Below are 55,733 nucleotides of genomic sequence, written 5' to 3'. Positions count from 1 at the left end.
CCGAATTCATCGTAGATTTTCAGATAGTCGAGCGGCACCAGCGGATCGCACACCGGAAAGTACGCCGAAAGAAGTTTGCTGCCAGATGCATCGATGCGGTCGAATAGCGCGCTGCCGGTTCCGTCCATGGGCGCAATCTGCACGCGGCGGCAGACCCCGCAACTCCAGAAAGCGCGGCGATATCCGAATGCCGCATCAATCCTCACGAGACGAGCCGGCGTTGCCTTTGAAGCAAGGTCTCCGACGGATTTTCCCCGTATCTGATCCGGTAGTACTGAGAAAAACGTCCGAGATGGTTTATGCCGTATTTGCGCGCCACGCCGGCCACCGAACCCTTTCCCGAAATCAAATCCTGCCTCGCCCGGTTCAGGCGGCGCTCGAGGACATATTGCTTGGGAGAACGCTTCAGGAATTTTAGGAACCCGTCATAGATCGTGCGCTCGCTGACGTTCCCGACGCGGGCAAGCGTCGATACTCTGAGGTCCTTCGAAAGGTGGTCTTCGATATAGGCGACACTGCGTTTGATGTGGACCGGCAAAATCCTGAAGGCCGGGCCCTCCAGAAGGTGGCCGTGGACGTCGGCCCAATACTCAAAGACGTTGTCGATCACCGCAGCCGCCAGCGGTGTTTGTGCGACACTCCCGTTGTCGAGCCGAAGGCTTCGCTCCAGTTCCTCATAAAGAAGGTGCATCAGCCGCCTGATCCGCCAGCCGGCAGGCCGGTTCAGATCAATTTCGGGCGACACTTCCGGCAATTCGGCGACCGGATTGTCGAGCCGCTGTTGCCACCGGGTAATGAGCTCGGAGCGCTTGATCTTGAGCATCAGCTGGGTCGTGCCCCTGGCCCAGACGGAGTGGATGCGTTGATCCGGCGAAAGAAACAGCGCCGTGTCATAGCTCGATCCCAGGTGCATTCCGCCCTGCTGTACGCGGGCGCCGCCGGCGACCGGCATTTCGAGCATGAAGAAGTCCTTGAAGGCGCCCGGGTCGATCTCGACATGGGAGCCGTAACGCAGGACGTTGAAGGACCCGACGGGGACTTCGGCGCCGACGTGGAAGAAATCGAAATCAAGATCGCCAGCAAGGCACGTCAGGTGATGCGATTTGTAGCGCTCGCTCATGATGTTCTGGGCAACCGCCGGCTGATCGGAGCGGAAGCACGCGCCGGCGCCCGGTCCACCGTCAAAGAAATCCAGATTGGTCAGAGGCTGATCGCCCATGAAATCACACGCATATCGCTGCATTTTCTTCTGTCATGGTGCATGGGGCCGGTATATTTGGCAAGCAAGGCACCGGAAACCCTATCCGAATCCTGCCGCGCGGCGGGAAATCAGATCAGAGCCCGCCGGCAATGCGCACAATCGAACCCGTTGTGTATGACGATTTTCCGGAGGCCAGCCACAGGACCGCCTCGGCGATATCCTGCGCGAGGCCCGCCCGCCCGAGAGGCGCGGAGTTGGCGACCATTGCCGGGCGGTCCGGGTTGCCTTCCGTCCTGTGTATGTCGGTATCGACGGTGCCGGCCTGAATGGCGTTGACCCGGATGCCGAGTGGGCCGACTTCCTTGGAAAGGCCGATGGTCATGGCATCGACCGCCGCCTTTGATGCGGCGTAGTGGACATACTCTCCGGGACTGCCGAGCGTCGCAGCGATCGAGGATATGTTGACGATCACCCCGCCGCTGCCGCCATGGGCGGTCGACATGCGCTTGATGGCTTCCCTCGCGCAGTAGAAGGCACCCTCGACATTGACCGCAAAGGTCCGCTGCAGCACCGCGTCGGAAAGGTTCTCGACTGTCGTCGCCCCTCCGATCACCCCGGCATTGTTGACGAGCAGTGCCGGCGGACCGAGTTCCGCGTCGCAAAATTCGAACAGCGCCGCTACTTCGTCGGGCAACGCCACATCGGCCCTCTTGGCAGCCGCCTTGACCCCATGCGCGGCGCATGTCCCGGCTGTCCGCTCTGCGGCTTCGGCATTGGACGCGTAGTTGACACAGACATCGTAGCCGTGCTGCGCGGCCAGTATCGCCGTCGCGGCGCCGATGCCGCGCCCTGCCCCGGTTATGATCGCCACCTTTGCCATCGGCCTACTCTCCCGCCGCGTGCGCCCGTTCTATCCGGGCACGTTCCCGAATCTCGCGGATGCTCGACCAGCTGTAAAGCGCCAGTGCGGACCAGATCAGAACGAAGGCCAGCAATTGCAGCGAAGAAAACGGTTCGCGGAAGACGAACACGGCAATGAGGAAGATCAGCGTCGGCGCCGTGTACTGCATCAGCCCCATGGTCGAAAGCCGCAGCATCCTGGCACCGAGCGCGTAGAAGATCAGCGGCAGCGCCGTTGACGGGCCGGCGAACAGCATCAGCATCGTGTCGGACGTGTTGCCGGCCATGAAATGGCCCATTCCCTCGATATCGAGCGCCATCAGCACGAACAGCGCGGGCAGGCACAAGAGTACGACTTCGAGGAAAAAACCCTGGGAAGGGCCGATCGGCATGGTTTTTCGGAAATAGCCGTAAAGCCCGAAGCTGAAGGCAAGAGAAAGCGAAACCCACGGAAGGCCTCCGGCGTCATAGGTCAACACGGAAACGGCGATGACCGCCAGGACAATGGCGGCCAATTGCGGGCGCGTGAAGCGCTCGCCCAGGAACAACGCCCCCAGCATGATGCTGACAATCGGATTTATGTAGTAGCCGAGCGCGGTCTCAACCGTGCGCTCATTGGCGACAGCCCAGGTGTAAATGCCCCAGTTTACTGCGATCAGGGCGGATGTGAGAGCCGCGAGCGCAAGCGTCTTCGGGTTCTTGACGGCCTGTTTCAAATCGGATGTCCGGCCCATCCACAGGATGATCAATCCGGCGACGGGGATAGAACACAGGACACGGTAGGCAACAACCTCGATCGCGGGCACGTGATCGACGGCCTTCATGTAGAAGGGCAACAGGCCCCACATCAGATAGGCGCTGATCCCAAAGGCGAATCCACGTGCTGCCGTGTTGTCTGGCTCGTTGCCGTTCATGGCTTCGTCGTTTCTATTCAGATTCAGTGGCTTGGAACGTCGTGCGGACAATCAGAATCAAGCGGCCGCAGCACGTTCCATTATCGGATGGCCGGCGCCATGCCGACGCATCACGCAATCACATACGGATATCGATGGCAAGCATGTTCACCCGCCCTTGCGTATTTTGAGCAGCTTGTAGGTCACCGAATCCATCAACGCCTGGAACGAGGCGTCGATGATGTTGTCGGAAACGCCGACGGTCCACCAGCGTTCGCCCGTCTGGTCGCGCGATTCAATAAGGACCCGCGTCACAGCCTCCGTGCCGCCATTGAGGATACGCACCTTGTAGTCCGTCAGTTCCAGGTCCTCGATCTCGTCCTGGTATTTGCCGAGATCCTTGCGCAGCGCGATGTCGAGCGCGTTGACGGGACCGTGGCCCTCGGCCACGGACATTTTTGCCTCGCCGTCGATCTCGACCTTGACGATGGCCTCGGACACGGTCTTCAGATTGCCATTGGCATCGAAACGGCGCTCCACCATCACGCGGAAACTGTCCACCTTGAAGAACTCGGGAACCCGGCCGAGCGTGCGCCGCGCCAGCAGTTCGAAACTGGCGTCCGCGCCCTCATAGGCATAGCCGGAGGCCTCGTGTTCCTTGACGATGGAGATCAGCCGGTCGAGCCGCGGATTGTCCTTGGCGACATCGATACCACGTCGCTTCAACTCGTTGATAAAATTCGATTTTCCACCCTGGTCCGAAACCATCACCTTGCGCTGGTTGCCGACCGTCTCCGGCTCCACGTGCTCGTAGGTCTTCGGATCCTTTAACAGCGCCGAAGCGTGGATGCCGGCCTTGGTGGCAAAGGACGAAGCGCCGACATAGGGCGATTGCGGTTCGGGCGAACGGTTCAGGAGCTCGTCGAAGGCGTGCGAGATGCGCGTCAGCTGTTTCAGTTTCTCGCCGTCGATCTCGGTCACGAAGCGCTGGTTCCAGAGCGGTTTCAGGACCAGCGTCGGAATGAGGGTGACGAGATTGGCATTGCCGCACCGCTCGCCGATGCCGTTGAGCGTACCCTGGACCTGCCGCACCCCGGCATCGACAGCGGCCAGGGAGTTGGCGACCGCCTGACCGGTGTCGTTGTGCGCGTGAATGCCGAGATGGTCGCCGGGTATGCCGGCGGCGATGACATCGGAGACGATCTGTGCGACCTCGGCCGGCTGCGTGCCGCCGTTGGTATCGCACAGCACAACCCAGCGGGCGCCGGCCTCGAAGGCCGCCCGGGCGCAGGCCACCGCGTATTCCGGGTTGGCCTTGTAGCCGTCGAAGAAGTGCTCGCAATCGACCATCGCTTCCTTGCGGGCCGCCACCGTCGCCTCGACCGAGGCTGAAATGCCCTCGAGGTTCTCTTCGTTGGTGATGCCCAGCGCAACGTCCACGTGGTAGTCCCAGCTCTTGGCGACAAAACAGACCGCGTCGCTCTGCGACTGCAGCAGCGCCGATACGCCCGGATCATTGGAAGCCGACACGCCCGCGCGCTTGGTCATGCCGAAGGCGACAAAGGCAGCGTTCTTCAGGCGGTTCTTTTCGAAAAACGCCGTGTCTGTCGGATTGGCGCCCGGATAACCGCCCTCGACATAGTCGACACCGAACTCGTCGAGCAGCTTGGCGATGGCAATCTTGTCCTCGACGCCAAAATCAATGCCCGGGGTCTGTTGCCCGTCCCGCAATGTGGTGTCGAACAGGTAGATTTTTTCGCGCTGGCTCATTGTCTCGTTCGCTCGTTCATCGGTCTGGCGGCACACAGGTGCCGCTAAAGCACTTCCCACGTGGTGACGCGGTCACCGGTCTTCGGATCCTTGCCGTCTTTCAGCTGGATGCCGTTCGACGCGAGTTCATCGCGGATGGCATCGGCGCTCGCCCAGTCCTTGTCGCGGATAAAGGCAAGCCGGGTTTCGATACGCTCGGCGATCACCGCCTCGTCGACATCCGTCGTCTTGGCTTGTCTGTATTCGGAAAAACCGAGCATTTTCATCGTTGACGCCAATGCCGAACCCTCCAGGGCACTCAGCCTGGCAAGCACCCCCGGAAAATTCAGATCGTCCGACAGCGCCTCGATGACATCGGCGTCGGGGGCCGCATCGTCCGGCGCGTCGCCGGCACGCCGGGCGAATTTATCCAGAAGCCGCTCCGCCTCCTCCAGCTTGCGCTGGGAGAAGTCGATCGGTTCGCGATAGTGCGTCATCAGCATGGCCAGCCGCAGCACCTCGCCCGGCCAGCTTCGGCCGCCGAATTTTTCGCTCGCCAGCAGTTCGTGGATGGTGACGAAGTTGCCTTCGCTTTTCGCCATCTTCTTGCCCTCGACCTGCAGGAAGCCGTTGTGCATCCACACATTGGCCATGCGTTCCGTGCCGTGGGCGCAGCGCGACTGGGCGATCTCGTTCTCATGGTGCGGAAAGATCAGGTCCAGACCGCCGCCATGAATGTCGAACACCTTTCCCAGATAGCGCTCGCTCATGGCCGAGCACTCGATGTGCCAGCCGGGACGGCCCGTGCCCCAGGGAGACGGCCAGCCGGGCTCGTCCCCGGAGGACTGCTTCCACAGCACGAAATCGCCCGGGTTCTTCTTGTGGTCGTCGACGGCGATGCGCGCCCCGGCCTGCTGGTCCTCCAGCCTGCGGTGGGACAACTCGCCGTAATCGGGCGTCGAGGTGACATCGAACAGCACCTCGCCGCCGGCCTCGTAGGCATGGCCCTTTTCGATCAGCGCTTCGATCATTTCGATCATCTGCGGGATGTTCTGCGTCGCCCGCGGTTCGAAATCCGGTTCAAGGCAACCGAGTTCGCCGACATCGGCGTGAAACTGGTCCGCCGTCATGGCCGTCACCAGGGCAATCGCCTCGTTGAGCGGCTTGTCCGGATGATCCCGCGCCGCGCGGGCGTTGATCTTGTCGTCCACGTCGGTGATGTTGCGCACATAGGTGACGTGGTCGGCCCCGAAATGATGGCGCAGCAGACGGAACAGGAGGTCGAAGACGATGACCGGGCGCGCATTGCCGATATGCGCGAAGTCGTAGACCGTCGGACCGCACACATACATGCGCACATTGTTCGGATCGATCGGATGAAAGTCCTCTTTCTCGCGCGTCAGCGTATTGTGCAGTTGAAGGCGTCGATCGCCCATAGGTCAAACTCCCTTGTGCCTCTGGCCAGGGCGTTTGTCTTTGCACGGATTTGAGACGAAAACAGCCGGGCCAGCGGTTGGCTAGCGGATAATAATGCAGAAGATGCAAATTGCGGCGGGGCCGCGAAGCGTTTTCATGGCGCAACTTATCGCCGTTCGCGGCCGCAACGTCAAGTCATGCCGCCAACGATCTTTAATCCATCATGAATCAGCAAAACGCAGCAGGAGGCCGACGGCCAGGCCGGCCATGATGAGACCGATGATGATGTCGAGCACGCGCCAGGCGAAGGGCTTGACGAAAACCGGCGCGAGCAGGCGCGCACCGTAGCCGAGGCCAAAGAACCATACGAAGGAGGCCACGCCGGCACCGAGCCCGAAAGCCAGCCGCGCAGTGCCCTGATACCCGCCGGAGATCCCGCCGATCAGCAGGACCGTGTCGAGGTAGACGTGCGGGTTGAGGAACGTCAGGGCAAGGCAGGTGCTCACCGCGGCCCAGAAACCCGCCGCCGTCCTGTTCGCCGCCTCCAGGCCGTGCGGATGCAGCGCGCGCCGGAAGGCGAGCACGGCGTATCCGGCCAGGAAAATGGCGCCGCCGACTGTCACCACGCCAATGAGAACCGGCGAACGGGCGACGACCGTGCCTAGGCCCGCGACGCCCGCCGCAATCAAGAGAGCGTCGGATACAGCGGCGATCAGGCAGACGACGAAGACATGCGCGCGCACCAGGCCCTGGCGCAGAATGAAGGCATTCTGTGCGCCAATGGCGATGATCAGCGAGCCGCCGAGCAGAAATCCCGCTATCGCCGCTCCAGTAATCGGATGGTCGAACATCCTTGTTTCCTGTCTGTCGTGAAAACAGAGCCGCTAGAACAGCGACAGTTGATTGCCGTCTTCCAGTTCGTCGCCGGCTACTTCGGTATTTTCGTCGGCGATGTCAACGTGTTCCTGAAGGTCGGGTCCCATGTTGGAGACCTTGTTGACCCTGTCGGAGACCGGAACAGCCTCGAAGAAATCCGGGTCCGCCGGCACAAGGAGATCGGTCACATGGCGGGGCTCTTGGGTCCTGCAATCAAGCCAGCGGCTGAAGTCCTGTGGTCTGATGACGACGGGCATGCGGTGATGGATGTGCGCGAGTGCCGCGTTTGCGGATGTCGTCAAGATCGCCCCGCTGTCGATCTCCGATCCGTCCGCCGCCAGCAGCGAATCCATCACGCCGGCGAAGGCGACGATGCCGCCGTCGCGCGGACGCACCCAGTAGGCCTGGGGTTTGCCGCGGCCGGTTCGGCGCCACTCATAGAAGCCCGACGCCGGGACCAGCGTCCGCCAGTGGCGCATGGGCCCGCGGAAGGAGGCCTTCTGCTGTGCGGTTTCCGAACGCCCGTTGATGACCAGCGGAAAATCCCTCGGGTCCTTGATCCATGAGGGCAAAAGGCCCCAGCGAACCAGCAGCGCCCTGCGGTCCGGCAAGTTGGTGCCGCGGGGCCGGCCCGTGCCGTCACCGGCGGCGACCATCAGGATCGGTTGCGTTGGCGCGATGTTGTAGCGCGGCTCGTGCCGTTCGATCTCCGACAGCTCGAAGAACGCGGCCAGCGCGTCAGCCGACTGGATCAGCGAAAAGCGTCCGCACATGGGCAATTGTTCCTAGAAGGCCACACGGTCGGCCTCGATTTCCGCGTCGCGCAGCCGTTCCTGGGCGAGGAACAGCTCGTTTTGCTTGAACGAGAGCTGCGTCGCCAGCCGCGCGCGCTCGCCCTCGTCGCCGGTTTCGGCAATCTTGCTTGTGAGATCGTCTATCTCGCCGCGCACCCGGTCGCGCTCCTGGCGGGCATCGTAGACCCGCTTGCCGATCGCATAGGTTCTCAGAAAACCGGGAGCGACATCGGCCGGACAGGACTGTGCATAGTACTTGCCCTCGCGGCCGACGATCAGCCCGTTTTGCGGCCGGCAATACTGCCGGATGCCGACTTCCCATCCGGCCCGCCAGGATGCGGCATCGACCGGCGTTCCGTATCGGGCGCAGGCCTTCTCGTGTTCGACGATATAGGACGAGGCCCTGCCCTGCTGACCGTTGCGCTGTCCGAGATCGCGCCAGTTGGCGGTCTGGCACTCCGCCTCGTTGAGGGTGGCGCAGGCTGACAACGCCAGCGGAACGGCAAGCACACAAATCGCGGCATTCAGTCTGATGGATCGCATTGCGGCACTCTCTGACTGTTTTCCGTACCGAAACTTCAATAGGATGAATCACGGCGAATGACCGTTAGACACCATAGCAAGCAGGACGCGGCAAGGAAGTTTCGAATATGGCTTATCCCCGGATCGCTGTGTCCGCGATTTTGCGGCGCGATGACCGCTTTCTGCTGGTGCAGCGCGGCCAAGGCCAGTCGCAGGGCCTCTACGCCTTTCCGGGCGGCAAGGTGGAGCCCGGTGAACAGCTAGAGGAAGCGGCGATACGCGAACTCGAGGAGGAAACCGGAATAAGGGGCCACAATGCCCGGTTTTTCCGGTTATACGATCTGATTGCCCACGACGCCGACGGTCTGCTGGAAAGCCACTACGTGCTCGCGGTCCACCTCGTCGAGGCCGAGGATGGCCAACAGGCGGTCGCCGCCGACGATGCAGTCGCTGCCGGCTGGTTCACCATTGACGAAATCCGGACCCTTCCGACGCCGCCGAGCGTCGTGGAATGCATCGAATATATCGACCTGCACGGCCTGGAGGCCGAGCCGCGCGTGCTCTCGATGGAAGCCTGATCGGGCCACCGGCATCAAGAAATTGTGAGGACCGTTGAGTGGCTGCACGCTCGATGGCCTTGCTAGATTGCCCCGGGAACAATCCGGAGGACGAGCCATGGCCGCCGCGCAACCAATCATCCGGTTCGGTGCAACGTTTCTGACCTTTTTACTGCTGACGGCCGGCGCAGCCAAGTCGAACCCGGACGCGTGGAGCCGGGAGGGCTGGTCGACGGATTTTTCAAAGCACACGATCGACTACGCCGAAATCATGTCGGGCGGTCCGCCCAAGGACGGCATTCCGTCAATCGACAGCCCGAGCTTCGTCCCTGTCTCCGAGATTGAGGACCTGGTTGATCGCGAACCCGTCATGGGACTGGAGATCAACGGCGATGCGCGTGCCTATCCGCTGCGCATCCTCATGTGGCACGAGATCGTCAACGACACCGTCGGCGGCGTTCCCGTGACGGTGACCTATTGCCCGCTGTGCAATGCCGCGCTGGTCTTCGACCGCCGGGTCAACGGTGCGCCGGATACGTTCGGCACCACGGGCAAACTGCGCAATTCCGATCTCGTCATGTATGACCGGCGCACCGAAAGCTGGTGGCAGCAATTTACCGGCGAGGCGATCGCTGGGGAACTGACCGGCACGAAACTGAAACTCGTACCTTCACGGCTTGAATCGTGGCAGAATTTCAAGGCCCGCCACCCGGGCGGCAAGGTGCTCGTGCCCAACAATCCCCGCATGCGCGATTATGGGAGAAACCCCTACGCAGGCTACGACACGCTGAACCGGCCGTTCCTCTACCGGGGCGAGTTGCCGAAGGATATTCCCGCAATGGCACGGGTCGTCGTCGTCCGCGACGGCGGCGAACCGATCGCCGTGACCATGCTGAAGGTGCGTGAAGAAGGACCGCTGAAACGGCGCGGCCTTACCATCGCCTGGCAGGAAGGACAGTCCTCGGCGCTCGACACGTCCAATATCGCCGCCGGGCGCGAAGTCGGCAATATCACCGTGCAACGCGACGGGAAAGATGTGCCCTACGATGTGACATTCGCATTCGTCGCCCACGCCTTCATGCCGGACACCGAAATCGAAAAGGCGGCCAGCGAATAGGCATTGCCGCCGGCCGGCGGAATCGAACATACGGCAATCGTTAAGGTTCATTGCACAATGCCGCTTTCGCGGAATTTCCCTTCCGTGCTAAATCTGCGCCATGAAACGTCTTTGCAATGCGGCTGCGCCAGCAGCCCTTACACTGTTTCTTGCCGTCGGCCCGGTTGCCGCGCAGACGGTCGAACCGCCCTATGAGGAGCGGCTGATCCGGCTTTCCGAAATCGTCGGTTCGGTGCATTACCTGCGCAAACTATGCCTTGGCTCCGACGAGGGCTGGCGCGCCAAGATGCAGAGCCTGATCGATATCGAGGCGACTGATCCGGACCGGCGGGCGCGGTTCGTGGCGGCATTCAACAAGGGCTACCGGTCGTTCGCGTCGGTGCACCGAAAATGCAACAGCGTCGCGGTAGAAGCCGAGGAACTTTACCGCAAGCAAGGGCTTGAGCTTGCATCGGAGATCATTGCACGCTACGGGAATTAGTAATTTGTTAACCTGATCTTTGACTGCGCCGTTTCTGCTGTGATTTGCGTGTTACTTTAAGATCGGGAAGTTGTGGAGATTAAATCTCCAGGTGGTGATATGACAGAAACGAGTTTGTCCGAAATAGACGAAATGATCGTCTACGAGAAAATGCAAGCCGCCCTTGAACATCAGAACGAGGCCTGGGCGGAGGGCGTTGCCGACGGCATCGAACCGGAAATCATCGCGGACGCGGCTTTTGTGACGGTCATGCGCGAGACGGTCAAGCTGTTCGGCGAGGACGCCACCGAGGCGATGCTCGAGGATTTGAAGCGGCGCATGCTGACGGGAGAATTTTCGCCGGAGCGTCTGATCCAGTAATTCAGGCCTGCCGGCGGTGCACTGGGAGCGGCTGCAGGGATGCCGAAAACGCGGGGAGCCGGATGCGTTGTCGGTGGGATCACGGCTTTGCTGCTGTTGAGCCCGCTTCCGGACGGGCCCGCCCATGCGGCGGCAAAGCCAAGCCTCCTTCAATATGACCGCGTTGAATCAGACACAGACAAGCTGGCGCTGAGGGTTGTCGGCGAAACGGAAGCGGAAGACGAAGCGTCTCCCGATGACGAGCAGCCCGGGATCCCGATCGATACTGAATCAGAGCCCGGCGATAAATTCGAAACCGACGTAACGATAGACGAGGCAGCTCCGGGGCCCGGAGAGGACGTCGCCGTCATCTACGATACCGACATGCTTCCGGCGCCTGTGCGGCGCATGCGCGAGCTGATTATCGAAGCAGCGTCAAAAGGCAATATCGAGGGGCTGAGACCGCTGCTCGGAACCGGCGTATCGCAGACCCAGCTGTCGATCGCCGGCTATGAGGGCGATCCGATCGAATTCCTCAAGGAGACCTCCGGCGACGGAGAGGGTCAGGAATTGCTGGCCATCCTGCTCGACATCTTCAGTGCCGGCTATGTGCATCTCGATCCGGGCGAGCCGGAGGAGCTTTATCTGTGGCCCTATTTCTACGCCCTGCCGCTCGAGCGGCTGGACGACCGCCAGAAAGTCGAGCTTTACCGCATCATCACGGCCGGCGACTACGAGGACATGAGGGGTTTCGGCGCCTATATCTTCTATCGCACCGGAATCGGACCGGAAGGCGACTGGAAATTCTTCGTCGCAGGGGACTAGGCAAAAGAGACCTCTTGCCCAACATCGTTTGCCGGACTACCTACGGTTTTGCTGAACAAACGCAAACTAGACTAGGGGCGTCATGCACTGTGTTGCACTAACCGACCGCACGCTTGTCGGTGTCTCCGGCGACGACGCGCAGATGTTGCTGCAAGACGTCATTTCCTGCGATGTCGAAAACCTGCCGGACGGTGTTGCCCGACCCGGCGCATTGCTGACACCACAGGGCAAGATCCTGTTCGAGTTCCTGGTATCGCGCGATGGATCGGACCGCTTCCTGTTCGACCTCACGCAGGACCAGGTTGCCGGGTTCCAGCAGCGCATGACGCTGTACCGGCTGCGCGCCAAGGCAGAGATCGCGCCGGTGGAGGACAAGCCGGTCCATGCGGCCTGGGGCGGAGAACCTCGGGGAGGCTGGCTTCGGGACGACCGCTTCAAGGGCGATGCGGACGTCTTCCGTTTTTATGGTGCCGCACCGGCACAGACCGCGCCGCGCGCCGATTACGACCGTCTTCGCGTGGAAAACGGCGTCGCCGAGGCGGGCCCCGATTACGCCCTGTCGGACGCCTTCCCGCACGACATTCTGCTCGATCTCAATGGCGGCATTTCCTTCAAGAAGGGCTGCTTTGTCGGCCAGGAGGTCGTCTCGCGCATGCAGCACCGCTCCACCGCCAGGCGCCGCATCGCAATCGTCGCGGCGCAAGCCCCCCTGCCCGATACCGGCACACCGCTTACCGCGGATGGCCGTCCGGTCGGCACGCTCGGCACCGCAGCCGGCGACCGCGGCCTGGCGCTCGTGCGGGTCGACAAGGTGGCTGCAGCCATGAAAAGCGGCACGCCGGTGCTTGCCGGCAACGTCCCGGTGGTCGCCAGCCTGCCGGCGTGGAGCGGCCTTTCCCTGGCAGCGGACGAAATTGCGGGCGAGGCCTGAGATGCCACCAGCCAATCCGCCACCACGCGCCTGGCAAAGGATGCTGTCCGGTCGCCGGCTGGACCTTGTCGATCCCTCGCCGCTGGATGTCGAAATCACCGACATCGCCCACGGTCTTGCCCGTGTTGCCCGCTGGAACGGCCAAACGATCGGCGATCACGCCTTCTCCGTTGCCCAGCATTCGCTGGTTGTCGAACAGATTTTCCTGCGCTTGCGGCCGTCCGCCAGCCCTGACGAGTGCCTCGTGGCGCTGCTGCACGATGCGCCGGAATATGTCATCGGCGACATGATCTCGCCTTTTAAGGCGATCATGGGCGGCGACTACAAGAAGGTCGAAAGGCGGCTGGAGGAAGCGGTGCATCTTCGCTTCGGCCTGCCGCCCGTGACGCCAAAGGCACTGAAGGCGCTGATCAAGCGCGCCGACCGCATCTCGGCCTTTTTCGAAGCGACCGAGCTGGCCGGCTTTTCGGAAAAGGAGGCCGCGAAACTTTTCGGGCGACCGCGCGGAATAAGCCGTGATATGGTCTCGCTCGATCCGCTGCCGGCCACGGAGGTGCAAGGGGATTTCGTCCGGCGCTACGACGAAATCGAAACGCTTCGCGGGCACGCCAGGAAACGCGCATAAGGGTCAGCCATGCCGCATATCGTCGTCTGCTCCCTCTCGAAACTTTCCCCCACGGCCCGGGTGCACGCGGCGCGGGAAATGGTCACCCTTTTGTCGAAGGAGCAGGACGTGCGGCGGCCGCCCGGCATACTGCCGGACCGCCATCTTCACCTGGACATGAATGACATCAGCGCCCGGATCGACGGATTGCGTCCGCCGGACGATCACCACATTTCGGGCCTGATCACGTTCGCGCAAAAATGGAACCGCTCGGCGCCGCTTCTTATCCATTGCTGGATGGGGATCTCGCGGTCCACCGCCGCGGCCTACATCGTCGCCCTGGCGCTCAATCCGGACCTCGATGAAACGGATCTTGCGCTGGAACTCAGGCGACGGTCGCCGTCAGCGACGCCGAATTCGCGCATGATCATGCTGGCCGACAGCGCGCTTGCGCGCGAGGGCCGGATGGTGGAGGCGATCGCCGGGATCGGACGCGGCGCGGAGGCTGCCGAGGGGCAGCCCTTCATCCTGCCGCTGGAGATCAGAACCGATGGCAACTGACTCCACAGCGGTTGAAATCGGCCTCAACGCGGCCATCGTCGCTGTGGAGGGCAATGACCCCCAGATTCTCGTCGTCACACAGGATGCGGATGGCAGGAATGTGCCCGACGGACTGCCGCTCGGCTCCTTCGACCCGCTTCTCCACCGGACTTTCGAGACCGGCCTGCGCGCCTCTGTCGAAAAGCAAACGGCCCTGCATCTCGGATATGTCGAGCAGCTCTATACATTCGGCGATCGCGGCCGGCACAAGCAGCCGGATGATGTCGACCTTCACATCGTCTCCGTCGGCTATCTGGCGCTCACCCGCAACGACGGCGAGCAGACGGGCGCGCTTGAGCGCGGCGGAGCGCAGTGGCGCAACTGGTACGGCTACCTTCCCTGGGAAGACTGGCGCGCCGGGCGCCCCGGCATACTCGACGCAACCATCCTGCCGGCGCTCCGCGCGTGGGCCGACCGCCCGCGGCACGAAAGCGCCGGGCGGCTTCCCAACCGGCGCTCGCGCCTGCGGCTCGCCTTCGGCGACGACGATTTCCCGTGGGACGAGGAACGGGTTCTGGAGCGCTACGAGTTGCTGTACGAGGCGGGCCTCGTGGAGGAGGCCGTGGCGGACGGCAGGATCGCGGACACGCGTTCGCCGGCGCCGCTCGGGCGCCAGATGCGGCTCGATCACCGGCGCATTCTTGCAACGGCCATGGCGCGGCTGCGGGGCAAACTGAAGTACCGGCCCGTCATTTTCGAGCTGATGCCGACGGAATTCACACTCACCACGCTGCAGTCGACCGTCGAGGCGATTTCCGGCCGGCACCTTCACAAGCAGAACTTCCGGCGCCTGGTGGAAGGCGCAAAGCTTGTCGAGACGACCGGCGCGACCAGCACCGCGACGGGCGGGCGCCCGGCGGCGCTCTATCGGTTCCGCAGGGAAATCCTCGAGGAACGGCCGGCGCCGGGCATCAAGGTCGGCGGGCGCTAGAGCGGCTCGATGTCGAGACCGATGTCGAGCGGCGGCGCCGACATGGTGATTTTCGACGTCGAGATATAATCGACGCCGGTTTCCGCGACCGCAGCGACGGTTGACAGGTCGACATTGCCGGACGCTTCCAGGACGGCCCGCCCGGCATTGCGGCGCACCGCCTCGGACAGTTCGGCGGGCGACATGTTGTCGAGCAGCACCGCGTCCGGCGATGCGGTCAGCGCCTCGTCGAGCTGATCCAGCGTGTCCACCTCGACCTCGATCTTGACCATGTGGCCACAGTGCGATCGGGCGGCCTCGATTGCCGCGGCCACGCCGCCGGAGACGGCGATATGGTTGTCCTTGATCAGCACCGCATCGTCGAGGCCGTATCGATGGTTGCGGCCGCCGCCGCAGCGCACGGCGTATTTTTCAAGAACGCGCAGGCCGGGGATCGTCTTGCGCGTGCAGCAGACGCGCGCGCCCGTATGCGCGATCTTGCCGGCATAAACCGCCGTCAGCGTCGCGATGCCGGACAGGTGCATCAGGAAATTCAGCGCCACGCGCTCGGCCGCCAGGATGTTGCGGGCGTTGCCCTCGACCCGCGCCAATACGGACCCGGCCGATATCCGCTCGCCGTCCGCGCATTCCGGTTCAACGGCGAGGCCCGGATCGGTGGTCCGGAAAGCGCAGGCAGCGAGCGGCAAGCCGGCAAGGACGCCGTCCTGCCTTGTCGCTATGACGGCGCGGGCCGTCGCACCGGCGCCGATCGTCGCCTGGCTGGTGATGTCGCCGGCACGGCCGAGATCCTCCGCAAGCGCCGCGCGCACGCTCTCCTCCACAAGAAGCGGCGAAAGGGAATTCGACAACGCTTCGCTCATGCCGCGACCCTTTCGGCTGCGTCGCGAATGACACCGTCGGCGTCGGCAAGTGTCAGGTAGGTGCGTTTTTGCCACTGCGGGCTGGCGTCCGGCATATCCGAGCGGAAGTGCGCGCCGCGGCTTTCCGCGCGCCGCAATGCCCCAGCCACGACGAATTTTGCTGCCGTCAGCATGTTGCCGAAGCGCGCCTTGTGGTTCCTGGCCTCCAGATCGGCAATAATGCGCGCGGCGGCCGTCAGGCCGTCATGATCCCTGATCACGCCGGCACAGTTACTCATCGTGCGCCGCAGGCACTGCAGCTCGGGGCTGTCGCTTTCCGTGACGACATCGTCCGATTCATCGGCGGGACTTGCCCAGTTGTCGCATTTCGGAGCGGGCAGCAGCCCCTGGATGTCCTCGGCGATGCGTCCGGCGAAAACCACCGCCTCGAGCAGCGAATTGGAAGCAAGCCGGTTGGCGCCGTGCGCGCCGGTCGAGGTCACCTCGCCGGCCGCCCACAACCCGTCGAGCGAGGTGCGCCCGTCGGCGTCGACCAGGATACCGCCCATATGGTAGTGGGCGGCCGGGACCACCGGTATGGGCTCGCTCGCCGGGTCGATGCCGGCCTCGCGGCAATAGTTGTAGACGGTCGGGAAACGGTCGGCGAACGCGGTTCCGATGGCCTTTGTGCAATCGAGAAACGCACCGCGCCCCGCCTGGACCTCGGCAAAGATGCCGCGTGCGACCACATCGCGCGGCGCCAGTTCGGCATCCTCGTGCAAGTCGGCCATGAAGCGATGGCCCGATCCGTTGATCAGCGTCGCGCCGTCGCCGCGCAGCGCCTCGGTGGCGAGCGGCGCCGGATCGCGTCCGACGTTGATCGACGTCGGATGGAACTGGACAAATTCCGGATCGGCGATGACGGCACCGGCCTGCGCCGCCATGCCCGTTCCGCCGCCGCTGGACTGACCGGGATTGGTCGTCACTGTATAGAGATGGCCGATACCGCCCGAGCAAAGGACGACCGCGCGGGTCGGAAACGCCAGGCGGTTTTTCGACTTGCCCCGCTCCGGCCGGGCTACCACACCCGTCACATAGCGGCCTTCGGTCATCAGCTTCTCGACGACATAGCCCTCAAGCAGCCTGATGGAGGGCGTCTTTCGTACCTCGGCGATCAGCGCCTCCATGATCGCCCTGCCGGCCATGTCGCCGCGCACGCCGACGACCCGGCTTTCCCGGTGCGCCGCCTCGCGCGAGACGGCAAGACGGCCCTCAAGGTCGCGGTCGAAAGGCACACCGTAGCGCAAGAGGTCGTCGATACGGTCCGGCCCCTCGGCAATCATCGTGCCGGCAATCTTCCCGTCGACGATACCGGCGCCGGCGGCAATGGTGTCCTGAAGGTGCTTCTCGGTCGTGTCGCCCTCGCTGATGGCCGCGGCGATGCCGGCCTGGGCCCAGGCGGACGAGGCCCCCTGCCCGATCGGCGCGGCGGCCAGAACCGAGACCGGCCGCGGCGCGAGCTTCAGCGCGCAGAAAAGACCGGCAAGGCCGCCGCCGACGATGACAACGTCATCGATACCGGCCCAGGAGCGCGGCGAAAAGACGGTCGTGCTCGTCATTTTCCCAGATTGACCATGCGCTCGACGGCCAGGCGGGCACGGTCGGCGATCCGCGGATCTATGGTGACTTCCTCTTTCATGAAGACGAGGCTGTCGAGGATCTTCGGCAGGGTTATGCGCTTCATGTGCGGGCACAGATTGCAGGGTTTGACGAACTCGACCCCCGGGGTCTCGGCCTCGACATTGGACGCCATGGAACATTCGGTAACCAGCAGGACCTTCTGTGGCCGCTCTTCCTTGACGTAGTTGATCATGCCGGATGTCGAACCGGAAAAGTCACAGACCTCGATCACATCGGGATGGCATTCCGGGTGGCCGATGATCTGGATGTTCGGATCGGCCTCCTTGTAGGCAAGCAGTTCGTCGGCGGTGAAGCGCTCGTGCACTTCGCAATGCCCCTTCCAGGTCAGGATCTTCTTCGATGTCTGCTTGGCGATGTTCATGGCCAGATATTCATCCGGAATGCACAGCACCGTGTCCTCCTCGAGGCTCTCGACGATGGCCAGCGCATTGGACGAGGTGCAGCAGATATCGGTTTCCGCTTTCACGTCCGCAGAGGTGTTGACGTATGTGACGACGGGAACGCCCGGATTGGCGACCTTGAGGCGGCGGACATCCGCGCCGGTGATCGATTCCGACAGCGAGCAACCGGCCTTCATGTCGGGGATCAGTACGGTCTTTTCCGGATTGAGCAGCTTCGACGTCTCGGCCATGAAATGCACGCCGCACTGGACGATGATCTCGGCATCGACGGTGCCGGCCTCGCGGGCAAGCTGAAGGCTGTCGCCGACAATATCGGAGACGCAGTGGAAGATCTCGGGCGTCTGGTAATTGTGCGCCAGGATCACGGCACCCCGCTCCTTCTTGAGCCGGTTGATCGCGTGGACATAAGGGGCAAAGACCGGCCACTCGATGGCCGGGATATGATCCTTGACGCGGGCGTAAAGATGCTCTGTTTCGCGCGCGACCGCCGGCGTGTACTCAAGATCGGGCATGTCGATGTCGCCGAACCGCTCAAGAGCGCTCGGCACGGACTGTGCCGTCCGGATTTCCTTGGCTGTCTGGAGCATGTTCATCGCGCCTCTCCTTGCCATTTTCCTGCTTTTGCTCAATATGAGCATAAGTCGGTCGAAATAAAACCCGGCAGCGCCGGACGAAATTTACATAGGGCCCCGGGGCGCATATTGCAAGCCGAATTGCCCGGGGTGCGACAATTAATGCGCACGAATGCAACTTGACCGTTTGATCAATTAATTTGATGGGTTGGTCAAAAATGCTGCTTTGACAGCGCCGCCGGGCGCTCCGTACATTCGCTGCGGCGTCACATAGTCTGACGGCAGCGCCATTTGTCCGCGTAATGCCCTTTCCCGGCATGCGCCGCTCACTAAGTGATGGAATCCGAAAAGGGGCGACCATGACAACCAGCACCGCCAAGGCCGGATTTCCGTGGCTGATCATCGCCAGCGGCTGCGTCATTGCCGCGCTGACCTTCGGACCGCGCTCGGCGATGGGGTTTTTCCAGCTGCCGATGCTCGCCGAGACCGGCTGGGATCGCACGACTTTCGGCCTGGCCATGGCACTACAGAATCTCTGCTGGGGACTGGGGCAGCCGGTATTCGGCGCCATCGCCGACCGGTTTGGAACCTGGCGCGTGCTGGCGCTCTCGGCGCTGCTTTACGCCGGCGGGCTCTACATGATGGCGGTGGCCGACGCGCCCATGCTGCTTCACATCGGCGGCGGAGTCCTCGTCGGTCTCGGCGTTGCAGCCGGTTCCTTCGGCATCATCCTGGCGGCCTTTGCCCGCAACGTGGAGCCGGAAAGCCGCTCGTTCGCCTTCGGGCTCGGCACGGCGGCCGGCTCGGCCGGCATGTTCCTGTTCGCGCCGATCACCCAGGGGCTGATCGACACGGTGGGGTGGTCCGACACGCTGGTCTATCTCGCCATCGCCATGTTGATCGTGCCGGTGCTCGCCGTTTCGCTGCGCGGCAACGCCCAGTCGGGCACGCAGTCGGCCACGGAGATCGAGCAGACCGTCCGCGAGGCCCTGCGCGAGGCGTTCAGCCATCAAAGCTACCTGCTGCTGACCGCCGGTTTCTTTGTCTGCGGCTTTCAGGTGGCGTTTATCACCGCGCACTTTCCCGCCTATATCGGCGATATCGGCGTTTCCGCAAATTACGCCGTGATCGGCATCGCCCTGATCGGGTTCTTCAACATCATCGGCTCCCTCGCCGCCGGCGTCATCGGACAACGCCATTCCAAGCCGATGTTCCTTGTCACGATCTACCTCGCCCGGTCCGTTGCCGTGACCCTGTTTCTGTTATTGCCGCAGAACGGCACATCCGTGATCATCTTCTCGGTGGTCATGGGGCTGTTGTGGCTGTCGACCGTCCCGCCGACAAATGCGCTCGTCGCCATCATGTTCGGTACCCGCCATCTCGGCATGCTCGGCGGCATCGTATTCCTGTCGCACCAGGTCGGCTCGTTCCTGGGCGTCTGGCTGGGCGGCTATCTCTACGATGTCTTCGGCTCCTACAATCCCGTCTGGTGGCTCGGCGTCGCGCTCGGCCTGTTCGCGGCGATCGTCCACTGGCCGATCCGCGAGCAGGCGGTTCCCCGCGCCGTTCCGGTCCCGGCGGAATAAGGATCAGGGATTTGCAGCAAGCGCTTTCAGCGCCGCATTGACGAAGCCGGACCGCGCGTCGGGAACCTCGATGCCGCGCGGCTCGTAGACGTGGCGCCGCAGGAAATAGCCGGTCAGGTCGAAGGCCGCCGAAAGGCTTTCCCCGTCGGCGGATTTGCGGCTGCCGTTAGCCAGGAACTCGGGCAATGAGAGCATCTTGTCGGCCCAGGGCAAACCCGCCTCGCGGCTGACCGCGCGGCCCGACTTGGGCGACACGAACTGCAGTTCCTCCTGTGTCCCGGTCGCCGCGCAACGGGTCAGGTCGAGCCCGAAACCCAGGTCCTCCAGCATGGCCAACTCGAAGCGCACGAAAAGTTCGCCGGCGCTGGCCGGATCCTGCAGGTTTTCCAGGATGATGCCGAGCGCCTCGTAGAGATGGGGATGCGGATCGCGTTCGGGCAACAAGCGCAGCAAGGCAGCCATCGCCTGGACGCCGTAGACCGCCGTCGCCGATTCCATGAGTGCCGCCGCACGCAGGGTCGTCGGCTCGACCTGGTAGGTTCCGAGGTGCTGGTCCAGGCGCGCGCGCCAGGTCACCAGGACGCTGTTGCCCGGCTGCAGCACCGGCTGCATGCGTCGCGAACGGCCGCCGCGCACGAGGCCGAGATGGCGCCCGCGCGCCTTTGTCATGATCTCGGCAATGACGCTGCTTTCACCGTGGCGCCGGGCACCCAGAACTATGCCTTCGTCTTGCCATTCCATAAAAGCGATCCGCCCCGTTAGGAGGGAAAATCAAGCCCGATCTCGCGGTAGCGCTCGGGGTCGTCGCCCCAATTATCGCGCACTTTGACAAAGAGAAACAGGTGCACGGGCTGCTCGAGGATCTCGGCCAGTTCCTTGCGCGCCGTGCGGCTAATGTTCTTGATGGTCTCGCCGCCCTTGCCGAGGACGATCTTCTTCTGGCTGTCGCGCTGCACGTAGACGACCTGCTCGATGCGTACGCTGCCGTCCTTGCGTTCCTCCCACTTCTCCGTTTCCACGTGGGATGCGTAGGGCAGCTCCTGGTGCAGCCGCAGATAGAGCTTTTCCCGGGTGATCTCGGCCGCCAGCTGCCGCATGGGCAGATCGGAGATCTGGTCCTGCGGATAATACCAGGGCCCTTCCGGCAGAGCCTCCGCAAGATAGTCCAGCACGTCGCCGCAGCCCGATCCCTTCAGCGCCGAGATCATGAAGGTCCGCTCGAAATCCACCGCTTCATTGGCTTTTGCCGTGAGCTCCAGCAACGCCTCCGGCTTGACCCTGTCGATCTTGTTGATCAGCAGCACCTTGGGCCGCGAGACCTCTTTCAGTCCGTCGAGGATGTTCTCGGCATCGCCGACAAGCCCCCGCTCCGCGTCAATGAGGAAGCAGATGACATCGGCGTCATGGGCGCCGCCCCAGGCCGAGGTCACCATGGCCCTGTCCAGCCGGCGGCGCGGCTTGAAGATGCCGGGCGTGTCGACAAAGACGATTTGCGCCTGATCGTGGATGACGATGCCGCGCACCAGCGCGCGTGTCGTCTGGACCTTGTGGCTGACGATCGACACCTTGGCGCCGACCAGATGGTTGAGCAGCGTTGATTTGCCGGCATTGGGCGCACCGATCAACGCGACGAATCCCGAACGGGTATCCGGGCCTGCCTTGTTCTCCGGGGCCTCCGTCACGATGGCCTCCAGACGCCTTCGCGTTCCAGCAACCTGGTCGCGGCGCTCTGTTCCGCGGCACGGCGCGATCGGCCGCTGCCGACCTCCTCTCCGTGGCCCTTGACGGCGACGCGGACGGTGAACAGCGGGTCGTGGTCGGGCCCGGAACGCTCGAGGATCGAATAGGTCGGCGCCTCGCCGGTGCGGCTGTGCGACCATTCCTGCAATTCCGTCTTGGCATCGCGTCTGGCTTCGGCCGAGGCTCTTGCCCGGTCTTCCCAGTTGCGCAGGACGAAGCGACGCGCCGCCTCCAGGCCGGCATCGAGGTAAATGGCCGCGATCAGAGATTCCATCACGTCGGCGCGCACGTTCAGCATGCGTTTTCCGGTCAGCGTCTTGATATCGGTTCCAGTGCGGATGAACTTGTGCAGCTGCAACTCGTCGGCGACGGCGGCGCAGGTCTCGGCGCTGACGAGCTGATTGAGGCGTACCGACAGTTCGCCTTCCGTCGCCGCCGGAAACAGCGAGAACAGCAATTCCGCAATGACAAGACCGAGGACGCGGTCGCCCAGAAACTCCAGGCGCTCATAGTTCCCCTGCCCGCTCCGGTGGGCACTCGAATGGGTCAATGCCCGTTCCAGGCGCTTCTGGTCTTTAAACGAGTGCCCGATCAGTGGTTCCAGACTGGCGTGGTCCGCCTCGGTCAGTGCACTCTTGCGCTTCATTCCGTCATCTCGAACAGCCGTCCGAAGCGCAATTCGCTCGGCCATTTCCAGATCTCGAGCGGCGAAGTGTTGTCGCCGATCGAGAAGAAGATCATCTCGGCGCGGCCGACCAGATTCTCGAACGGAACGTAACCGACGCTCAGGCGGCTGTCCGCCGAATTGTCCCGGTTGTCGCCCATCATGAAGTAGTGGCCCTCGGGAACCTGGAACACACGCGTGTTGTCGGTCGTCGAATTGGGGATCGCATCGAGCGTCTCGTAGGTCACGCCGTTGGGAAGCGTCTCACGGTAGACCGGCGCGTTGTTGACCTTGTTCTCGTAATTGCCGTCGGCGCTGAAGGTCCCGATGCGCTCGCGCTTGACCGGATCGCCGTTGATGTGCAGCACGCTGTTGATCATCTGGATGCGGTCCCCCGGAAGACCGACAACCCGTTTGATGTAGTCGACCTTCGGATCGCTCGGCAGCCGGAAGACGGCAATGTCGCCGCGTTTCGGCTCGCCCGCCCAGATGCGGCCGGAAAACAGGTTCGGCGAGAACGGAAACGAATAGCGCGAATAGCCGTAGGCATACTTGGATACGAACAGGTAATCGCCGACGAGCAGTGTCGGCATCATCGATCCGGAGGGGATGGAAAACGGCTGGAACAGAAAACTGCGTATGACCAGAGCCAGAAGCAGCGCCTGGACGATGACCTTCAGTGTTTCACCAAAGGTCGATTCTTTTTTTTCTACCTTCTCAGACACGCTTGAGACCTTCCTGGGTTGGGCGATCAGCCCAGCTTACTAGAGTATTTGATGCAATAGTGGAACCGCCCATTTAGATGGTGGTCCGGCGCTACGGGTCAACCGGCAGCGCCTCTATGACGACAAAGGCCTGTGCCAGCGGATAATCATCCGTAATGGTCAGATGAATGGCCGGCCTGTATCCTTCCGGCACCTTGGAGTCAAGCCGGGCGCCGGCGCCGCCGGTCAGGCGCATGGTGGGCTGGCCGCCCGGTTCGTTGACCACGCCCATGTCGCGCCAGAAGACGCCCTGAGCGAGGCCGGTTCCCAGTGCCTTGGCGCAGGCCTCCTTGGCGGCGAAGCGCTTGGCGTAGCTCGCTGCGCGCGCGGTGCGGCCGTCCGACTTCTCACGCTCGACGGCGGTAAATATCCTGTGTGTGAAGCGGTCACCGAAGCGCGCGATGGATCGCTCGATGCGCGTGATGTCGATCAGGTCGCTGCCAATGCCGATGATCATTGCGCCAAATATTCCGTGCGGGTCTTGTTCATACGGTTTGCTTGCCGTTGAAATCCATGCCGCGCCGCTTCATCAGCTTGCGACGGCGCCGATTCTGGAACGCCGATACACTAATGAATGTGGTTATGTAAAACAGCAGCCCGAAAACCAGCATGAACGGAATACAGCCGATGGACATCGGCTTGAGTATCGGCTCCCACAGGGTCAGCGCGGCGTCCCAAACCTGATGCCAGCCAAGATCGCTGAAGCGGCTGCTGAGGTTGATCGGCGGCACCCTGCCGTCAAAATCCTCGATCGTGATGTACTTGCCGAGCTTGTACGTGGCGGTCCAGATAAATGGAAATGTCAGCGGATTGCCGAATGCCGTGCCGAGCGCCGAAGCCAGCACGTTGCCGGCCAGCAGGATGGCGAAGACGGCCGCGATGACGAAGTGAAGTCCGATGAAGGGTGTCCATGAGGCCATGACGCCGGCCGCGACGCCCGCGGCAATCGCGTGCGGTGTCGCCGTCAGACGAAGTATCCGTTTGCCGAAATACTGGAACGAGCGCGAAAACGACCGTCGCGGCCAAAAGAATATCCGGACCCTTTCCAGAACTCCGGCTGGCTTGCGACGGCGAAACAACATGCGGGACCTTCACTCCTCAAATCTGTTCATCTGCACAATTTATAACGGATGTTGTTAAATATTACTTTTCAATGGCCACTTTCAATGGCTCCCGGCCGCTGCTGCGGGCCGTGCGCGGCGGAACACGCAATCTTGATTCAGTATATTCGCGGTGGGTGGGCGTCTATTCGTAGAGGCGCGAAACCGTGCTGATGCAGGACAGTTTCTTCAGGGCACCGATCAGCTTGTTCAGATGCTTCAGGTCCCAGACTTCCAGGTCGACCACCATCTCCGTGAAATCATCGGCGACACGGACCATCGAAAGCGTCTGAATATTGGTGTCGCTGGCGGCGATCGTCTGCGCAACTTCGGCCAGCGTGCCGGGCTCGTTTATGGCATTGAGCGATATGCGCGAATGGAAGCGCTTGCTGCCGGCCTCGTCGATATCCCAGCGCACGTCGATCCAGCGCTCAGGCTCGTCGTCGAACTGAGTCAGCATCGGCGACTGGATCGGGTAGATCGTGATGCCCTTGCCGCGCTCCATTATGCCGATGATCCGGTCGCCCGGCACGGCACCGCCGGTGCCGAACGAAACCGGCATGTCGTCGCCCGTTCCCCTGATCGGCAACGCGTCAGCGCCGTTCGCGGACCGTTGTTCACGCCGGTTCTTCGACTGTTTCGACCGGCCCGGGATCCGGAAGATCATGCCCGCCGCACTGCGCAGGTTGAACCAGCCTTCGTCCGACGTGGACTGTTTGACGGCGACGCGCTCATGCTGATGGTCGGGGTGCACGGCGGTCAGGACATCCTTTGACGACAATTCGCCGCGGCCGACCGCGGCGATCGCGTCCTCGACGTCCTTGAAGCCCAGGCGATGCAGCACCGGTTCCAGCTGATCGCGGCTGAAATTCTTGCCGGCCCGGTTGAAAGACCGTTCCAGGATCCGGTATCCGAGACCCGAATACTGCTTGCGAACGGCGGCACGCGTGGCACGCCGGATGGCCGCGCGCGCCTTGCCGGTGACGACGATTTCCTCCCAGGCGGCCGGCGGCACCTGCACCCCCGAGCGGATGATCTCCACCTCGTCGCCATTGCTGAGCTGCGTTACCAGCGGCATGATACGGCCGTTGATCTTGGCGCCGACAGTGGTGTCGCCGATGTCGGTGTGCACCGCATAGGCGAAATCGATCGGGGTCGCGCCGCGCGGCAGCGCGATCAACTGCCCCTTCGGCGTGAAACAAAAGACCTGGTCGTGGAACAGCTCGAGCTTGGTGTGTTCGAGAAACTCCTCGGGATTGTCGCCCACCGCCAGTTGCTCGATGGTCCGGCGCAGCCAGGAATAGGCATTGGAATCTTGCGGCAGCAGACCGTTTTCCCGTTCACCGCCGTCCTTGTATATGGCATGGGCGGCAACGCCGTACTCTGCGATCTCGTGCATGCGCATCGTGCGGATCTGAAGCTCGACGCGCTGTCGGGAGGGCCCGATGATCGTGGTGTGGATCGACCGGTAGTCGTTCTGCTTCGGCGTCGAGATGTAGTCCTTGAAACGACCCGGAACCACGGACCAGCGCATGTGCACGATGCCGAGTGCGCGGTAGCAGTCGCCGATGCTATTGACGATGATGCGAAATCCGTAAATGTCAGAAAGCTGCTCGAAGGACAGCGATTTGGACTGCATCTTGCGGAACACCGAATAGGGCTTTTTCTGCCGTCCGGTGACGGTCGCGTTCAGACCGTGCTCCTCGAACAGGTCGCCAAGTTCGGTCTCGATCTTGCGGATGATGCCGCTGTTCTTCTTCGACAGCTCCTTGAGGCGCTTGGTGACCGTTTCGTAGGCTTCGGCATTCAGGTGCCGAAACGAAAGCTCCTCCAACTCCTCGCGCATGTCCTGCATGCCCATGCGGCCGGCCAGGGGCGCGTAGATCTCCATCGTCTCTTCTGCAATGCGGGCGCGCTTGTCCGGCGGAACGAAATCGAGCGTGCGCATATTGTGAAGCCGGTCCGCCAGCTTGACGAGCAGGACACGGACATCGTCGGATATCGCCAGCAGGAGCTTGCGCAGGTTCTCGGCCTGCTTGGCCCTCTTGGAGACCAGGTCCAGTTTCTTGAGCTTGGTCAGCCCCTCGACAAGTCCGCCGATTTCCTCGCCGAACAGCTCGTCGATTTCGTCGCGCGTCGCCGACGTGTCCTCGATGGTGTCGTGGAGGAGCGCGACTGCAATCGTCGCCTCGTCCAGCCGCATGTCGGTGAGGATTGCCGCCACTTCCAGCGGATGGGAGATATAGGGATCCCCGTTTGCCCGCGTCTGCTTGCCGTGCTTCTGCATGGCGTAGACATACGCCTTGTTCAGCAGGGCCTCGTTGACGTCGGGCTTATACTGGTGCACGTGCTCAACGAGCTCGTACTGGCGCATCATATAAGGTTCACTCCTTCAACTTCGGCCAACCCTGGATCATTATCCAGCCAGCCGAAGTCAATCGTCAAAACAAAAACGCGCCAGGCCCTCCGACCCGGCGCGTCCTGTGTCAGACCGAATATCGGCCGTCTTTGTGATGAAATCAATAATCGTCGCTTTTTTCCGGCGGGACCAGGCCTTCGATGCCGGCCAGCAGCTCCTCTTCCGACATGCGGTCGAAGGACACGCCTTCGGCTTCGGGATCGGCCGGGACGTCACCGGCTACAATGACGGTTTCCTCGGTCTGCTCGGCGGAAAGAAGCGTCGCCGGATCGGGCTCGGGCTCATCCACCTCGACATGTTTCTGCAGCGAGTGGATGAGATCCTCTTTCAGGTCGCCGGGAGACAGGGTCTCGTCGGCGATTTCACGCAGCGCGACCACCGGGTTCTTGTCGTTGTCGCGATCAACCGTGATCATGGCACCCTGCGAGACCTGGCGCGCGCGATGGCTCGCCAGCAAAACCAAATCGAACCGATTGTCGACCTTGTCGATGCAATCTTCCACTGTGACACGGGCCATGGCCTGTCCTTTATATTCGCAAAAATATCGTGATTGCCTTGGCGATACTCCCAAAAGCTGAACAATTCAAGCGCAAATGGCATTTTTCGCCCCGAACGCAGCGGAAATGCGCTGTCTCGCGAACCGGTTCGGCAGAAGGTTGACGCAAGAGCTCCGGCCTGGTCGGGCGGCACGCCCCCGCCATCCGCGCATCCGTTGCGGAAGACATCGGCAGTAAAGCCTGATCGGATACGACATGCTCGCATCGCACCGCCGGATAAGGTGGCTGATTCGCGGCTTTTTAAAGTCAGCAAAGAGCCAGAACGGAAGAATTCTTCTCAAAAGCCAACTGAACAGAGAATGCCCCGGTAGAAAGTGTTCACAATTTGTTGTCCAGCCACTGTTAGGGCGGATTTACATTGTCTACATACTCAGTGTATGCAATAAAATTGCTTCGATGGGAAAACTATTTTGCGCGGTGAGAATTGGTTAAGACGAGTATTATATTCCTTCTTTATAGCGCCAAAATAATCAAATAATCCATAGGTGAAATAATGTTCGATCCTCGGGAAAAGATATCCTTGTTCATAGACGGCGCCAATCTCTATGCGACAGCAAAGAGTCTTGGTTTCGATATCGACTACCGTAAACTACTGACCGCATTTCAAGGCCGCGGCTATCTGCTGCGCGCGTATTACTATACCGCTCTTATTGAGGATCAGGAGTACTCTTCCATTCGCCCGCTGATCGACTGGCTGGACTACAACGGCTACCGCGTGGTCACCAAACCGGCGAAAGAATTCACCGACGCCGGGGGGCGGCGCAAGATCAAGGGCAACATGGATATCGAACTTGCGGTCGATGCCATGGAGCAGTCCGAGACCGTCGATCACCTGGTGATTTTCTCCGGCGATGGCGATTTCAAGAGCCTGGTGGCGGCGCTGCAACGTCGCGGCCGGAAGGTGTCCATCGTGTCGACGCTCGCCACCCAACCGGCAATGATCGCCGACTGCCTGCGCCGGCAGGCGGACAATTTCATAGACCTTGCTTCCCTGAAGTCCGAAATCGGACGCGCCGAAGCCGACAGGCCGCAGGCTCGCCAGACGCGGACTGAGGAAGAAGAAGAATACGACTTCAATCACTAGCAGCTTTGGGTTATGCCGGCAGGCATGACCGACCCCACCGATCCCGACCGCAACTGCGCATTGTGTCCGCGACTGCATGCCTTCATCGCCGCACAGCGCGAGTTACACCCCGAATGGCACAACGCGCCCGTGGAGACCTTCTGCCCCGAAGACGGTCCGGCTTCCGTGCGTTTGCTCATTGTCGGACTTGCCCCGGGACTGCGCGGCGCAAACCGGACCGGGCGGCCGTTCACCGGTGATTTTGCCGGCGATCTCCTTTACGGCACACTCTCGCGATTCGGATTCTCGCGCGGATCTTTCGCGGCGCGGCCGGACGACGGCGTCGAACTGGTCGAAACGGCCATTACCAACGCGGTGCGCTGCGTTCCGCCGGAAAACAAGCCGGTCGGCGCCGAGATCAACACATGCCGACGCTTCCTATCCGCCTCGATCGGAGCGATGCCGAACCTGCGCGCCATCCTGACGCTCGGCAAGATCGCACACGATTCCACCGTGCGGGCTCTGGGCGAGCGCGTATCGGCCCATCCGTTCCGCCACGCCGGACGGACGCAGGCCGGCGGTCTTGAAGTCTTCTCCAGCTATCATTGCTCGCGGTACAACACCAATACAGGCCGGCTAACCGAGGACATGTTCACAAATGTCTTCAAAGACATAGCGAACTTTCTTAATGAACCTGCACCGGTAGCCGTCAGCCCTTCTCGCGCATGAGTCGGGCCTTCTGGCGCTCCCAGTCGCGCTTCTTCTCGGTCTCACGCTTGTCATGGAGCTTCTTGCCCCTTGCCAGCGCGATCTCCAGCTTGGCGCGGCCGCGATCGTTGAAATAGATTTTCAGCGGCACCAGCGACATGCCCTCGCGCTGGACGGCGCCGATGAGCTTGCGCACTTCGCGTTTGTTGAGCAGCAGCTTGCGCCGACGCCGCGTTTCGTGGTTGAAGCGGTTGGCCTGCAGATATTCCGGCAAATAGGAATTGATCAGCCAGATCTCGCCGCCCTCCTCCGTCGCGTAGGATTCGGCGATGTTGGCCTTGCCCTCGCGCAGGGACTTGACCTCGGTGCCGGTCAGCACCAGCCCCGCTTCAAACGTGTCGAGAATCTCGTAGTTGAAGCGCGCCTTGCGGTTTTCCGCGACGACGCGCCGCGCTGGCTTTGAACCGGCCTTCGACATGATATTCAACCGTTCCCGGCATCGCCCCCTAGTTCACGATGCCCGCATGGCGCATGGCGTCGTCAATCGCGGCACGGGTCTGCGCCTCGATGGGAACCAGCGGCAGGCGCTGGGTGTCGGTCATCTGGCCGAGCCTGCTGAGCGCGTATTTCGTGCCGCCCGGATTGGGCTCCAGGAACAGCGCCTTGTGCAGCGGCATGAGACGGTCCTGGTACTCCAGCGCACCGGCATAGTCGCCCTTGGCCATGGCCTCCTGGAACTCGGCGCAAAGCCGCGGCGCCACATTGGCGGTGACGGAGATGCAGCCGACGCCGCCATGGGCGTTGAAGCCCAAGGCCGTGCCGTCCTCGCCCGACAGCTGGATGAAGTCGGCACCGCAGGACTGCCGCTGTTCGGAAACGCGGTCCAGTTTGGCGGTCGCGTCTTTCGTTCCGACGACGTTGTCGAAGTCGCCGGCGAGCGCCGCCATCGTCTCGACGCTCATATCGATGATGGAGCGTCCGGGGATGTTGTAGATGAAGATCGGCAGCGAAATCGCCTCCGCGATCGACGCGTAATGGGCATAGAGGCCGCGCTGGTTGGGCTTGTTGTAGTAAGGCGTGACAACAAGCACGGCATCGGCGCCGGCCCTTTCGGCGTGCTGCGCCAGGTCGATCGCCTCGCCGGTGTTGTTCGATCCGGCACCGGCAATGACGGGAACGCGTCCGGCCGCCGTCTCAACGCAGAGCTCGATGACCCGTTTGTGCTCGTCATGCGAAAGGGTTGGGGATTCGCCGGTCGTGCCGACAGGCACGAGACCATGGCTTCCCTCGGAAATCTGCCATTCCACAAAGCTGCGGAAGGCGGTTTCGTCGAATTCACCGGCGTCGTTGAACGGTGTGACCAACGCCGGAAGAGACCCCTTGAACATGCTAGCTCCTGACATGACGGGCGTGACGACCCGCATTGACATATTATCGAACGCAGAATAACCGACTGCGCCGGCAACAAAAAGCGCTGCACCATAGTCCCGGCGCATCGCTGCCGCAAGCGCCGCGGCGCGACAAAGTTACCGGCTGATCGCGGCCGGACACATTTTGTTACAACACGCTTGAATAACCTTTGCTTAACGCTCTTTTCATTGATCTTTGAGACCCTGAAAGACGGCCATGCAGGCGCAGCGGAATCGGCATGCGGGCTGAATTCCGCCCAAATTGAAGGGATAATGCTCTGATGTTCAGACTGGCTTTCACGACACTGCTGGCTTCCTCCCTCGTTTTCAGTTCGGCATACACGGCCGGCGCCGAGATCAGCCTGTCCAAGGTGCCGGTACCGAAATCCCGGCCCGGCACGCAGCAGTTGGCGAACAATGTCGTCTCGCCGCACGACACGACCTCCTCTGTTCACAGGACCGCAGATCCCTCGATAAAATCCAGTCAGCTCAAGAAGGGCCTGGATGCGCTTTCCGACAACGAGATCAAGACCTCCCGCGCCATCCGCGACAGCCTGCCGCGCGGCTCCCTCGACCGCGAGGTGCTGACCTGGGCCATCGCCATCTCCGGCGCAACGGGCGTGCCCTCCTCCGAAATCGCCGCTGCGGCGGGCGAACTCGCCCACTGGCCCGGCCTTGCCGTGCTGCGGGTGAAGTCGGAACGGGCACTGTCGCGCGAGGGCGCCACGCCGCAACAGGTAATCACCGCATTCGGAACGAGCAGGCCGGAGACCGTCGAAGGGGCGATCGCACTGGCCCGCGCGCTCAAGGCAACAGGCCAGAAACCCCGGGCGGCGGCGGTCATCGCGCCCGTCTGGCGCGGCGAAGTCCTGGACAAGAGGCTGGAGTCCCTCATCCTCAAGGAATTTTCCGGATTGCTGACGCGCGCCGACCACAAGCGCCGCATGGACATGCTTTTGTATCGCGACCGCATCACCCAGGCGGACCGCGTCGACGCGCTGGCCAACGCGCAATCGCTGTTCAAGGCGCGGGCCGCGGCGATCCGCAAGAGCTCGAAGGCCGCCAAGTTGATCGCGGCGGTGCATCCAAGCTTGCAAAAAGACCCGGGCCTACTGTTCGCTCGCGTCTCCTATCATCGCCGCAAGAAAAACTACGACAAAGCGGCCGAGCTGCTGCTCCAGGCGCCCCGCAATCCCGATGCGCTCGTCAACACGCACGAATGGTGGGTCGAAACGCGCATTGTCTCGCGGGCGTTGGCCGACAAGGGGGACCTGAGGACCGCCTACCGGATTGCCGCGCACCATGTGTCCAGCCGGCCCAAGGACATAATCGAATCGGAATGGCACGCCGGCTGGTACGCGCTTCGGCTTTCCAATGACGGCAAGACGGCAGCGGCGCATTTTCAACGGGCGCTCAACGCAGCCACACGGCCACTGTCCCTGTCGCGCAGCTATTACTGGCTCGGCCGGGCAGCCGAGGCCGGCGGTCCCGGAAAAGCCAGCGACTATTTCGCCCAGGCGGCGCGGTTCTCCGCGACCTATTACGGGCAGCTGGCCGCGGCACGGATCAACAGGAAGGGCATCAACGTGCGCTACCCGTCGCCGACCGCGACGGAACGCACGCACTTTGCCGGGCGCCGCGCGGTGCGCGCCATCCACCGCCTTACCGAAACCGGCCATGGTCACCGGGCCAAGGCACTCTACATTGCCCTTGCCCGCGAACTGACCAGTCCGGGCGAACTCGCGATACTCGCTGCCATGGCCGAGAAGCAGGGCGAGCACCGCCTTTCCCTGCAGGTCGGCAAGATCGCCTTTTACCGCGGCCTCAACGTTGCCGCGCTCGCCTTCCCCACGGGTGTCATTCCGGCAAACGCCAACATCTCCGGATCCGGCAAAGCGCTCGCCTATGCGATTGCCCGCCAGGAAAGCGCGTTCGACAAGGCGGCGGTCTCCAAGGCCAATGCAAGGGGATTGCTGCAATTGCTGCCGACCACCGCCAAGTCGGTCGCCAGGAAACACGGCATCGCCTATTCCAAGGCCAAGCTGACGCGCGACGCGGCCTATAACGCGACCCTGGGCGCCCACTATCTCGGCGAGCACATCGCCGATTTCGACGGATCCTACATCCTGACCTTCATTGCCTATAATGCAGGGCCCAGCCGGTCGCGGCAGTGGATCGAGAAATACGGCGATCCGCGCGGCAAGTCGATCGACTATATCGTCGACTGGGTCGAGCAGATCCCGTTCACCGAGACGCGCAACTATGTGCAGCGGGTTATGGAGAACTACCAAGTCTACAAGGTCCGGCTCGGCCAGTCCTCCGACATCGTCGCGGACCTGCGTTTCGGAAGGCGCTGAGACAGGCGTCAAGCCGTCCACCCAGCCGATAAATCAGCCCAATTTGACGTTCCGACCATATCCATGCGTGTCGGTAATTGATGACGTCCGGCTTTGCTTTGCCGGCCGGATGCCGTATCTGACCACCGGGGGACAATGTCCGGAAGGTCACAGATGGACGATACGGTTGCAACACGCGTCGAGCCCGGCTTCGACCAGGTCTATTTTTCCGCGAGCGACGGTCTCAAGCTCGCGGCGCGGGACTATGGGCGCGGACGGGACGGAACCGATAAGCATGCCACGGTCGTCTGCCTGCCCGGCCTGACCCGCAACAGCGCGGATTTTCACGATCTGGCCCTGATCCTTTCGCGAAGCGAGGCGGCGCCGCGGCGCGTCGTCTGTTTCGACTATCGCGGCCGCGGCCTGTCTGAATGGGACAAGGACAAGTCGAACTACAATATCCAGGTCGAGACCGACGATGTGCTGGCCGGTTGCGCCGCGCTCGCCGTCAAGCACGCGGCATTCGTCGGCACGTCCCGCGGCGCACTGATCATTCACGCCCTTGCCGCGATGCGCCCCGGCATCATGTCGGCGGCCATACTGAACGATGCCGGGCCGGTCGTTGAGGGTGCCGGGCTCGCACAGATCATGGCCTATCACGATCGGATCAAGGACCCGTCCAACCTGCTGCAGGTGGCGGAGACGTTGAAAACGCTTCAGGGGGCCGGTTTCGGCGCGCTGTCGAACCAGGACTGGCGCGATCTGGCCGCGGCCAGTTTCGAAGAAAAGGACGGCAAGGTGGTCGGACGTTTCGATCCGGCGTTGATCGACATGCTGCACGCGATCGACCTGAACGTCCCGCTACCGACGCTGTGGCCGCAATTCGACGGGCTGCGCAACATTTCCCTGCTGACCATACGCGGTGAGAATTCGTCGCTCCTGTCGCAGGCGACCGTGGATGAAATGGCCAGCCGAAATCCGGACATGCAGCGCAACACGGCACCCGGCCAGGGGCACGCGCCGCTGCTTCACGTCGGCGACCTGCCGAAGGTCATCGCCGCGTTCCTGCGCGACGCCGACAAGTCGTGACGCCGCGTCAGTGGTTGTCGCGCGGCATCCCTTTTGACGCGATGCGCTGATACTTCACGGCGCTTTTGAGAACCATTCCGTCCGATAGCTGGTCGACATCGCCGCGCTGCAACTCCTGCCAGGGCGTCTGCGATGCCGGATATTGGTAACCTCCGGCGGCGCCGAGTTCCGAGCGGCGGCGTTCGATTTCGGAATCCTCGACCAGCATGTCCACCGTTCCGGCACCGAGATCGATGCGAACCCGGTCGCCGGTCTTCAACAGGGCCAGGTTGCCGCCGGCGGCGGCCTCGGGCGAGGCGTTCAGGATGGACGGCGAGCCGGAGGTTCCCGACTGGCGACCGTCGCCGATGCAGGGCAGTTCGCGAATGTCCTTCTTGAGGAGGTAGTCGGGCGCGCGCATGTTCACCACTTCGGCCGCACCCGGATAGCCGATCGGCCCGGCGCCGCGCATGAACAATATGCAGTTCTCATCGATCGCGAGCGCCGGATCGTCGATGCGGTGGTGATAATCCTCCGGTCCGTCGAAAACGATCGCCCTACCCTCGAACCGTTTCGGGTGTTGCGGATCCGACAGATAGCGTTCCCGGAACGTTTCGGAAATCACGCTCAGCTTCATGACGGCGGCATCGAATATGTTGCCGCGCATGACCTTGAATCCGGCCTGTTCCTTCAGGGCGTGGTCGAAATCGCGAATGACATCGGCATTCTCGCTGACGATACCGCGGCAGTTGTCGCCGATCGTTCTCCCGTTTGCGGTGATGGCGCCCTCGTGGATCAGGCCATGGCGCATCAGCTCGCCGATCACCGCCGGCGCGCCGCCGGCGCGGTGAAAATCCTCGCCGAGATACTCTCCGGCCGGCTGCAGGTTGACGATCAGGGGAACGTCGAGACCGCGATTCTCCCAATCGTCCAGCGACAGCGCCACGCCGACATGCCGGGCAATGGCGTTCATGTGAATTGGTGCATTCGTTGATCCGCCGATCGCAGAATTGACGGCAATGACGTTCTCGAACGCCTCGCGCGTCATGATGTCGGAGGGTTTCAAATCCTCGTTGACCATGTCGACGATGCGCTTGCCGGTCAGATAGGCGATTTGAGCACGCTCACGATACGGCGCCGGTATCGATGCGCAGCCCGGCAGGGACATGCCGAGCGCCTCGGCAAGCGTGTTCATCGTGGTCGCGGTGCCCATGGTGTTGCAGTAGCCGATGGACGGGGCCGAATCGGACACCATTTCGATGAACGTGTCGTAGTCGATCTTGCCCTCGGACAGCAGTTCCCGGGCCTTCCAGACCACCGTACCCGACCCGACGCGTTCGCCGTGGAACCAACCGTTGAGCATCGGCCCGCCGGTCAGCACGATTGCCGGAAGGTCCACGGTCGCGGCGGCCATCAGGCAGGCCGGTGTGGTCTTGTCGCAGCCGGTGGTCAGAACGACTCCGTCCAGCGGATAGCCGTAGAGCACCTCGACCAGCCCGAGATAGGCGAGATTGCGGTCGAGCGAGGCGGTCGGCCGCTTGCCGGTCTCCTGGATCGGATGGACTGGAAACTCGATGGCAATGCCCCCGGCTTCGCGAATGCCCTCGCGGACCCGCTTTGCCAGTTCGAGGTGCGGCCGGTTGCACGGCGAAAGATCGGAGCCTGTCTGGGCAATGCCGATGATCGGCTTTCCGGATTGCAGTTCCTCGCGGGTCAGCCCGTAATTGAGATAGCGTTCCAGATAGAGCGCGGTCATATCCGGATTGTCCGGATTGTCGAACCACTCCCGAGATCTCAACCTGCGCTGTTTGCCGTCGCCGCTGGTTCCCATCTTGCGCTCCATTGCGTTTGCTCCGCCTCCTTTTTACCTATCGGGAATTCAGCACGCCAGCAAATATTCCGAATAAAGAAACATGGTTTCACATTTTGAAATCATGTTGCTGAAAGTGTTTCGTGAATATTGCGGTGGAATCGAACCCGCCAGACGCTAGGATCGCGGTGCGACCGTTGTCCCACAATCTCCTCATGGAGAACCAAATGGCCTCACTGCTTGTAAAAAATGCCGACATGCTGGTGACGATGGATCGTGATCGACGGGAACTGGCCGGGGGCGGCCTCTACGCCGAGGACGGCGTCATCAAAGCCGTCGGTGCGAGTGAAACGCTCCCGTCGCAGGCCGACCGCGTCATCGACGCGCGCGGCCAGATCGTCCTGCCGGGTTTCGTCAACACCCACCACCACCTCAACCAGACGCTGACACGCAACCTTCCGGCCGCGCAGGACAACAACCTGTTTCCCTGGCTGCAGGCGCACTACCGCATCTGGGCAAAGACCCATCCGGAGGCATCCCGTACGAGCGCCCTCATCGGCCTTGGCGAACTGGCGCTGTCCGGGTGCACGACCGTTTTCGACCATTCCTATCTCTTCCGCAGCGGCAACAAGGTCGACTTCCTGATCGAGGCCGCCGCCGACCTCGGCGTGCGCTTCCATGCAAGCCGCGGTTCGATGTCGCTCGGAGAATCGAAGGGCGGCCTGCCGCCGGACGACTGCGTGGAGGAAGAAGAAGACATCCTGGCCGACTGCATCCGGGTGGTTGACCGCTATCACGATGCCGCGCACGGGGCGATGACCCGCATCGTGCTCGCGCCGTGCTCGCCGTTCTCGGTCTCGGAAGACCTGTTGCGCGAAACCGCCGTGCTGGCGCGCGACAAGAAGGTGATGCTGCATACCCATCTTTGCGAGACGCTCGACGAGGAACGCTACACGCTGGAGCGATTCGGCAAGCGGCCGGTCGAGTGGATGGAGGATCTCGGCTGGCTGGGAGACGATGTGTGGTTCGCCCATGCGATCCATGTCGACGACGAGGAAATCGGCAAGTTTGCCCGCAGCGGCTGCGGGGCCGCGCACTGCCCCTGCTCCAACATGCGCCTTGCCTCCGGCATCGCGCCGGTCAAGAAATACCTTCGCGCGGGCGTAAAGGTCGGACTTGGGGTCGACGGATCGGCCAGCAACGATTCCTCCAACATGCTGCTCGAGGCGCGCCAGGCGATGCTGCTGTCGCGCCTGCAGATGGGACTGCTGCCGCCGGAAGGCCCGCGCAAGCATTTCCTTCTGTCCCAGTCCCACCCGCTACGCACCCATGAGTGGATGACCGCGCGCCAGGCACTGGAACTGGCGACGCTGGGCGGTGCGGCTGTTCTCGGCCGGGACGATGTCGGCGCACTGGAAACCGGAAGATGCGCAGATTTCTTCACTCTCGACCTCAACACGATCGACTATGCCGGCGCGCTGCACGATCCGGTCGCCGCGACCATCTTCTGCGCGCCGCAAAAGGCCCGCTATACGGTGATCAACGGCAAGGTCGTCGTCGAAGACGGCCAGATCGTCACGCTGGACATCGGTTCCGTGATCGAGGAGCACAACCGCCACAGCCGCGAACTGGCCGGCTGATAGCCATTCCTTCGTCCGCCGCCGCCCCCAACTTTGTTGCCGCATTGCCCTTGCAGTCGTTGGATTTCCCGGTATGACACCTTCGCGTGTGCGCGAAGAGACCATCCCGATGAAGATAGGCATCCTGCCTTATGAACATGTGCTGACCGGCAGGCTTTGCGATGTGCCGGCCAGCGATCTGAACTGGCCGCTCGGCGAGCCGGGCGTTTCGGGCACGGTCGGCGATCTCAGCCGTGACGATCATCTGATGCTTTATCCTAGATCCAAATACTTCTGGGATCCGAGACCGGGCGTGCGATGCCGCATCTCGATGCTGATTGCGGAGCCTTTCGCCGTCCACAAGCGCAATTACCTGGCGGCGATCGCCCTGCAGCTTCGGTTTCACCGCATCATCACACACCGCCCCTTCATGGCCCGGTGGACCAGAAACGCCCTGGTCATGCCGTTCGGGGGTGCGTGGGTCGATGTCGCGACAGGCGGGCAACAGGACAAGAACCGGCATATGTCGCTGATCGCCTCGTCCAAGACAGAGCTCGAGGGGCACGCGCTCAGGCACGAAATCGCGCAATGGTGCACGAGCAACGGCAAGGACGTGGATCTTCTTGGCAGCGCCTACAAGGAGCTTGAGCGCAAGGAGGAAGGCCTTTCGTCATACCGCTATTCGATCGTCATCGAAAACAGCCGGGAAGAAGGCTATTTCACCGAGAAGCTCATCGACTGCATGATCTGCCGCACACTCCCGATCTACTGGGGAGCGCCGGATATCGAGCGCCACTTCGACCCGGACGGGATGATAATCTGCCGGTCCGCCGATGAGATCAGATCCGCGATCGCGGCGGCGACACCCGAACTGTACGAGGCCAAGCGGGCCTCGATCGAGGCCAATCGCGACATTGCGTTGCGCTATGTCGACTACGAGGCGAACGCCGCGAACGCCTTGCTGCGGGAAAACACCTGAGCGTCACGCGGGCGCCTGGTGGCGCCGCGACAGTTTTTCGATTTTCCGGCGATAGGAAAAACGCCTGATTTCACGATTCACGCGTTCAAAGACCGTCTTGCCGGACGCAATGGTGCTGCCGCCGGCGGCCTCCGTGTGGTTGGTGAGGCCCGAGGGTGTCAGGACGAGCGGCCGGATGCCGGTAATCCAGTGCATCTGAAGCAGTGTGTCGATCGGGCGGTCGAAGACCTCGGTCACGTAGAGAAGCCGCCGCGCCGCGGCCTGGCTTACCACCTGGCCGGACGTTCTGAGCGGCGTGACAAGCGGCGACATGAGCCTGATGCCGGCGCTCTCGAAATTCAGTTCTGCGCCTGCCGGTACGTCCCTGACGGGCATCTGGATATAGCCTGCGTCCGCGATATGGCTCTCGGCAAAATCAATGGCGGGTCCGGCGACCGCGGCGTCCAGCGCGGCATCGTCCTCAAACACCAGCCCGTAGTCCAGTTCGTCATCGACGATCCGACGCCAGCACCGGCGGTGGCTGAGGAAACAGCCGATTTCAGCCGGCCGGAGGCGAAACGGATAATGCGGGCGGTGCAAACCGGGACTGTAGACCCGGTCAATCTCGTCCTGCTCGAGTTTGCCGCCGTCCACGCCATCGATGATTTCAGTCTCGATCGGGGAGGACCGGACCAGTTCGTCGGCAAATCGTTTGCGGCCCTTGGCACGCGCCAGATGTATTATGAATGCCCGTTTTTGCATGCGCCGTCCGATCCCGAAACCCTGCGTTCACGATGTGACGGCACATCGGTTGGGAGTCAAGACGGCCTGGCGCAGGCAGCGGTCAGCCGCGCCCGTCGGGTGCGGACCAGTCGATCGCGGGACCGGCGGGAACGATGCCGAGCGGATTGCGCAGCGGGCTGGGCGAGAAATAGCCCTGCTTGTAGACGTCAAACCGCACCGTTTCCGCGACGCCGGGCATCTGGTAGATGGCGCGCGCGTAGGCCCACAGGTTCGGATAATCCTGCAGTCGCCGGATGTTGCATTTAAAGGCATAGTGATAGGCGACATCAAAACGGGCGAGTGTCGGGAACAGCCGAAGGTCCGCCTCGGTGAATGCGTCGCCGGCGAGGTAGCGTGTTTCGCCGAGCTGCCCCTCGATCCGGTCGAGGGTTTCGAATACCTCGGCAACGGCCCGGTCGTAGGCCTCCTGCGTGCGCGCGAATCCGGCGCGGTAGACGCCGTTGTTGACGTTGCGGTAGATGCGCTCGTTCCACGCGTCGATCTCGGCTGTGCAATCGTCCGGATAGAGCCGGAGCCCCCCGTCGAAGGACCGGTCGAGCATGCGCACGATATCGGCCGATTCATTGCTGACCGCTACGTTGCGCTCAAGGTCCCAAAGAACAGGCACCGTCACCCTGCCCGTATAGGCAGGGGATACGCGGGCATAGACCTCATGCAGTGCCGACGCGCCGAACACGCTGTCCGCAAACTCTCCGTCCTTTTCGAAGACCCAGCCATCCGCGGTGCGGCGGGGTGCTGCAAAGGAAACGCTGATGTCGTCCGCAAGCCGCTTGAAATGGCGCGCCAGCAAGGCCCTGTGCGCCCAGGGGCAGTTCCAGGCGAGGAAAAGGTGGTAGCGCCCGGGTTTCGCCGCGAAGCCGCCCTCGCCGGTCGGACCGGCCGCGCCGTCCGGCGTGATCCAGTTGCGGATCGTGCTCCTGGCGCGTCTGAATTCGCCGTCCTCCTGCGTGTCCGGCTGCGGGTCTTCCGCCAGATACGCGCCCTTCAACATCAAGCCCATGGTCATCCTCCGGTTGGCGCATTAAATGGCACAAACACAGGCACAATCAACGAAATCGGCTGCCCGATCGGAAGACGGTGCGTCACCCTTTCCCGGCAGGTGCCCCGAATCGAACAGCGCCATTCAGTGGCTGCGGCTGGCTGTCTGGCCAAAACACACGCGATGATATAATCCGATGGTATTGAGGGGACCGCGGATCGGCGGCAGTGAATCGGACAAGGACATGCCAATTCCCAAACTGAAATCGGAAATGAGCCCCGACGAAATGAAGGCGCTGCTGGCGCAGGCGCGCAAGGCGAGCGAGCTTCTCAAGGCGCTTTCGCACGAAACGCGTCTGCTGATTTTGTGCATCCTGTCGGAAGGCGAAAAGTCGGTCTCGGACCTTGAAGGCATATTGTCCATGCCGCAGGCGACCGTCTCGCAGCAGCTCGCACGGCTGCGCTTCGACCGTCTGGTAACGGCGCGGCGCGAGGGCCGTATGATCTACTACAGCATCGCTGACAAGGAGGTCTCGTCCCTGGTCGAGACCCTCTACGAATTGTTCTGCAAGCCGGTGCGGTAAGGCGCATCGGCAAACCGCCTGTCCGCTGACGGGCCTTCTTCCGGCACCTCCCCGCACGGCTCGCAACGAACCGCAGCGACAAATTTTTCACATATTAATATCCTAATTATTGAATATTATAATTTACTCATATATATGAGCTCCAGGACCGAAACGGGAAATGGAGCATCACCGATGTTTAAATTCGCCGCAACGACGAAGATCGACCCCGCTGGGCCGTTCTCCAGCGCTATAGGGGTGCATTGAAATGGCGACGGAATTCACGCCGTTCCTGTCGCTGGCCGGCGGTATCCTGATCGGGCTCGCGGCAACGCTGCTGATGGCCTTTCACGGGCGGATCGCCGGAATGACCGGCATCCTTGCCGGCATCATTCCGCCGCTTTCCAGAGACTGGGGCTGGCGCCTCGCGTTTCTTGCCGGCGCCGTCGCGGCACCGCTGATCTTCACCGCGAGCGGCGGGCATATCGCCTTTTCCGTACCGATTTCGGCACCGGCGCTGATTGCCGGAGGGCTGATCGTCGGCGTTGGCGTCACGCTCGGCTCGGGTTGTACCAGCGGCCATGGCGTGTGCGGCATGGCGCGCCTTTCGCCGCGCTCGATCGTCGCGACGCTGGTCTTCATGGCATCAACGGCAGCAACGGTTTTCATCGTCCGCCATATTCTGGGAGGCATCTGATCCATGCGTATCGCGACCGCGCTCATGATCGGCATGATATTCGGGCTGGGGATCGCACTTTCCGGCATGGCCAATCCGGCCAAGGTGCTCAATTTCTTCGACTTTGCCGGCAGTTGGGACCCAAGCCTGATCTTTGTCATGGGCGGCGCGCTCGTCACGACCGCGATCGGCTATCGGCTGGTGTTCGGCGTCCGGTCCGGGCCGTTGCTCGACAGAGCCTATTACCTGCCCGACAATCGGTTGATCGACCGGCGGCTCGTCATCGGTTCGGCAATCTTCGGGATCGGCTGGGGCATTTCGGGATTCTGTCCCGGTGGCGCCATTCCGGCTCTGGGCCTCGGCTACACCAGCACCGTTCTATTCGTCGCAGCGATGATCGCCGGGATCGCCCTTACCCGCATCGCGCTGAACGTACTGGCGCGGCCGGCACGGGCCTGACGCCACGCGCAACACAAAGGCAGCAAGAGGAAACAAATCATGTCCTACCAAGTCAACATGTCCGTCAAACCGGAGGTCAAGGCCTTCTTTGATCCCGCCACCAACACGATCAGCTATGTTGTCAGGGATCCGGCCAGCAATGCCTGCGCGGTGGTCGATTCCGTCATGGACATCGACTACGCCGCCGGGCGCATCACCTATGAACATGCCGATGAGATCATCGAATACATCCGGCAGAACGGGCTGGAACTGGAATGGATCGTCGAGACCCATGTCCATGCCGACCATTTATCGGCCGCGCCCTACATCCAGGAAAAACTCGGCGGCAAGATCGGAATCGGCGACCAGATCATGGTGGTCCAGAACACCTTCGGCAAGGTGTTCAACGAGGGCACGGAATTCCAGCGGGACGGCTCGCAGTTTGACGCGCTGTTCAAGGACGGTGATTCCTATGACATCGGCACGATGCGCGCCTTCGCGATCTACACGCCGGGCCATACGCCGGCCTGCATGACGCATGTCATCGGCGATGCGGCCTTTGTCGGCGATACGCTTTTCATGCCGGACGGCGGCTCGGCACGCGCCGATTTTCCCGGCGGCGATGCGGCGACACTCTACGATTCCATACACAAGATCCTGACGCTGCCGGACGAAATGCGTCTTTTCATGTGCCACGACTACGGCCCCAACGGCCGGGAAATCCTCTGGGAGACGACCGTCGGAGAGGAAAAGGCCAACAACATTCATGTCGGTGGCGGCAAGACCAAGGAAGAGTTCGTTAAGTTCCGCACCGAGCGCGATGCGACGCTCGACATGCCGACGCTCATCATCCCGTCGCTGCAGGTCAACATGCGCGCCGGCGAAGTGCCGACGGACAAGGACGGACGACCGATGCTGAAAGTGCCCGTCAACACGCTCTGAGGCGCCAGAAGAGGATCGGTCCGCCGCTATCGGCGCAGGAGACCCCGAAAATGGAAATCAAACATATCGACGCCACCCTGGCGGTCAGTCCGCAAATCCTGCCGAGCGATATCGCGGCCATCGCCAATCAGGGCTTCCGCTCCATCGTCTGTAACCGGCCCGACGGCGAAGGGGCCGACCAGCCGGCATTCAAGGAAATCAGCGACGCTGCCGCCGAGGCCGGCCTTGAGTGCCACTATCTTCCCGTGACATCCGGCCGCGTAAAAGACAGCGACGCCGTGGCTTTCGGTGCGGCCATGCAATCCCTGCCCAAGCCGACGCTCGCCTATTGCCGGACGGGAACACGCTCGGCAACGCTGTGGTCGCTCGACGAGGGCGCGCACGGAACCCCCCTGCCCTCCATCCTGGAGACGGCCCGGAAGGCCGGTTACGACATGTCCGGGGTCGTGCGCAGGATCGCCAATGGCGGCAAGACGCCGACCGACACCGCAGATGCCAGCCACGACATCGTCATCGTCGGCGGCGGCGCAGCCGGCATTGCCGCAGCGTCGAGCCTGCATGCCCGGGACGGCGGCCTTGATATCGCGATCATCGATCCGGCCGATATCCACTACTACCAGCCCGGCTGGACGATGGTGGGTGGCGGCATCTTCGACGCGTCGACCACCGCCAAGACGATGGCCTCGCTCATTCCGCGCAACGTGCACTGGATCAAGGCCGCCGTGTCGGCATTCGAGCCGCAGAACAACGCCGTCATTCTCGACGGCTGCCGGGTGGTCAAGTACAACCGGCTGATCGTCGCACCGGGTCTCAAGCTCGACTGGAACGGCGTCGACGGTCTCGTCGAAACGCTGGGCAAGAACGGCGTGACCTCGAACTACCGCTACGATCTTGCACCCTATACGTGGAAGCTGGTCAGCGAGCTGAAATCGGGACGCGCCGTCTTCACCCAGCCGCCGATGCCCATCAAATGCGCCGGCGCGCCGCAGAAGGCGCTCTACCTTTCGGCCGACCACTGGCGCCGCACAGGGGTGCTCGACAAGGTCGACATCCGGTTCTGCAATGCCGGCAACGTCCTGTTCGGCGTCAAGGAATATGTCCCGGCGCTGATGGATTACATCGAACGCTACCGGGCCGAGCTGATGTTCGGACACCGGCTGGTGCGCATCGACGGTCCATCGCGCAAGGCATGGTTCGCGGTTGGCGACGAGGCCGGCAAAGAACGGCAAGCGGAAATCGAATTCGATATGATCCACGTCGTGCCACCGCAGACGGCGCCCGATTTCATCCGCGTCAGCCCACTGGCCGATGCGGCCGGCTGGGTGGATGTCGATCAGAACACGCTGCGCCACAAGAGCTTCGACAACATCTGGTCGCTCGGCGACGTGATGAATGCACCGAATGCCAAAACGGCGGCGGCGGCGCGAAAACAGGCACCGACGGTCGCCAACAACCTGTTGCAGGACATGGGACGCGCCCGCTCGGTCGCCCATTACGACGGCTATGGCTCCTGCCCGCTGACCGTCGAGCGCGGCAAGATCGTGCTCGCCGAATTCGGCTATGGCGGCAAGCTGCTGCCGAGCATGCCGACCTGGCTGATCAACGGCCGCAAACCGACCCGCGCCGCGTGGTTCCTGAAGGAAAAGATCCTGCCGCCGATGTACTGGCGGGCCATGCTGCGCGGCAAGGAATGGCTGGCCAGGCCTGATATGGTCGGCTGAACGCCCGAACAAACCGATCCGAATTCTATCCGGCTCCGCCGTGCGACGGCCGGCGGCCCGGCCTTGCGACCGTGGAAAGACAAATGGCGAGAAACAGCGCATCGCGCGTCCGGCAATACATTCCGCTCCTCGACTGGGGGCGCGGCTACGACCGAAGCGCCCTGGCGGACGACCTGGTTGCCGCCGTCGTCGTCACGATCATGCTGATTCCCCAGTCGCTCGCCTACGCGCTGCTCGCAGGGCTGCCGGCGCAGACGGGCCTCTATGCCTCGATCGCGCCGATTGTGCTCTATGCGATCTTCGGCACCAGCCGGGCTTTGGCGGTCGGGCCGGTTGCGGTCGTGTCGCTGATGACGGCGGCGGCCGTCGGTCAGATCGCGGAGCCCGGATCCGCGCAGTACATTACCGCCGCGCTCACGCTCGCACTGATGTCCGGCGGCTTCCTGCTGCTGCTCGGCGTTTTCAGGCTTGGCTTTCTTGCAAATTTTTTGTCGCATCCAGTGATCGCCGGCTTTATCTCCGCGACCGGAATCCTCATCGCCGCAAACCAGTTGAAGCACATCCTCGGCATCGAGGCATCCGGTCACAATCTGCTCGAACTGCTGGTATCCATCGCCCGGCACCTGTCCGAGGCGAACGGGTTTACCATGGCGATCGGCGTTGCCGCGACGGGTTTTCTCTTCTGGGTGCGCAAGGGCCTGAAGCCGGCGCTGAGGCGCATCGGCTTCGGACCGCGCCTGGCGGACGTCATCGCCAAGGCCGGCCCTGTGGCCGCGGTCGCCCTGACAACGCTCGTTGTCTGGGCCTTCGACCTGGCCGACCGCGGCGTCGCGACGGTGGGCGCGGTGCCGCAAAGCCTGCCGCCGCTGACAATACCCTCCTTTTCCCTGGAGCTGTGGAGCGAACTCGCCGCTGCCGCCGTGCTGATTTCGGTGATCGGCTTTGTCGAATCCGTATCCGTCGCCCAGACCCTGGCAGCCAAGCGCCGGCAGCGAATCGACCCCGACCAGGAACTCGTCGGTCTCGGCGCCGCCAATATCGGCGCGGCCTTCACGGGCGGCTACCCGGTCACCGGCGGATTCGCCCGCTCCGTCGTCAATTTCGACGCCGGTGCGCGGACGCCGGCCGCCGGTGCGTATACGGCCGCGGGACTGGCATTTGCCGCCCTTTTCCTGACGCCGCTGATCTTCTTCCTGCCCAAGGCGACACTGGGCGCGACGATTATCGTGGCCGTGCTGTCGCTTGTCGATTTCTCCATCCTTTCAAAAGCATGGAACTATTCGAAGGCGGATTTCGCGGCTGTCGGCGCGACCGTGCTGATCACACTCGGCGCCGGCGTCGAACTCGGCGTGACGGCGGGCGTGCTGATCTCCGTGCTGATCCATCTTTACCGGACATCGCGGCCGCACACGGCCGTTGTCGGGCGCGTGCCCGGAACCGAGCACTACCGCAACATCCTGCGCCATGATGTCATCACCGACAGGCGGGTGCTGACGCTGCGCGTCGACGAAAGCCTATATTTCGCCAATGCGCGTTTCCTGGAAGACCGCATCTACGACCTGGTGGCGCGGAAGCCGGAGTTGAAGCATGTCGTGCTGATGTGCCCGGCCGTCAACGAAATCGACATGAGCGCGCTGGAATCGCTCGAGGCGATCAACGCGCGTCTCCGGGACATCGGCGTGACCCTCCATCTCAGCGAGGTCAAGGGGCCGGTCATGGACCGGCTGGAGCGCTCGCATTTCCTTGATCAGCTGACCGGCCGGGTCTTTTTGAGTCAGCACCAGGCGATGGAAGCGCTGGCGCGCGACACCGCCTGCGATTTCGACGTGGACGTGATCATGCCCGCCGCAAAAAAAACCTGAGGGAATTGAAAAATCCTTGCACCGCAAAGGAACTATCGCTAATTCGGGCGGTGCCGGAGAGGTGGCCGAGTGGTCGAAGGCGCTCCCCTGCTAAGGGAGTAGACGGGGAACCGTCTCGAGGGTTCGAATCCCTTCCTCTCCGCCATATAGCCTCCCCGCATTTATCCCAGGTCAGTCGAGGAAATCGGCCCGAAGCGGGGGAATCAGGACCGGTGCGACATTGTCCACAAGTCCGAATCAAAACGCACTTGATGGGTATTTACGGCCGTTTCGACGCCCGTCCGGGTGGAGTTCCGCACCGATTCCCGTCGGATTTCCGTGAATTTTATTAACGGCTGTAAAGGGTTTGGGGGGCTGCGTGAGCGAAATCGTGTCTTTTGTGCAACAGCTACCCCCCAACCTCTTCCACAGCCCTAACAGAAACCAAAATCCCCGTTGCTTCACGCAACCCGTTCGGTATCTTCAATCTCGGAAGAGGGACGGATTGGCGTTTATCTTCTTTTTAGTTGGGGATGGGACAGGGAACGCTGCCTCGCAGCCAATGCCCAGACCGTTTAAGGAAATTGACTGGAGGTCAGAAATGAAAATCAAGAGCCTTCTTCTCGGCTCCGCTGCGGCAATGCTCGCAGTCTCCGGTGCTTCTGCGGCAGACGCTATCGTCGCAGCTGAGCCGGAACCCGTCGAATATGTGCGCGTCTGTGACGCCTTCGGCGCTGGTTACTTTTACATCCCGGGCACGGAAACCTGCCTGAAGATCAGCGGTTTTGTCCGTATGGACATCAACTTCAACAGCAACAACGACAGCTACACCACCAACGTACGTGGTCGTGTGAACTTCCAGGCCAAGGAAGACACCGAATACGGTGTGCTGCACGCTTATGTCCGTATCCAGGGCGATACAAGCACTGCTGACCTGAACAACGCCGCCACCTACGACCTGCCGACCTTCGTCGACCAGGCATACGCCGAACTCGGCGGCCTGATCTTCGGTTACACGGAAACGACCTGGGTCAGCTCCAAGAACGGTGGTGCATCGGGCTTCGGTTCGCACTCCGACAACGGTCTGAACTACGGCTACTCGCAGGCAAACCAGATCGGTTACAACCTGACCGGTTCCAACTGGTTCGCAGCGATCTCCGCCAACGACGATGGCGACGGTGCGACTTACATGCCTGATATCACGGGTCGTGTGGGCGGTGTCTTTGCCGGTGCAACGATCTATGGTGCTGGCGGTTACGACCAGTCCGCTGAGAACTTCGGTCTCAAGCTCGGCTTGAACATGGACGTCGGTCCGGCTGGTAACGTGATCGTTCAGGGTTTCTACGCTGACGGTCCGACCCGCTACGGCGCCAACGCATCGCCGACCGGTATTGCTGGTGGCGGCACCTACACGCCCGAGTGGTCAGTCATTGCTTCGTACCAGCACCAGTTCGCTCCGAACTTCAAGGGTTCGGTCGGTGGTCAGTACTCCTCTGATTACTACTTCAACGCTCTTGCCGGCACGGCTCCTATTGCTAGCGCCAACTCCGGCATCGACTCGTGGGCAATCGAAGGTGTTCTGGTCTGGAACCCGGTTGCTAACCTCGAAGTTCGCGGTGAAGTTCGCTACACCGACTTCTCCAGCGGTCTTGCCGACACCGGCGCATACGTTGGTGGCGACGCTACAACGGGCCTGTTCCGTCTGCAGCGCAACTTCTAAGGTCGCTTAGATACACGTCAAAAGAGCCCGGCAGCTTGGCTGCCGGGCTTTTTCTTTGCCTTCTTCACCGGGCGCGCCGTGACCGACGGAACCCCGTCGTCAGTGGTGCAGCTTGTTCAAGGCCTCAGCACAAACATCAAGATGTTTCGGTGATAGATGCGCATAGCGCAGCGTCATGCTGAGTGTCCGATGCCCCAGGAATTCCTGGATCCTTTTGATATCGACTCCCGACTGGGCAAGGCGTGATGCGCAGGTGTGCCGCAACACGTGTGGTACGACCTGGCGATCATCGCGCATATGGGTGCTATCCTTGGCCTCATGCCAGGCGTTGCGATATTTTGCGTAGGCAATCCCGTGAAAAGGGCCCGGCTTACGCCCCGATGCACTGCGTTGTTCGGATACGGCTTTCTTGGCGCGGATCGTCATCGGGATGGTCCGGGGCCGGTATGATTTGGTCTCCCAGAAGGTGATATAATCACCCTCGATATCCCCCCAATTCAGTTTCAGAGCCTCCCCAACCCGTGCACCAGTCTCGACCAGGAAAAGACTGAGCCGGGCGTAGGAATTGTCTATGGCGTTGATCCGGCTGAACAGATCGGTCTCTTCTTCCCTTGAAAGAAACCGGATCCGGGCGTTTCGCTCCGGCAGTTTCCGGAATTCGGGAAGCTGTGCGAGCCCGCCGTTCCTGTGATGCCTGCGCAGCAGTTTGGAAAGACTTGCAAACTTGCGGTTGATCGTTGAGTTGCGATTGCCCTTCTGGCGGAAGTGAATCGTCAGATCATCCAGCAAGTTGTTGTCGAATTTTCTCCTGCCGCTATACAACATAAAACGGCTTATTTCGTCAATATAACTACGACATGCTTCTTTATGCTTGCCTTCCTCCCATAGTAAATCGCTGTAAGCTTCCCAAAGTTCTACTAAATTACTGTCTTCTTTTTTAAGCATGACCTACAACCGGAACAAACAATATCAAGAAATACCATTTAGACGCGTCAATTGGTAAAGTTGTATGGGTATGGTTTTGCTTAACACAGGTTGTTTCCTCTAGGCAAGCCAAAACACCCGGTAGTAAACACTACCAGGCGTATGCAACTTTTAAGTTGCAGCCGCCCGTTATCGGGCGACTGCTTTGGTTTATTCAGTTCAGCTTAGAAGTTGCGCTGCAGACGGAACAGCGTGTCGACCTGATCATCGACGCCGAAGTAGCTGCCTGCAGGAAGTCCGGCTGCCAGACCAGAGAAAGTGGTGTAGCGAACCTCACCGCGAACTTCGAGGTTTGCAACCGGGTTCCAGACGAGAACACCTTCAACAGCCCAGGAGTCGATCCCGGAAGAAGCGCTTCCAAGGGCAGTCTGCGTCGTCGTTACGGTACCCGGCGCAGCATTCAGAATGCTGTTGAGGGCGGTTGCGTAGTAGTCAGCGGAATACTGACCACCGACCGAACCCTTGAAGTTCGGCGTGAACTGGTGCTGATAAGACGCCAGGACAGACCATTCGGCGGTACGTGTACCCTTCGTGGCTGCTGTCAGTGGAAGCGTCGTGTTTGCACCAAAGATCGTCGGACCGTCAGCGTAGAAACCCTGAACGATCAGATTGCCGGCCGGACCGATGTCGGTGTTGAGGCCGAGCTTGACGCCGAAGTTTTCAGCCGACTGGTCGTAACCGGCAGCGGCATAGATCGTCGCACCGGCGAAAACGCCGCCGATACGGCCCGCGATGTCAGGCATTGCACTTGAAGCGTCACCATCGTCCTGTGCCGAAATGGCCGCGAACCAGTTAGCACCGGTGAAGTTGTAACCGATCTGGTTGGCCTGGCCGTAACCGTAGTTCAATCCGTTGTCAGAGTGCGAACCGAAACCCGATGCACCACCGTTCTTGGAGCTGACCCAGACGCTTTCCGTGTAACCAAAGACAAGGCCGCCCAGTTCTGCGTAACCCTGGTCGACCACCACGGCACCATCGCCGCCGCCGGAATTGTCACCCTGCAAACGGACATAGGCATGCAGAACACCATATTCGGTGTCTTCCTTGGCCTGGAAGTTCACGCGACCGCGTACCGAAGTACCCCAGCTGCTTGCGCTTGACGTCTGCTCGCCGACATCATTGTTGGAATAGGTTACATTCATGCGGACGAAACCGCTGATCTTCAGGCAGGTTTCCGTGCCCGGGATGTAGAAGTAACCAGCGCCGAAGGCGTCACAGACGCGCACATATTCGACGGGTTCCGGCTCAGCTGCGACGATAGCGTCTGCCGCAGAAGCACCGGAGACTGCGAGCATTGCCGCAGCGGAGCCGAGAAGAAGGCTCTTGATTTTCATTTCTGACCTCCAGTCATGTTCTGGAGGTCATCAACCGGAAGTCGGTCCGGAAACGATGCCGGGCATTCCTGCCCGGCCGGAATAATGCAATTAGGTCAACACGTCGGAGCAGCGCACGGAGATTGGTGCGCCCTGCCCTTTACGACCGCTGCCGCGATCAGTGCATGGTCATCCATTCGCGCGCGGAGCGAAGCGCTTCGGCCAGGTCGGTCTTGGTCATGCTCCTGGCGAGATCCGACCGCAACTCGGCGGCACGGTTCGATCCCTTGATCGCCGCAATGTTGAGCCATTTGTGCGCGGCGATGAAATCCATCGCGCAGTCGCGTCCGGCCGCATACATCAGTCCCATCTCGCAGAAGATCTCCGCTTCAGCCTCACCGCCCATTGCCGCAAGCTGCTGATCCAGAATCTCAAAACGTGCCATTTTCAAAGTCCCCGTCGAATAAGTTGTCTTTACCCTGTTAAGCTTCCAAGAGCCTTATTTGCTGCCGGTTTTCCGGCTTCGTCGTGATGGGTGGAGTTTGACCGTCGGGGTTGAATCCGGCGTTAAACGGCATGCTTAACTGCCGGCAAACAAAGTTCAAACCATTGGTAAAATTGAACTTTTATTAATCATCGAAAAGCGGGGAACGCAGGCTTTTGAAGACAAATTAATTCAAAATGAATCGATCCGATATCAACCAATCGCTAACCACGGCAGCGATTGATCAGCCGAAAATCCTGTGACTTCGAAGCCGAAAACCGGCCCGTCACCGCAAAAAGGACTGGATTTCGGTTGACCTTTACGTCAAGCAATAGGGCATTCTTCAAGCGATCCCCGGAGCGAACATGCTGAAACACACCGCCGCTACGGCTTTCATTCTGGCTTCGTTGGGCGGCACCGCGCTCGCGGCCGACCCGATCGTCGGCAATTGGCGCACGCAATCGGGAGAGACCGCCGCCATTGCGCCCTGTGGCGGCGGAAACTTCTGCGTTACGCTGAAAACCGGCACCTATGCGGGCGCCACCATCGGAACGCTGGCCAATGCCGGCGGACGCTACAGGGGCAAGATCACCGACCCGGAGACCGACAGGACCTATACGGGCAAGGCCTCGATCACCGGATCGCAGATGAAGATGCAGGGTTGCGTGCTGGGCGGCCTGATCTGCCAGGCCCAGACCTGGACGAGGAAATAGCGCCGCCACGCAGTCGCTAGCGCGCCCGCTGGCCGAACAGGACCTTTTGCGCCTCCTTGTCGTCGGCGATGTTGTGTTTGGCCCGTTCTTCCTTGCCGACCTCCAGGGCCCGCTCAACCGCGGGCTTCGCCATCATCACATCGAACCAGCGTTTGAGGTTCGGAAACTCCTCAAGCGTCTGGCCCTGCCGCTCGAAAGGGATGACCCAGCCGATACACGCCATGTCGGCGATCGAATAATCGCCCGCGAGATACTCGTGGCTCGCCAGCCGCTCATTCATGACCCCGTACAGTCGGTTGACCTCGTTGGTGTAGCGATCGATCGCGTAAGGCACTTCCTCGGGCGCGTATTGACGGAAGTGATGCGCCTGGCCGGCCATTGGACCGAGCCCGCCCATCTGCCAGAACAGCCACTCGTCGGCGGCGACGCGATCACGCTCGTCGCTCGGGTAGAACTTGCCGAATTTCCGGCCGAGATATTGAAGGATGGCGCCGGATTCAAATACCGAGATGGGCTCGCCGTCCGGCCCCTCCGGATCGACGATCGCGGGCATCCGGTTGTTCGGGGCTATCTTTAAAAATGCGGGCTCGAACTGCTCCCCTTTTCCGATATTCACATATTTGACAACGTATGGGACGCCAAGCTCCTCCAGCATGATGGTAATTTTCCAGCCGTTGGGCGTTGGCCAATAGTAAAGTTCAATTGGCGAATTCTGCTCTGCCATATTCCGTCTCCGATTGCTGACAGCAACAGACATAGGGCAGCCATGACGCAAATTGAACCGCGCCCGGCCGATTCGAGGCCCGGCGGCGACGCCGCTTCCGCCCATTTCCCGCAGGATTCACCGCTTCTGGTTTTGTGAACGGGCGATGAACGCACCCATCAGCACCGGTTCAGAGCGCCTCGTGCATGATCGCATCATCAAATGCCGTGAACCCAAGGAATGCACCATGATCGCCGTTCTGACCCGCCGTTTCATCCTGATCAGCCTGGCCTTTGCCATCCTGGCAGGCGCAGTCGCTTTCGCGGTGGGCAAACAGGACAGACACAGCCGTTCCTGGGTCGCCGGACAGGCCGTGCCCTGCATCAGCCTGGAAGAACCGGGCTGCGGCCCTGCAACCGAATACTGAATCGCGGAGACTATCATGATCGCCAAGACTTCTGACCTGGTTTCAACAGTGCTGCGTATCGGCCTTGTCAGCATGTTCTTCATCGGCCCGGTCGCGGGTTTCGCGGCCCATCAGGCAGGGCCGGACAGAGCGAGCATGAAAGGCGCGGGGCTGGTCATATTCGTCAGCCTGCAGCGAAACCGATAAAACCGTCCCGACCGCCGCACGGCAGGCCATTAATCCTGAAATTCAAATTTGAGCCGGAACCCGTCCATGGTCGTTTTCATGTCACGCGGCGGTGACTATATTAGCGCATGGACACACGAATCAGCCAAAAGAACAAATCGGCCGTCGTAACGCCGCCGGCGATCAACCCCGAATCATTCTCAAGCGCCAAGGAGGCCGTTGCCGCCCTGCAGGCGATCTACCAGCGCAACACGGCTTTCCTGCGTGATCACTTTCAGTCCTTCGGAAGCGGTGACGCGGTCGAAGGCGCCCGCTATCGCGCCTTTTACCCGCAGGTGCGTGTCTCGACATCGAGCTTCACCCATGTCGACAGCCGCCTTTCCTTCGGTCACGTGACGTCGCCGGGCACTTACACGGCGACCATCACCCGGCCCGGCCTCTTCAAGTCCTATCTCGAGCAGCAACTGGAATTGCTGATCAAGAACCATGATCTGCAAGTCATCGTCGAGGAATCGGCGACCCCCATCCCGCTGCACTTCGCGCTCGGCGAGGATGCCAATGTCGACGCCTCCTTCGCAAACAATATTTCCGTGCCGCTTCGCGACGTTTTCGACGCACCGGATCTCAACGTGACCGACGACGAAATCGTCAACGGCACCTACGATCCGGATCCCGGAGGCCCGCTGCCGCTTGCCGCCTTCACGGCCCAGCGCATCGACTACTCGCTGGCGCGGCTGTCGCACTACACGGCGACACGCGCCGAGCATTTCCAGAATTTCGTGCTGTTTACAAACTACCAGTTCTATGTCGAGGAATTCTGCGCCTTCGCCAAGACCCTGATGGCCGACGGCGGCGGCGGCTACGACGCGTTCGTCGAGCCGGGCAACGCCATCACATGCGCCGGCGACATCGCGCCGCGGCCGGATGTCGGCCCGGCACGGATGCCGCAAATGCCGGCCTATCATCTCAAGCGGGACAACCACGCCGGCATCACCATGATCAATATCGGCGTCGGACCGTCCAATGCCAAGACCATCACCGACCATGTCGCGGTGCTGCGCCCGCATTCCTGGCTGATGCTCGGGCACTGCGCCGGCCTGCGCAACAGCCAGCAACTCGGCGACTACGTGCTGGCGCACGCCTATGTGCGCGAGGACCATGTGCTGGACGACGACCTGCCGGTCTGGGTCCCGATCCCGGCGCTTGCCGAGGTCCAGGTGGCGATGCAGGAGGCGGTCGCCGAAGTCACCGGGCTGGACGGCTACGACCTCAAGCGCATCATGCGCACCGGAACGGTGGCGACCATCGACAACCGGAACTGGGAGCTGCGCGACCAGAGCGGTCCGGTGCATCGCCTGTCGCAGTCACGCGCCATCGCGCTCGATATGGAATCGGCCACCATCGCCGCCAACGGCTTCCGGTTCCGCGTTCCGTACGGCACGCTGCTGTGCGTCTCGGACAAGCCGCTGCACGGTGAACTGAAGCTGCCGGGCATGGCGACGGATTTCTACCGGACGCAGGTCAACCAGCATCTGAAGATCGGCATCCTCGCGCTCGAGAAGCTTGCGGCGATGCCCCCCGAGCGGCTGCATTCGCGCAAACTGCGCAGCTTCTTCGAGCCCGCCTTTCAGTAGAATCAGGCCTCGGCCGGCTCCGCTTCGCGGTTCTTCGGATCGAGCCGGAGCACCTTGTCGGAGCGCCAGGCGGTGGCGACCAGGATTAATGCGACCGCAAAGGCGCCAAGTCCGATCATGAAGGGAAGATCGCGGTTTTCCGCCATGGTCAGCCCGCCGACCAGTGAAATCGATCCCGATCCCAGTGTGAAAAGCGCGATCGACACGCCCATGACCCAGCCCTGCTGCGTCTCGTCGACGGTTTCCGAAAACATCAGCAGCAGGGTCGGATAGGTGATCGCGAAGGCGGCGAGGATCGGCAGCACCAGCAGGAAGGACAGATCCGGGAACGGATTGACCATGAACAGCGCCAGGAACACGGCCATGATGATCACGGTCACCGCAATGGTCCTGATCTGACTGAAACGGGCAAGGACAGGCGCCAACAGAAAGGTGCTGCTGAAGGCCATCGCACCGCCGGCCGCGACGATGATCGCACTTGACGAGAAGGTCCCGAAACTGAACTTCGCGACCACGTAGTTGTCGAGGAAAATGAAGAAGCAGTTGAGGCCGAGGACCGCGAAAAAGAAGACACCGCCGACCCGGGCAACGACCGGATGTTTGGCGACCCGCCACAAGGTCAGGAACACCTCGGAGAGGCCGAAATCGACCTTGCGCCGCTTTTTGAGCGTCTCCTTGAAGAAAAACTGGATCAGCAAAAGATTCACAAGCACGATGAACGCGGCAAAGTAGGTCGGAAGCTCCAGCGAGGCGAAGTCACCGAGCACCTCTTTGCTGCCCAGCACGCCGACGATGATCGGCCCGCCCATCAGGCCGGCGGCAGCGGCGGCGGCGATGTAGCCCATAAACCGGTTCTTTTCATCCGTGTCCTTCGCCATGTCGATAAGCGCGGCCTGGGCGATCGGCTGGTTGCCCGCCGTGAAGCCGGCGACAATGCGGCCGGCGACGAGGAGGATGAAGCTGGACGTCATCAACGCCAGGATGGTCAGCACGTAGCCGGTCAGCATTCCGGTCAGGCAGATAAGCATCCCGTACTTGCGGCCGATATAGTCGGACAGCTTGGAGATGAAAGCCGCGCCGAAAAACCAGGAGATGAAGAACAGCCCGATGACTATGCCGTAGCGCACTTCGCGCGCCGCCTCCGGCATGTCGTGCGGGAGAAACTCCCGACTGGTGCTGAACAGGATCGCGGTGATCAGGGGGTACATCAGGCCCTGCCCCATGATGTCGATGAACACCACCATCAGGAGCGCGAAGCGCGATATACCCATATTGTCCTCCGAATCCGGCCGCAACGGTTCCGCATCAAAGCAGTTTACCGGCCGGATTACGAGCACATTTCTCGCGCTATACAACCACCGCGCCTTGAGAGCGCGAAAGCGGACCCGCGGCTACATGTTCGGATAGACCGGACCCTCGCCGCCCTGCGGCGGCACCCAGTTGATGTTCTGGTTCGGATCCTTGATATCGCAGGTCTTGCAGTGCACGCAGTTCTGCGCGTTGATGACGAATTGCGGCTCGCGGCCGTCCTCCGCCACCCATTCGTATACGCCGGCCGGACAATAGCGCGTCGACGG

Annotated in this window: 58 protein-coding genes and 1 tRNA gene (2 of these 59 running past the window's edge); 28 read left to right on the top strand and 31 right to left on the bottom strand. The window is 61.9% G+C overall.

The window, feature by feature from the left end; all coding sequences use genetic code 11:
* The 9 genes from E4M07_RS12405 to E4M07_RS12365 form a co-directional block, all read right to left on the bottom strand.
* On the bottom strand, positions 1 to 128 hold the 5' portion of the coding sequence (locus tag E4M07_RS12405; RefSeq protein ID WP_136658670.1) for a tryptophan synthase subunit alpha. 637 nt of this gene lie to the left of the window's left edge; only the first 128 of its 765 coding nucleotides appear in the window; the start codon lies at positions 126 to 128; its stop codon lies beyond the left edge, outside the window.
* A gap of 74 nt (positions 129 to 202) precedes the next feature.
* Positions 203 to 1,219, bottom strand: a complete 1,017-nt coding sequence (locus E4M07_RS12400) for an AraC family transcriptional regulator (protein WP_169054195.1) — start codon at positions 1,217 to 1,219, stop codon at positions 203 to 205.
* Positions 1,220 to 1,334: 115 nt separating this feature from the next.
* Entirely contained in the window at positions 1,335 to 2,081 is a 747-nt protein-coding gene (locus E4M07_RS12395; RefSeq protein ID WP_136658668.1) for an SDR family oxidoreductase, read from the bottom strand.
* A gap of 4 nt (positions 2,082 to 2,085) precedes the next feature.
* Positions 2,086 to 3,015, bottom strand: coding sequence for an EamA family transporter RarD (gene rarD / locus E4M07_RS12390; protein ID WP_136658667.1), 930 nt, complete (start codon positions 3,013 to 3,015; stop codon positions 2,086 to 2,088).
* Positions 3,016 to 3,162: 147 nt separating this feature from the next.
* Positions 3,163 to 4,764, bottom strand: coding sequence for a citramalate synthase (gene cimA / locus E4M07_RS12385; RefSeq protein WP_136658666.1), 1,602 nt, complete (start codon positions 4,762 to 4,764; stop codon positions 3,163 to 3,165).
* A gap of 44 nt (positions 4,765 to 4,808) precedes the next feature.
* Positions 4,809 to 6,179, bottom strand: a complete 1,371-nt coding sequence (cysS, locus tag E4M07_RS12380; RefSeq protein WP_136658665.1) for a cysteine--tRNA ligase — start codon at positions 6,177 to 6,179, stop codon at positions 4,809 to 4,811.
* 201 nt (positions 6,180 to 6,380) lie between these two features.
* On the bottom strand, positions 6,381 to 6,995 hold the full coding sequence (locus tag E4M07_RS12375; protein ID WP_206057265.1) for a LysE/ArgO family amino acid transporter: 615 nt from the start codon (positions 6,993 to 6,995) through the stop codon (positions 6,381 to 6,383).
* A gap of 48 nt (positions 6,996 to 7,043) precedes the next feature.
* The gene (locus tag E4M07_RS12370) at positions 7,044 to 7,808 is read right to left on the bottom strand and encodes an SOS response-associated peptidase (protein ID WP_136658663.1); all 765 of its coding nucleotides are present in this window, start codon (positions 7,806 to 7,808) and stop codon (positions 7,044 to 7,046) included.
* A 12-nt stretch (positions 7,809 to 7,820) separates the two neighbouring features.
* A complete protein-coding gene (locus E4M07_RS12365; protein WP_136658662.1) occupies positions 7,821 to 8,372 on the bottom strand; it encodes a DUF2799 domain-containing protein in 552 nt (183 codons plus the stop codon).
* A gap of 107 nt (positions 8,373 to 8,479) precedes the next feature.
* On the opposite strand from E4M07_RS12365, the gene E4M07_RS12360 reads away from it, so the two are divergent.
* From E4M07_RS12360 to E4M07_RS12320, 9 genes are all read left to right on the top strand, one after another.
* On the top strand, positions 8,480 to 8,929 hold the full coding sequence (locus E4M07_RS12360; RefSeq protein WP_136658661.1) for an NUDIX domain-containing protein: 450 nt from the start codon (positions 8,480 to 8,482) through the stop codon (positions 8,927 to 8,929).
* 97 nt (positions 8,930 to 9,026) lie between these two features.
* Complete coding sequence (locus E4M07_RS12355; RefSeq protein WP_136658660.1) at positions 9,027 to 10,025, top strand: DUF3179 domain-containing protein; 999 nt, start codon at positions 9,027 to 9,029, stop codon at positions 10,023 to 10,025.
* Positions 10,026 to 10,125: 100 nt separating this feature from the next.
* Complete coding sequence (locus E4M07_RS12350) at positions 10,126 to 10,506, top strand: TIGR02301 family protein (RefSeq protein ID WP_136658659.1); 381 nt, start codon at positions 10,126 to 10,128, stop codon at positions 10,504 to 10,506.
* Between the two features lie 99 nt (positions 10,507 to 10,605).
* Complete coding sequence (locus tag E4M07_RS12345; RefSeq protein WP_136658658.1) at positions 10,606 to 10,866, top strand: hypothetical protein; 261 nt, start codon at positions 10,606 to 10,608, stop codon at positions 10,864 to 10,866.
* 39 nt (positions 10,867 to 10,905) lie between these two features.
* Entirely contained in the window at positions 10,906 to 11,670 is a 765-nt protein-coding gene (locus E4M07_RS12340) for a hypothetical protein (RefSeq protein ID WP_136658657.1), read from the top strand.
* Positions 11,671 to 11,752: 82 nt separating this feature from the next.
* Positions 11,753 to 12,601 carry a folate-binding protein YgfZ gene (locus E4M07_RS12335; RefSeq protein WP_136658656.1) on the top strand — a complete coding sequence of 283 codons (849 nt, stop codon included), beginning with the start codon at positions 11,753 to 11,755 and terminating at the stop codon, positions 12,599 to 12,601.
* A 1-nt stretch (position 12,602) separates the two neighbouring features.
* Complete coding sequence (locus tag E4M07_RS12330; RefSeq protein ID WP_136658655.1) at positions 12,603 to 13,226, top strand: HD family hydrolase; 624 nt, start codon at positions 12,603 to 12,605, stop codon at positions 13,224 to 13,226.
* 9 nt (positions 13,227 to 13,235) lie between these two features.
* Positions 13,236 to 13,766: a tyrosine phosphatase family protein gene (locus E4M07_RS12325; RefSeq protein ID WP_136658654.1), complete on the top strand. Its 531-nt coding sequence runs from the start codon at positions 13,236 to 13,238 to the stop codon at positions 13,764 to 13,766.
* A complete protein-coding gene (locus E4M07_RS12320) occupies positions 13,756 to 14,736 on the top strand; it encodes an NAD regulator (protein WP_136658653.1) in 981 nt (326 codons plus the stop codon). Before E4M07_RS12325 ends, E4M07_RS12320 begins: the two co-directional genes overlap by 11 nt.
* On the opposite strand, the gene nadC is transcribed toward E4M07_RS12320, so the two are convergent.
* From nadC to nadA, 3 genes are read right to left on the bottom strand one after another with little or no spacing between them, the layout of a single operon-like run.
* Positions 14,733 to 15,596: a carboxylating nicotinate-nucleotide diphosphorylase gene (gene nadC, locus E4M07_RS12315; RefSeq protein WP_136658652.1), complete on the bottom strand. Its 864-nt coding sequence runs from the start codon at positions 15,594 to 15,596 to the stop codon at positions 14,733 to 14,735. The genes E4M07_RS12320 and nadC overlap by 4 nt on opposite strands.
* Positions 15,593 to 17,194: an L-aspartate oxidase gene (locus tag E4M07_RS12310; protein WP_136658651.1), complete on the bottom strand. Its 1,602-nt coding sequence runs from the start codon at positions 17,192 to 17,194 to the stop codon at positions 15,593 to 15,595. Before E4M07_RS12310 ends, nadC begins: the two co-directional genes overlap by 4 nt.
* Complete coding sequence (gene nadA / locus E4M07_RS12305; RefSeq protein WP_136658650.1) at positions 17,191 to 18,270, bottom strand: quinolinate synthase NadA; 1,080 nt, start codon at positions 18,268 to 18,270, stop codon at positions 17,191 to 17,193. The genes E4M07_RS12310 and nadA overlap by 4 nt, the downstream gene beginning before the upstream one ends.
* A 338-nt stretch (positions 18,271 to 18,608) precedes the next feature.
* On the opposite strand from nadA, the gene E4M07_RS12300 reads away from it, so the two are divergent.
* The gene (locus E4M07_RS12300; protein ID WP_136658649.1) at positions 18,609 to 19,835 is read left to right on the top strand and encodes an MFS transporter; all 1,227 of its coding nucleotides are present in this window, start codon (positions 18,609 to 18,611) and stop codon (positions 19,833 to 19,835) included.
* Positions 19,836 to 19,838: 3 nt separating this feature from the next.
* Here E4M07_RS12300 and recO read toward each other — a convergent pair whose 3' ends face one another.
* The 8 genes from recO to rpoZ form a co-directional block, all read right to left on the bottom strand.
* Positions 19,839 to 20,576 carry a DNA repair protein RecO gene (recO, locus tag E4M07_RS12295; protein ID WP_136658648.1) on the bottom strand — a complete coding sequence of 246 codons (738 nt, stop codon included), beginning with the start codon at positions 20,574 to 20,576 and terminating at the stop codon, positions 19,839 to 19,841.
* A 17-nt stretch (positions 20,577 to 20,593) separates the two neighbouring features.
* On the bottom strand, positions 20,594 to 21,517 hold the full coding sequence (era, locus tag E4M07_RS12290) for a GTPase Era (RefSeq protein ID WP_136658647.1): 924 nt from the start codon (positions 21,515 to 21,517) through the stop codon (positions 20,594 to 20,596).
* Positions 21,514 to 22,221 carry a ribonuclease III gene (rnc, locus tag E4M07_RS12285; protein WP_136658646.1) on the bottom strand — a complete coding sequence of 236 codons (708 nt, stop codon included), beginning with the start codon at positions 22,219 to 22,221 and terminating at the stop codon, positions 21,514 to 21,516. Before rnc ends, era begins: the two co-directional genes overlap by 4 nt.
* Complete coding sequence (gene lepB / locus E4M07_RS12280) at positions 22,218 to 22,964, bottom strand: signal peptidase I (protein ID WP_136658645.1); 747 nt, start codon at positions 22,962 to 22,964, stop codon at positions 22,218 to 22,220. Before lepB ends, rnc begins: the two co-directional genes overlap by 4 nt.
* A gap of 91 nt (positions 22,965 to 23,055) precedes the next feature.
* Positions 23,056 to 23,460, bottom strand: coding sequence for a holo-ACP synthase (gene acpS, locus E4M07_RS12275; RefSeq protein ID WP_136658644.1), 405 nt, complete (start codon positions 23,458 to 23,460; stop codon positions 23,056 to 23,058).
* Positions 23,461 to 23,488: 28 nt separating this feature from the next.
* Positions 23,489 to 24,085 (bottom strand): DUF2062 domain-containing protein, encoded by a 597-nt coding sequence (locus tag E4M07_RS12270; RefSeq protein ID WP_136658643.1) that lies wholly within the window; start codon positions 24,083 to 24,085, stop codon positions 23,489 to 23,491.
* A 163-nt stretch (positions 24,086 to 24,248) separates the two neighbouring features.
* Entirely contained in the window at positions 24,249 to 26,480 is a 2,232-nt protein-coding gene (locus E4M07_RS12265) for a bifunctional (p)ppGpp synthetase/guanosine-3',5'-bis(diphosphate) 3'-pyrophosphohydrolase (protein ID WP_136658642.1), read from the bottom strand.
* 142 nt (positions 26,481 to 26,622) lie between these two features.
* Positions 26,623 to 27,039 (bottom strand): DNA-directed RNA polymerase subunit omega, encoded by a 417-nt coding sequence (gene rpoZ / locus E4M07_RS12260; RefSeq protein ID WP_136658641.1) that lies wholly within the window; start codon positions 27,037 to 27,039, stop codon positions 26,623 to 26,625.
* A 533-nt stretch (positions 27,040 to 27,572) separates the two neighbouring features.
* Here rpoZ and E4M07_RS12255 point away from each other — a divergent pair.
* Both E4M07_RS12255 and E4M07_RS12250 read left to right on the top strand, forming a co-directional pair.
* Positions 27,573 to 28,163, top strand: coding sequence for an NYN domain-containing protein (locus tag E4M07_RS12255; protein ID WP_136658640.1), 591 nt, complete (start codon positions 27,573 to 27,575; stop codon positions 28,161 to 28,163).
* 24 nt (positions 28,164 to 28,187) lie between these two features.
* Positions 28,188 to 28,871: a uracil-DNA glycosylase gene (locus E4M07_RS12250; protein ID WP_136658639.1), complete on the top strand. Its 684-nt coding sequence runs from the start codon at positions 28,188 to 28,190 to the stop codon at positions 28,869 to 28,871.
* Here E4M07_RS12250 and smpB read toward each other — a convergent pair.
* Positions 28,852 to 29,328, bottom strand: a complete 477-nt coding sequence (gene smpB, locus E4M07_RS12245; RefSeq protein ID WP_136658638.1) for an SsrA-binding protein SmpB — start codon at positions 29,326 to 29,328, stop codon at positions 28,852 to 28,854. The two genes, E4M07_RS12250 and smpB, sit on opposite strands and share 20 nt — an antisense overlap.
* Positions 29,329 to 29,356: 28 nt before the next feature.
* Positions 29,357 to 30,238 (bottom strand): 4-hydroxy-tetrahydrodipicolinate synthase, encoded by an 882-nt coding sequence (gene dapA / locus E4M07_RS12240; RefSeq protein WP_136658637.1) that lies wholly within the window; start codon positions 30,236 to 30,238, stop codon positions 29,357 to 29,359.
* 302 nt (positions 30,239 to 30,540) lie between these two features.
* On the opposite strand from dapA, the gene E4M07_RS12235 reads away from it, so the two are divergent.
* Complete coding sequence (locus tag E4M07_RS12235; RefSeq protein WP_136658636.1) at positions 30,541 to 32,616, top strand: transglycosylase SLT domain-containing protein; 2,076 nt, start codon at positions 30,541 to 30,543, stop codon at positions 32,614 to 32,616.
* 153 nt (positions 32,617 to 32,769) lie between these two features.
* Positions 32,770 to 33,684 (top strand): alpha/beta hydrolase, encoded by a 915-nt coding sequence (locus tag E4M07_RS12230; RefSeq protein WP_136658635.1) that lies wholly within the window; start codon positions 32,770 to 32,772, stop codon positions 33,682 to 33,684.
* Positions 33,685 to 33,691: 7 nt separating this feature from the next.
* On the opposite strand, the gene E4M07_RS12225 is transcribed toward E4M07_RS12230, so the two are convergent.
* Positions 33,692 to 35,494: an IlvD/Edd family dehydratase gene (locus E4M07_RS12225; RefSeq protein ID WP_136659182.1), complete on the bottom strand. Its 1,803-nt coding sequence runs from the start codon at positions 35,492 to 35,494 to the stop codon at positions 33,692 to 33,694.
* Between the two features lie 206 nt (positions 35,495 to 35,700).
* Here E4M07_RS12225 and E4M07_RS12220 point away from each other — a divergent pair, with 206 nt between their 5' ends.
* Both E4M07_RS12220 and E4M07_RS12215 read left to right on the top strand, forming a co-directional pair.
* Positions 35,701 to 37,113 carry an 8-oxoguanine deaminase gene (locus E4M07_RS12220; RefSeq protein ID WP_136658634.1) on the top strand — a complete coding sequence of 471 codons (1,413 nt, stop codon included), beginning with the start codon at positions 35,701 to 35,703 and terminating at the stop codon, positions 37,111 to 37,113.
* A gap of 73 nt (positions 37,114 to 37,186) precedes the next feature.
* On the top strand, positions 37,187 to 38,071 hold the full coding sequence (locus E4M07_RS12215; RefSeq protein WP_136658633.1) for a glycosyltransferase family 10: 885 nt from the start codon (positions 37,187 to 37,189) through the stop codon (positions 38,069 to 38,071).
* Positions 38,072 to 38,074: 3 nt separating this feature from the next.
* On the opposite strand, the gene E4M07_RS12210 is transcribed toward E4M07_RS12215, so the two are convergent.
* Entirely contained in the window at positions 38,075 to 38,812 is a 738-nt protein-coding gene (locus E4M07_RS12210; RefSeq protein ID WP_136658632.1) for a glycosyltransferase family 25 protein, read from the bottom strand.
* Positions 38,813 to 38,894: 82 nt separating this feature from the next.
* A complete protein-coding gene (locus E4M07_RS12205; protein ID WP_136658631.1) occupies positions 38,895 to 39,854 on the bottom strand; it encodes a glutathione S-transferase C-terminal domain-containing protein in 960 nt (319 codons plus the stop codon).
* Between the two features lie 223 nt (positions 39,855 to 40,077).
* Between E4M07_RS12205 and E4M07_RS12200 the strand changes: the two genes are divergently transcribed.
* From E4M07_RS12200 to E4M07_RS12165, 8 genes are all read left to right on the top strand, one after another.
* The gene (locus E4M07_RS12200) at positions 40,078 to 40,416 is read left to right on the top strand and encodes a metalloregulator ArsR/SmtB family transcription factor (RefSeq protein WP_136658630.1); all 339 of its coding nucleotides are present in this window, start codon (positions 40,078 to 40,080) and stop codon (positions 40,414 to 40,416) included.
* A 247-nt stretch (positions 40,417 to 40,663) separates the two neighbouring features.
* A complete protein-coding gene (locus E4M07_RS12195; RefSeq protein ID WP_136658629.1) occupies positions 40,664 to 41,092 on the top strand; it encodes a YeeE/YedE family protein in 429 nt (142 codons plus the stop codon).
* A gap of 3 nt (positions 41,093 to 41,095) precedes the next feature.
* Entirely contained in the window at positions 41,096 to 41,530 is a 435-nt protein-coding gene (locus tag E4M07_RS12190) for a YeeE/YedE family protein (RefSeq protein WP_136658628.1), read from the top strand.
* Between the two features lie 39 nt (positions 41,531 to 41,569).
* Entirely contained in the window at positions 41,570 to 42,451 is an 882-nt protein-coding gene (locus E4M07_RS12185) for an MBL fold metallo-hydrolase (protein ID WP_206057236.1), read from the top strand.
* Positions 42,452 to 42,501: 50 nt separating this feature from the next.
* A complete protein-coding gene (locus tag E4M07_RS12180; protein WP_136658626.1) occupies positions 42,502 to 44,172 on the top strand; it encodes a bifunctional protein tyrosine phosphatase family protein/NAD(P)/FAD-dependent oxidoreductase in 1,671 nt (556 codons plus the stop codon).
* Positions 44,173 to 44,255: 83 nt separating this feature from the next.
* Entirely contained in the window at positions 44,256 to 46,034 is a 1,779-nt protein-coding gene (gene sulP, locus E4M07_RS12175) for a sulfate permease (RefSeq protein WP_136658625.1), read from the top strand.
* Positions 46,035 to 46,089: 55 nt separating this feature from the next.
* Positions 46,090 to 46,179: transfer RNA gene (locus E4M07_RS12170), tRNA-Ser, on the top strand.
* A gap of 435 nt (positions 46,180 to 46,614) precedes the next feature.
* On the top strand, positions 46,615 to 47,733 hold the full coding sequence (locus E4M07_RS12165) for a porin (protein WP_169054194.1): 1,119 nt from the start codon (positions 46,615 to 46,617) through the stop codon (positions 47,731 to 47,733).
* A 99-nt stretch (positions 47,734 to 47,832) separates the two neighbouring features.
* On the opposite strand, the gene E4M07_RS12160 is transcribed toward E4M07_RS12165, so the two are convergent.
* The 3 genes from E4M07_RS12160 to E4M07_RS12150 form a co-directional block, all read right to left on the bottom strand.
* Positions 47,833 to 48,678 (bottom strand): site-specific integrase, encoded by an 846-nt coding sequence (locus E4M07_RS12160; RefSeq protein WP_136658623.1) that lies wholly within the window; start codon positions 48,676 to 48,678, stop codon positions 47,833 to 47,835.
* Between the two features lie 203 nt (positions 48,679 to 48,881).
* Entirely contained in the window at positions 48,882 to 50,051 is a 1,170-nt protein-coding gene (locus E4M07_RS12155; RefSeq protein ID WP_136658622.1) for a porin, read from the bottom strand.
* 157 nt (positions 50,052 to 50,208) lie between these two features.
* A complete protein-coding gene (locus E4M07_RS12150) occupies positions 50,209 to 50,475 on the bottom strand; it encodes a sel1 repeat family protein (RefSeq protein WP_136658621.1) in 267 nt (88 codons plus the stop codon).
* Positions 50,476 to 50,879: 404 nt separating this feature from the next.
* On the opposite strand from E4M07_RS12150, the gene E4M07_RS12145 reads away from it, so the two are divergent.
* The gene (locus tag E4M07_RS12145; protein ID WP_136658620.1) at positions 50,880 to 51,227 is read left to right on the top strand and encodes a DUF2147 domain-containing protein; all 348 of its coding nucleotides are present in this window, start codon (positions 50,880 to 50,882) and stop codon (positions 51,225 to 51,227) included.
* Between the two features lie 16 nt (positions 51,228 to 51,243).
* Here E4M07_RS12145 and E4M07_RS12140 read toward each other — a convergent pair whose 3' ends face one another.
* Complete coding sequence (locus E4M07_RS12140) at positions 51,244 to 51,951, bottom strand: glutathione S-transferase N-terminal domain-containing protein (protein WP_136658619.1); 708 nt, start codon at positions 51,949 to 51,951, stop codon at positions 51,244 to 51,246.
* A gap of 52 nt (positions 51,952 to 52,003) precedes the next feature.
* Here E4M07_RS12140 and E4M07_RS12135 point away from each other — a divergent pair, with 52 nt between their 5' ends.
* The 3 genes from E4M07_RS12135 to E4M07_RS12130 all read left to right on the top strand — a co-directional run bounded on the left by E4M07_RS12135 (position 52,004) and on the right by E4M07_RS12130 (position 54,156).
* Positions 52,004 to 52,357, top strand: a complete 354-nt coding sequence (locus tag E4M07_RS12135) for a hypothetical protein (protein WP_136658618.1) — start codon at positions 52,004 to 52,006, stop codon at positions 52,355 to 52,357.
* 15 nt (positions 52,358 to 52,372) lie between these two features.
* Positions 52,373 to 52,543, top strand: coding sequence for a hypothetical protein (locus E4M07_RS29080; protein WP_169054193.1), 171 nt, complete (start codon positions 52,373 to 52,375; stop codon positions 52,541 to 52,543).
* Positions 52,544 to 52,650: 107 nt separating this feature from the next.
* Complete coding sequence (locus E4M07_RS12130; protein WP_136658617.1) at positions 52,651 to 54,156, top strand: AMP nucleosidase; 1,506 nt, start codon at positions 52,651 to 52,653, stop codon at positions 54,154 to 54,156.
* A 2-nt stretch (positions 54,157 to 54,158) separates the two neighbouring features.
* Here the strand turns inward: E4M07_RS12130 and E4M07_RS12125 are convergent, their stop codons facing one another.
* Entirely contained in the window at positions 54,159 to 55,427 is a 1,269-nt protein-coding gene (locus E4M07_RS12125; protein WP_136658616.1) for an MFS transporter, read from the bottom strand.
* Positions 55,428 to 55,547: 120 nt separating this feature from the next.
* Positions 55,548 to 55,733, bottom strand: partial view of an electron transfer flavoprotein-ubiquinone oxidoreductase gene (locus tag E4M07_RS12120; RefSeq protein WP_136658615.1) — the 3' portion only. The gene runs 1,482 nt beyond the window's last position; the window shows 186 of its 1,668 coding nt (coding positions 1,483-1,668); its start codon lies beyond the right edge, outside the window; the stop codon is at positions 55,548 to 55,550.

This window comes from Nitratireductor sp. XY-223 (assembly GCF_004959855.1).
GTDB lineage: Bacteria > Pseudomonadota > Alphaproteobacteria > Rhizobiales > Rhizobiaceae > Hoeflea_A.
The sequence above is the reverse complement of the archived record's forward strand: the minus strand, read 5'-3'. Positions and strand labels throughout refer to the sequence as shown.

Excerpts from the sequence above, each read along its gene's own strand:
- E4M07_RS12400 (WP_169054195.1), bottom strand. The coding sequence starts at position 1,219 with ATGGGCGATCAGCCTCTGACCAATCTGGATTTCTTTGACGGTGGACCG.
- E4M07_RS12395 (WP_136658668.1), bottom strand. The coding sequence starts at position 2,081 with ATGGCAAAGGTGGCGATCATAACCGGGGCAGGGCGCGGCATCGGCGCC.
- rarD (WP_136658667.1), bottom strand. The coding sequence starts at position 3,015 with ATGAACGGCAACGAGCCAGACAACACGGCAGCACGTGGATTCGCCTTT.
- cimA (WP_136658666.1), bottom strand. The coding sequence starts at position 4,764 with ATGAGCCAGCGCGAAAAAATCTACCTGTTCGACACCACATTGCGGGAC.
- cysS (WP_136658665.1), bottom strand. The coding sequence starts at position 6,179 with ATGGGCGATCGACGCCTTCAACTGCACAATACGCTGACGCGCGAGAAA.
- E4M07_RS12370 (WP_136658663.1), bottom strand. The coding sequence starts at position 7,808 with ATGTGCGGACGCTTTTCGCTGATCCAGTCGGCTGACGCGCTGGCCGCG.
- E4M07_RS12365 (WP_136658662.1), bottom strand. The coding sequence starts at position 8,372 with ATGCGATCCATCAGACTGAATGCCGCGATTTGTGTGCTTGCCGTTCCG.
- E4M07_RS12360 (WP_136658661.1), top strand. The coding sequence starts at position 8,480 with ATGGCTTATCCCCGGATCGCTGTGTCCGCGATTTTGCGGCGCGATGAC.
- E4M07_RS12355 (WP_136658660.1), top strand. The coding sequence starts at position 9,027 with ATGGCCGCCGCGCAACCAATCATCCGGTTCGGTGCAACGTTTCTGACC.
- E4M07_RS12350 (WP_136658659.1), top strand. The coding sequence starts at position 10,126 with ATGAAACGTCTTTGCAATGCGGCTGCGCCAGCAGCCCTTACACTGTTT.
- E4M07_RS12345 (WP_136658658.1), top strand. The coding sequence starts at position 10,606 with ATGACAGAAACGAGTTTGTCCGAAATAGACGAAATGATCGTCTACGAG.
- E4M07_RS12340 (WP_136658657.1), top strand. The coding sequence starts at position 10,906 with ATGCCGAAAACGCGGGGAGCCGGATGCGTTGTCGGTGGGATCACGGCT.
- E4M07_RS12335 (WP_136658656.1), top strand. The coding sequence starts at position 11,753 with ATGCACTGTGTTGCACTAACCGACCGCACGCTTGTCGGTGTCTCCGGC.
- E4M07_RS12330 (WP_136658655.1), top strand. The coding sequence starts at position 12,603 with ATGCCACCAGCCAATCCGCCACCACGCGCCTGGCAAAGGATGCTGTCC.
- E4M07_RS12325 (WP_136658654.1), top strand. The coding sequence starts at position 13,236 with ATGCCGCATATCGTCGTCTGCTCCCTCTCGAAACTTTCCCCCACGGCC.
- E4M07_RS12320 (WP_136658653.1), top strand. The coding sequence starts at position 13,756 with ATGGCAACTGACTCCACAGCGGTTGAAATCGGCCTCAACGCGGCCATC.
- nadC (WP_136658652.1), bottom strand. The coding sequence starts at position 15,596 with ATGAGCGAAGCGTTGTCGAATTCCCTTTCGCCGCTTCTTGTGGAGGAG.
- E4M07_RS12310 (WP_136658651.1), bottom strand. The coding sequence starts at position 17,194 with ATGACGAGCACGACCGTCTTTTCGCCGCGCTCCTGGGCCGGTATCGAT.
- nadA (WP_136658650.1), bottom strand. The coding sequence starts at position 18,270 with ATGAACATGCTCCAGACAGCCAAGGAAATCCGGACGGCACAGTCCGTG.
- E4M07_RS12300 (WP_136658649.1), top strand. The coding sequence starts at position 18,609 with ATGACAACCAGCACCGCCAAGGCCGGATTTCCGTGGCTGATCATCGCC.
- recO (WP_136658648.1), bottom strand. The coding sequence starts at position 20,576 with ATGGAATGGCAAGACGAAGGCATAGTTCTGGGTGCCCGGCGCCACGGT.
- rnc (WP_136658646.1), bottom strand. The coding sequence starts at position 22,221 with ATGAAGCGCAAGAGTGCACTGACCGAGGCGGACCACGCCAGTCTGGAA.
- acpS (WP_136658644.1), bottom strand. The coding sequence starts at position 23,460 with ATGATCATCGGCATTGGCAGCGACCTGATCGACATCACGCGCATCGAG.
- E4M07_RS12270 (WP_136658643.1), bottom strand. The coding sequence starts at position 24,085 with ATGTTGTTTCGCCGTCGCAAGCCAGCCGGAGTTCTGGAAAGGGTCCGG.
- E4M07_RS12265 (WP_136658642.1), bottom strand. The coding sequence starts at position 26,480 with ATGATGCGCCAGTACGAGCTCGTTGAGCACGTGCACCAGTATAAGCCC.
- rpoZ (WP_136658641.1), bottom strand. The coding sequence starts at position 27,039 with ATGGCCCGTGTCACAGTGGAAGATTGCATCGACAAGGTCGACAATCGG.
- E4M07_RS12255 (WP_136658640.1), top strand. The coding sequence starts at position 27,573 with ATGTTCGATCCTCGGGAAAAGATATCCTTGTTCATAGACGGCGCCAAT.
- E4M07_RS12250 (WP_136658639.1), top strand. The coding sequence starts at position 28,188 with ATGACCGACCCCACCGATCCCGACCGCAACTGCGCATTGTGTCCGCGA.
- smpB (WP_136658638.1), bottom strand. The coding sequence starts at position 29,328 with ATGTCGAAGGCCGGTTCAAAGCCAGCGCGGCGCGTCGTCGCGGAAAAC.
- dapA (WP_136658637.1), bottom strand. The coding sequence starts at position 30,238 with ATGTTCAAGGGGTCTCTTCCGGCGTTGGTCACACCGTTCAACGACGCC.
- E4M07_RS12235 (WP_136658636.1), top strand. The coding sequence starts at position 30,541 with ATGTTCAGACTGGCTTTCACGACACTGCTGGCTTCCTCCCTCGTTTTC.
- E4M07_RS12230 (WP_136658635.1), top strand. The coding sequence starts at position 32,770 with ATGGACGATACGGTTGCAACACGCGTCGAGCCCGGCTTCGACCAGGTC.
- E4M07_RS12225 (WP_136659182.1), bottom strand. The coding sequence starts at position 35,494 with ATGGGAACCAGCGGCGACGGCAAACAGCGCAGGTTGAGATCTCGGGAG.
- E4M07_RS12220 (WP_136658634.1), top strand. The coding sequence starts at position 35,701 with ATGGCCTCACTGCTTGTAAAAAATGCCGACATGCTGGTGACGATGGAT.
- E4M07_RS12215 (WP_136658633.1), top strand. The coding sequence starts at position 37,187 with ATGACACCTTCGCGTGTGCGCGAAGAGACCATCCCGATGAAGATAGGC.
- E4M07_RS12210 (WP_136658632.1), bottom strand. The coding sequence starts at position 38,812 with ATGCAAAAACGGGCATTCATAATACATCTGGCGCGTGCCAAGGGCCGC.
- E4M07_RS12205 (WP_136658631.1), bottom strand. The coding sequence starts at position 39,854 with ATGGGCTTGATGTTGAAGGGCGCGTATCTGGCGGAAGACCCGCAGCCG.
- E4M07_RS12200 (WP_136658630.1), top strand. The coding sequence starts at position 40,078 with ATGCCAATTCCCAAACTGAAATCGGAAATGAGCCCCGACGAAATGAAG.
- E4M07_RS12195 (WP_136658629.1), top strand. The coding sequence starts at position 40,664 with ATGGCGACGGAATTCACGCCGTTCCTGTCGCTGGCCGGCGGTATCCTG.
- E4M07_RS12190 (WP_136658628.1), top strand. The coding sequence starts at position 41,096 with ATGCGTATCGCGACCGCGCTCATGATCGGCATGATATTCGGGCTGGGG.
- E4M07_RS12185 (WP_206057236.1), top strand. The coding sequence starts at position 41,570 with ATGTCCTACCAAGTCAACATGTCCGTCAAACCGGAGGTCAAGGCCTTC.
- E4M07_RS12180 (WP_136658626.1), top strand. The coding sequence starts at position 42,502 with ATGGAAATCAAACATATCGACGCCACCCTGGCGGTCAGTCCGCAAATC.
- sulP (WP_136658625.1), top strand. The coding sequence starts at position 44,256 with ATGGCGAGAAACAGCGCATCGCGCGTCCGGCAATACATTCCGCTCCTC.
- E4M07_RS12165 (WP_169054194.1), top strand. The coding sequence starts at position 46,615 with ATGAAAATCAAGAGCCTTCTTCTCGGCTCCGCTGCGGCAATGCTCGCA.
- E4M07_RS12160 (WP_136658623.1), bottom strand. The coding sequence starts at position 48,678 with ATGCTTAAAAAAGAAGACAGTAATTTAGTAGAACTTTGGGAAGCTTAC.
- E4M07_RS12155 (WP_136658622.1), bottom strand. The coding sequence starts at position 50,051 with ATGAAAATCAAGAGCCTTCTTCTCGGCTCCGCTGCGGCAATGCTCGCA.
- E4M07_RS12150 (WP_136658621.1), bottom strand. The coding sequence starts at position 50,475 with ATGGCACGTTTTGAGATTCTGGATCAGCAGCTTGCGGCAATGGGCGGT.
- E4M07_RS12145 (WP_136658620.1), top strand. The coding sequence starts at position 50,880 with ATGCTGAAACACACCGCCGCTACGGCTTTCATTCTGGCTTCGTTGGGC.
- E4M07_RS12140 (WP_136658619.1), bottom strand. The coding sequence starts at position 51,951 with ATGGCAGAGCAGAATTCGCCAATTGAACTTTACTATTGGCCAACGCCC.
- E4M07_RS29080 (WP_169054193.1), top strand. The coding sequence starts at position 52,373 with ATGATCGCCAAGACTTCTGACCTGGTTTCAACAGTGCTGCGTATCGGC.
- E4M07_RS12130 (WP_136658617.1), top strand. The coding sequence starts at position 52,651 with ATGGACACACGAATCAGCCAAAAGAACAAATCGGCCGTCGTAACGCCG.
- E4M07_RS12125 (WP_136658616.1), bottom strand. The coding sequence starts at position 55,427 with ATGGGTATATCGCGCTTCGCGCTCCTGATGGTGGTGTTCATCGACATC.